Origin of the sequence: Saccharothrix mutabilis subsp. mutabilis (assembly GCF_039521145.1) — a bacterium.
Lineage (GTDB): Bacteria > Actinomycetota > Actinomycetes > Mycobacteriales > Pseudonocardiaceae > Actinosynnema > Actinosynnema mutabilis.
Map to the genome: position 1 here is coordinate 384,268 of NZ_BAAABU010000002.1, position 55,695 is coordinate 439,962.

General features: G+C 72.1%; 56 protein-coding genes, 1 tRNA gene and 1 pseudogene (2 of these 58 cut by a window edge). 37 read left to right on the plus strand and 21 right to left on the minus strand.

Annotated elements, in window-relative coordinates:
- On the plus strand, positions 1 to 22 hold the end of the coding sequence (locus tag ABD126_RS05625; protein ID WP_343932548.1) for a 4-hydroxy-3-methylbut-2-enyl diphosphate reductase. Its footprint begins 923 nt before the window's first position; the window shows 22 of its 945 coding nt (coding positions 924-945); its start codon lies off the left edge, out of view; it ends in the stop codon at positions 20 to 22.
- Positions 23 to 97: 75 nt separating this feature from the next.
- On the opposite strand, the gene ABD126_RS05630 is transcribed toward ABD126_RS05625, so the two are convergent.
- Both ABD126_RS05630 and ABD126_RS05635 read right to left on the minus strand, forming a co-directional pair.
- Positions 98 to 823, minus strand: coding sequence for a DUF6542 domain-containing protein (locus tag ABD126_RS05630; RefSeq protein WP_343932549.1), 726 nt, complete (start codon positions 821 to 823; stop codon positions 98 to 100).
- 39 nt (positions 824 to 862) lie between these two features.
- Complete coding sequence (locus ABD126_RS05635) at positions 863 to 1,798, minus strand: DNA recombination protein RmuC (RefSeq protein ID WP_343932550.1); 936 nt, start codon at positions 1,796 to 1,798, stop codon at positions 863 to 865.
- 99 nt (positions 1,799 to 1,897) lie between these two features.
- Here ABD126_RS05635 and ABD126_RS05640 point away from each other — a divergent pair, with 99 nt between their 5' ends.
- From ABD126_RS05640 to ABD126_RS05665, 6 genes are all read left to right on the plus strand, one after another.
- Positions 1,898 to 3,040, plus strand: a complete 1,143-nt coding sequence (locus ABD126_RS05640) for a metallophosphoesterase family protein (RefSeq protein ID WP_343932551.1) — start codon at positions 1,898 to 1,900, stop codon at positions 3,038 to 3,040.
- Entirely contained in the window at positions 3,037 to 6,276 is a 3,240-nt protein-coding gene (locus tag ABD126_RS05645; RefSeq protein WP_343932552.1) for an AAA family ATPase, read from the plus strand. Before ABD126_RS05640 ends, ABD126_RS05645 begins: the two co-directional genes overlap by 4 nt.
- Positions 6,273 to 6,677: a VOC family protein gene (locus ABD126_RS05650; RefSeq protein ID WP_343932553.1), complete on the plus strand. Its 405-nt coding sequence runs from the start codon at positions 6,273 to 6,275 to the stop codon at positions 6,675 to 6,677. The genes ABD126_RS05645 and ABD126_RS05650 overlap by 4 nt, the downstream gene beginning before the upstream one ends.
- Positions 6,678 to 6,829: 152 nt before the next feature.
- Positions 6,830 to 7,597: a S1 family peptidase gene (locus ABD126_RS05655; RefSeq protein ID WP_343932957.1), complete on the plus strand. Its 768-nt coding sequence runs from the start codon at positions 6,830 to 6,832 to the stop codon at positions 7,595 to 7,597.
- A 137-nt stretch (positions 7,598 to 7,734) separates the two neighbouring features.
- Positions 7,735 to 8,325, plus strand: a complete 591-nt coding sequence (locus ABD126_RS05660) for a L,D-transpeptidase (RefSeq protein ID WP_343932554.1) — start codon at positions 7,735 to 7,737, stop codon at positions 8,323 to 8,325.
- 55 nt (positions 8,326 to 8,380) lie between these two features.
- The gene (locus ABD126_RS05665) at positions 8,381 to 8,812 is read left to right on the plus strand and encodes a L,D-transpeptidase (RefSeq protein ID WP_343932555.1); all 432 of its coding nucleotides are present in this window, start codon (positions 8,381 to 8,383) and stop codon (positions 8,810 to 8,812) included.
- 16 nt (positions 8,813 to 8,828) lie between these two features.
- Here ABD126_RS05665 and ABD126_RS05670 read toward each other — a convergent pair whose 3' ends face one another.
- Positions 8,829 to 9,800, minus strand: coding sequence for an NAD(P)/FAD-dependent oxidoreductase (locus ABD126_RS05670; protein WP_343932556.1), 972 nt, complete (start codon positions 9,798 to 9,800; stop codon positions 8,829 to 8,831).
- A gap of 79 nt (positions 9,801 to 9,879) precedes the next feature.
- Here ABD126_RS05670 and ABD126_RS05675 point away from each other — a divergent pair, with 79 nt between their 5' ends.
- Positions 9,880 to 11,271, plus strand: coding sequence for a class II fumarate hydratase (locus tag ABD126_RS05675; protein ID WP_343932557.1), 1,392 nt, complete (start codon positions 9,880 to 9,882; stop codon positions 11,269 to 11,271).
- A 63-nt stretch (positions 11,272 to 11,334) separates the two neighbouring features.
- On the opposite strand, the gene ABD126_RS05680 is transcribed toward ABD126_RS05675, so the two are convergent.
- Positions 11,335 to 12,336: a DMT family transporter gene (locus tag ABD126_RS05680; RefSeq protein WP_343932558.1), complete on the minus strand. Its 1,002-nt coding sequence runs from the start codon at positions 12,334 to 12,336 to the stop codon at positions 11,335 to 11,337.
- 47 nt (positions 12,337 to 12,383) lie between these two features.
- Between ABD126_RS05680 and pdxR the strand changes: the two genes are divergently transcribed.
- From pdxR to ABD126_RS05705, 5 genes are all read left to right on the plus strand, one after another.
- On the plus strand, positions 12,384 to 13,757 hold the full coding sequence (pdxR, locus tag ABD126_RS05685) for a MocR-like pyridoxine biosynthesis transcription factor PdxR (protein ID WP_343932559.1): 1,374 nt from the start codon (positions 12,384 to 12,386) through the stop codon (positions 13,755 to 13,757).
- Between the two features lie 47 nt (positions 13,758 to 13,804).
- Positions 13,805 to 15,322: an ATP-dependent DNA ligase gene (locus tag ABD126_RS05690; RefSeq protein ID WP_343932560.1), complete on the plus strand. Its 1,518-nt coding sequence runs from the start codon at positions 13,805 to 13,807 to the stop codon at positions 15,320 to 15,322.
- A gap of 121 nt (positions 15,323 to 15,443) precedes the next feature.
- The gene (locus ABD126_RS05695; protein WP_343932561.1) at positions 15,444 to 16,883 is read left to right on the plus strand and encodes a GuaB1 family IMP dehydrogenase-related protein; all 1,440 of its coding nucleotides are present in this window, start codon (positions 15,444 to 15,446) and stop codon (positions 16,881 to 16,883) included.
- Between the two features lie 91 nt (positions 16,884 to 16,974).
- A complete protein-coding gene (locus ABD126_RS05700) occupies positions 16,975 to 17,934 on the plus strand; it encodes an ABC transporter ATP-binding protein (RefSeq protein WP_343932562.1) in 960 nt (319 codons plus the stop codon).
- Positions 17,931 to 18,704 carry an ABC transporter permease gene (locus ABD126_RS05705; protein ID WP_343932563.1) on the plus strand — a complete coding sequence of 258 codons (774 nt, stop codon included), beginning with the start codon at positions 17,931 to 17,933 and terminating at the stop codon, positions 18,702 to 18,704. The genes ABD126_RS05700 and ABD126_RS05705 overlap by 4 nt, the downstream gene beginning before the upstream one ends.
- A gap of 282 nt (positions 18,705 to 18,986) precedes the next feature.
- Here ABD126_RS05705 and phoH2 read toward each other — a convergent pair whose 3' ends face one another.
- Positions 18,987 to 20,276, minus strand: coding sequence for an RNA 5'-3' helicase PhoH2 (phoH2, locus tag ABD126_RS05710; protein WP_343932564.1), 1,290 nt, complete (start codon positions 20,274 to 20,276; stop codon positions 18,987 to 18,989).
- Positions 20,277 to 20,725: 449 nt separating this feature from the next.
- Positions 20,726 to 21,964 carry a DUF885 domain-containing protein gene (locus ABD126_RS05715; protein ID WP_343932565.1) on the minus strand — a complete coding sequence of 413 codons (1,239 nt, stop codon included), beginning with the start codon at positions 21,962 to 21,964 and terminating at the stop codon, positions 20,726 to 20,728.
- Between the two features lie 229 nt (positions 21,965 to 22,193).
- Between ABD126_RS05715 and ABD126_RS05720 the strand changes: the two genes are divergently transcribed.
- The 4 genes from ABD126_RS05720 to ABD126_RS05735 all read left to right on the plus strand — a co-directional run bounded on the left by ABD126_RS05720 (position 22,194) and on the right by ABD126_RS05735 (position 23,939).
- Entirely contained in the window at positions 22,194 to 22,439 is a 246-nt protein-coding gene (locus ABD126_RS05720; RefSeq protein WP_343932566.1) for a hypothetical protein, read from the plus strand.
- Positions 22,440 to 22,597: 158 nt separating this feature from the next.
- The gene (locus tag ABD126_RS05725) at positions 22,598 to 22,939 is read left to right on the plus strand and encodes a hypothetical protein (RefSeq protein WP_343932567.1); all 342 of its coding nucleotides are present in this window, start codon (positions 22,598 to 22,600) and stop codon (positions 22,937 to 22,939) included.
- A gap of 220 nt (positions 22,940 to 23,159) precedes the next feature.
- Positions 23,160 to 23,444 carry a hypothetical protein gene (locus ABD126_RS05730; protein ID WP_343932568.1) on the plus strand — a complete coding sequence of 95 codons (285 nt, stop codon included), beginning with the start codon at positions 23,160 to 23,162 and terminating at the stop codon, positions 23,442 to 23,444.
- Positions 23,445 to 23,627: 183 nt separating this feature from the next.
- Complete coding sequence (locus tag ABD126_RS05735; RefSeq protein WP_343932569.1) at positions 23,628 to 23,939, plus strand: hypothetical protein; 312 nt, start codon at positions 23,628 to 23,630, stop codon at positions 23,937 to 23,939.
- 79 nt (positions 23,940 to 24,018) lie between these two features.
- Here the strand turns inward: ABD126_RS05735 and ABD126_RS05740 are convergent, their stop codons facing one another.
- Positions 24,019 to 24,798, minus strand: a complete 780-nt coding sequence (locus ABD126_RS05740; protein WP_343932570.1) for an isoprenyl transferase — start codon at positions 24,796 to 24,798, stop codon at positions 24,019 to 24,021.
- A gap of 82 nt (positions 24,799 to 24,880) precedes the next feature.
- On the opposite strand from ABD126_RS05740, the gene trhA reads away from it, so the two are divergent.
- Positions 24,881 to 25,558, plus strand: coding sequence for a PAQR family membrane homeostasis protein TrhA (trhA, locus tag ABD126_RS05745; protein ID WP_343932571.1), 678 nt, complete (start codon positions 24,881 to 24,883; stop codon positions 25,556 to 25,558).
- 22 nt (positions 25,559 to 25,580) lie between these two features.
- Here trhA and ABD126_RS05750 read toward each other — a convergent pair whose 3' ends face one another.
- Positions 25,581 to 27,548, minus strand: coding sequence for a thioredoxin domain-containing protein (locus tag ABD126_RS05750; RefSeq protein ID WP_343932572.1), 1,968 nt, complete (start codon positions 27,546 to 27,548; stop codon positions 25,581 to 25,583).
- Positions 27,549 to 27,614: 66 nt separating this feature from the next.
- Between ABD126_RS05750 and ABD126_RS05755 the strand changes: the two are divergent.
- Positions 27,615 to 28,346: pseudogene (locus tag ABD126_RS05755) on the plus strand (metallophosphoesterase); the annotation flags it as partial.
- Between the two features lie 55 nt (positions 28,347 to 28,401).
- Here ABD126_RS05755 and ABD126_RS05760 read toward each other — a convergent pair.
- Positions 28,402 to 28,602, minus strand: coding sequence for a hypothetical protein (locus ABD126_RS05760; RefSeq protein ID WP_121231430.1), 201 nt, complete (start codon positions 28,600 to 28,602; stop codon positions 28,402 to 28,404).
- A 29-nt stretch (positions 28,603 to 28,631) separates the two neighbouring features.
- Positions 28,632 to 29,516, minus strand: a complete 885-nt coding sequence (gene mca / locus ABD126_RS05765) for a mycothiol conjugate amidase Mca (protein ID WP_343932573.1) — start codon at positions 29,514 to 29,516, stop codon at positions 28,632 to 28,634.
- A gap of 112 nt (positions 29,517 to 29,628) precedes the next feature.
- Between mca and ABD126_RS05770 the strand changes: the two genes are divergently transcribed.
- Positions 29,629 to 30,039 carry a DUF4307 domain-containing protein gene (locus ABD126_RS05770; protein ID WP_343932574.1) on the plus strand — a complete coding sequence of 137 codons (411 nt, stop codon included), beginning with the start codon at positions 29,629 to 29,631 and terminating at the stop codon, positions 30,037 to 30,039.
- 185 nt (positions 30,040 to 30,224) lie between these two features.
- Positions 30,225 to 30,719, plus strand: a complete 495-nt coding sequence (gene greA, locus ABD126_RS05775) for a transcription elongation factor GreA (RefSeq protein WP_309115651.1) — start codon at positions 30,225 to 30,227, stop codon at positions 30,717 to 30,719.
- A 90-nt stretch (positions 30,720 to 30,809) separates the two neighbouring features.
- Here the strand turns inward: greA and ABD126_RS05780 are convergent, their stop codons facing one another.
- Positions 30,810 to 31,304, minus strand: coding sequence for an Lrp/AsnC family transcriptional regulator (locus tag ABD126_RS05780; RefSeq protein WP_343932575.1), 495 nt, complete (start codon positions 31,302 to 31,304; stop codon positions 30,810 to 30,812).
- 75 nt (positions 31,305 to 31,379) lie between these two features.
- Between ABD126_RS05780 and hppD the strand changes: the two genes are divergently transcribed.
- The 3 genes from hppD to ABD126_RS05795 all read left to right on the plus strand — a co-directional run bounded on the left by hppD (position 31,380) and on the right by ABD126_RS05795 (position 33,631).
- On the plus strand, positions 31,380 to 32,561 hold the full coding sequence (hppD, locus tag ABD126_RS05785; protein ID WP_343932576.1) for a 4-hydroxyphenylpyruvate dioxygenase: 1,182 nt from the start codon (positions 31,380 to 31,382) through the stop codon (positions 32,559 to 32,561).
- 138 nt (positions 32,562 to 32,699) lie between these two features.
- Positions 32,700 to 32,930 carry a hypothetical protein gene (locus ABD126_RS05790; RefSeq protein ID WP_343932577.1) on the plus strand — a complete coding sequence of 77 codons (231 nt, stop codon included), beginning with the start codon at positions 32,700 to 32,702 and terminating at the stop codon, positions 32,928 to 32,930.
- Positions 32,931 to 33,355: 425 nt separating this feature from the next.
- A complete protein-coding gene (locus tag ABD126_RS05795; protein WP_343932578.1) occupies positions 33,356 to 33,631 on the plus strand; it encodes a DUF2277 domain-containing protein in 276 nt (91 codons plus the stop codon).
- A 4-nt stretch (positions 33,632 to 33,635) separates the two neighbouring features.
- Here the strand turns inward: ABD126_RS05795 and ABD126_RS05800 are convergent, their stop codons facing one another.
- The 3 genes from ABD126_RS05800 to ABD126_RS05810 all read right to left on the minus strand — a co-directional run bounded on the left by ABD126_RS05800 (position 33,636) and on the right by ABD126_RS05810 (position 37,459).
- Positions 33,636 to 34,787 carry a cystathionine gamma-synthase gene (locus tag ABD126_RS05800; protein ID WP_343932579.1) on the minus strand — a complete coding sequence of 384 codons (1,152 nt, stop codon included), beginning with the start codon at positions 34,785 to 34,787 and terminating at the stop codon, positions 33,636 to 33,638.
- 80 nt (positions 34,788 to 34,867) lie between these two features.
- Positions 34,868 to 35,983, minus strand: a complete 1,116-nt coding sequence (locus ABD126_RS05805; RefSeq protein WP_343932580.1) for an RDD family protein — start codon at positions 35,981 to 35,983, stop codon at positions 34,868 to 34,870.
- A gap of 105 nt (positions 35,984 to 36,088) precedes the next feature.
- Positions 36,089 to 37,459, minus strand: a complete 1,371-nt coding sequence (locus tag ABD126_RS05810) for a cystathionine beta-synthase (RefSeq protein ID WP_343932581.1) — start codon at positions 37,457 to 37,459, stop codon at positions 36,089 to 36,091.
- Positions 37,460 to 37,975: 516 nt separating this feature from the next.
- Here ABD126_RS05810 and ABD126_RS05815 point away from each other — a divergent pair.
- Both ABD126_RS05815 and ABD126_RS05820 read left to right on the plus strand, forming a co-directional pair.
- Positions 37,976 to 39,196, plus strand: coding sequence for an acetyl-CoA C-acetyltransferase (locus ABD126_RS05815; RefSeq protein ID WP_343932582.1), 1,221 nt, complete (start codon positions 37,976 to 37,978; stop codon positions 39,194 to 39,196).
- Between the two features lie 67 nt (positions 39,197 to 39,263).
- Entirely contained in the window at positions 39,264 to 39,482 is a 219-nt protein-coding gene (locus ABD126_RS05820) for a hypothetical protein (protein ID WP_343932583.1), read from the plus strand.
- Positions 39,483 to 40,220: 738 nt separating this feature from the next.
- Here the strand turns inward: ABD126_RS05820 and ABD126_RS05825 are convergent.
- Entirely contained in the window at positions 40,221 to 41,021 is an 801-nt protein-coding gene (locus tag ABD126_RS05825) for a Bax inhibitor-1/YccA family protein (protein ID WP_343932584.1), read from the minus strand.
- A gap of 238 nt (positions 41,022 to 41,259) precedes the next feature.
- Here ABD126_RS05825 and ABD126_RS05830 point away from each other — a divergent pair, with 238 nt between their 5' ends.
- Genes ABD126_RS05830 through ABD126_RS05840 form a run of 3 tightly spaced genes read left to right on the plus strand, consistent with a single transcriptional unit; the run spans position 41,260 to position 44,575 of the window.
- Complete coding sequence (locus ABD126_RS05830) at positions 41,260 to 42,669, plus strand: SpaA isopeptide-forming pilin-related protein (protein WP_343932585.1); 1,410 nt, start codon at positions 41,260 to 41,262, stop codon at positions 42,667 to 42,669.
- Positions 42,670 to 42,697: 28 nt separating this feature from the next.
- Positions 42,698 to 43,384 (plus strand): class F sortase, encoded by a 687-nt coding sequence (locus ABD126_RS05835; protein WP_343932586.1) that lies wholly within the window; start codon positions 42,698 to 42,700, stop codon positions 43,382 to 43,384.
- Positions 43,385 to 43,420: 36 nt separating this feature from the next.
- Positions 43,421 to 44,575, plus strand: a complete 1,155-nt coding sequence (locus tag ABD126_RS05840) for a polysaccharide deacetylase family protein (protein WP_343932587.1) — start codon at positions 43,421 to 43,423, stop codon at positions 44,573 to 44,575.
- 4 nt (positions 44,576 to 44,579) lie between these two features.
- On the opposite strand, the gene ABD126_RS05845 is transcribed toward ABD126_RS05840, so the two are convergent.
- On the minus strand, positions 44,580 to 45,593 hold the full coding sequence (locus ABD126_RS05845) for a PQQ-dependent sugar dehydrogenase (protein WP_343932589.1): 1,014 nt from the start codon (positions 45,591 to 45,593) through the stop codon (positions 44,580 to 44,582).
- A 211-nt stretch (positions 45,594 to 45,804) separates the two neighbouring features.
- Here ABD126_RS05845 and pqqA point away from each other — a divergent pair, with 211 nt between their 5' ends.
- The 8 genes from pqqA to ABD126_RS05885 all read left to right on the plus strand — a co-directional run bounded on the left by pqqA (position 45,805) and on the right by ABD126_RS05885 (position 52,548).
- A complete protein-coding gene (pqqA, locus tag ABD126_RS05850; RefSeq protein WP_343932591.1) occupies positions 45,805 to 45,897 on the plus strand; it encodes a pyrroloquinoline quinone precursor peptide PqqA in 93 nt (30 codons plus the stop codon).
- Between the two features lie 75 nt (positions 45,898 to 45,972).
- Positions 45,973 to 46,668 carry a pyrroloquinoline-quinone synthase PqqC gene (gene pqqC / locus ABD126_RS05855; protein ID WP_343932592.1) on the plus strand — a complete coding sequence of 232 codons (696 nt, stop codon included), beginning with the start codon at positions 45,973 to 45,975 and terminating at the stop codon, positions 46,666 to 46,668.
- Positions 46,665 to 46,934, plus strand: coding sequence for a pyrroloquinoline quinone biosynthesis peptide chaperone PqqD (pqqD, locus tag ABD126_RS05860; protein ID WP_343932593.1), 270 nt, complete (start codon positions 46,665 to 46,667; stop codon positions 46,932 to 46,934). Before pqqC ends, pqqD begins: the two co-directional genes overlap by 4 nt.
- Positions 46,927 to 47,982 (plus strand): pyrroloquinoline quinone biosynthesis protein PqqE, encoded by a 1,056-nt coding sequence (gene pqqE, locus ABD126_RS05865; RefSeq protein ID WP_343932594.1) that lies wholly within the window; start codon positions 46,927 to 46,929, stop codon positions 47,980 to 47,982. Before pqqD ends, pqqE begins: the two co-directional genes overlap by 8 nt.
- Positions 47,979 to 48,854, plus strand: coding sequence for a pyrroloquinoline quinone biosynthesis protein PqqB (pqqB, locus tag ABD126_RS05870; protein ID WP_343932595.1), 876 nt, complete (start codon positions 47,979 to 47,981; stop codon positions 48,852 to 48,854). Before pqqE ends, pqqB begins: the two co-directional genes overlap by 4 nt.
- Before the next feature lie 125 nt (positions 48,855 to 48,979).
- Positions 48,980 to 50,260: a sensor histidine kinase gene (locus ABD126_RS05875; RefSeq protein ID WP_343932596.1), complete on the plus strand. Its 1,281-nt coding sequence runs from the start codon at positions 48,980 to 48,982 to the stop codon at positions 50,258 to 50,260.
- A complete protein-coding gene (locus ABD126_RS05880; protein ID WP_343932597.1) occupies positions 50,212 to 50,859 on the plus strand; it encodes a LuxR C-terminal-related transcriptional regulator in 648 nt (215 codons plus the stop codon). Before ABD126_RS05875 ends, ABD126_RS05880 begins: the two co-directional genes overlap by 49 nt.
- A gap of 57 nt (positions 50,860 to 50,916) precedes the next feature.
- Positions 50,917 to 52,548 (plus strand): DUF885 domain-containing protein, encoded by a 1,632-nt coding sequence (locus ABD126_RS05885; protein ID WP_343932598.1) that lies wholly within the window; start codon positions 50,917 to 50,919, stop codon positions 52,546 to 52,548.
- Between the two features lie 252 nt (positions 52,549 to 52,800).
- Here the strand turns inward: ABD126_RS05885 and ABD126_RS05890 are convergent.
- The 5 genes from ABD126_RS05890 to ABD126_RS05910 form a co-directional block, all read right to left on the minus strand.
- A tRNA-Leu gene (locus ABD126_RS05890) sits at positions 52,801 to 52,873 on the minus strand.
- 87 nt (positions 52,874 to 52,960) lie between these two features.
- Positions 52,961 to 54,031, minus strand: coding sequence for a SagB family peptide dehydrogenase (locus ABD126_RS05895; RefSeq protein ID WP_343932599.1), 1,071 nt, complete (start codon positions 54,029 to 54,031; stop codon positions 52,961 to 52,963).
- Positions 54,012 to 55,073 carry an ATP-grasp domain-containing protein gene (locus tag ABD126_RS05900; protein WP_343932600.1) on the minus strand — a complete coding sequence of 354 codons (1,062 nt, stop codon included), beginning with the start codon at positions 55,071 to 55,073 and terminating at the stop codon, positions 54,012 to 54,014. The genes ABD126_RS05895 and ABD126_RS05900 overlap by 20 nt, the downstream gene beginning before the upstream one ends.
- Positions 55,074 to 55,133: 60 nt before the next feature.
- Complete coding sequence (locus tag ABD126_RS05905) at positions 55,134 to 55,256, minus strand: hypothetical protein (RefSeq protein WP_015098199.1); 123 nt, start codon at positions 55,254 to 55,256, stop codon at positions 55,134 to 55,136.
- Positions 55,257 to 55,441: 185 nt separating this feature from the next.
- Positions 55,442 to 55,695, minus strand: the 3' end of a protein-coding gene (locus ABD126_RS05910) for an NAD(P)/FAD-dependent oxidoreductase (RefSeq protein WP_343932601.1). The gene runs 1,072 nt beyond the window's last position; only the last 254 of its 1,326 coding nucleotides appear in the window; its start codon lies beyond the right edge, outside the window; the stop codon is at positions 55,442 to 55,444.

Sequence of the window (55,695 nt, forward strand, 5' to 3'; positions counted from 1 at the left end):
CCGCAAGGACATGGTCCGCTAGCCGGGCCTCAAGTCGGGCGGCTCCGCCCCGGCCGGCCACCCGCCGTGCCGGGGCGGTCGTCGTTGGCGGGAGCGGTCAGTCGTCGGCGCGCGGGCGGGGCTTGCGCTGTGCCGGGCGGTCGCCCTTGGCGGGGTCGCGGGGGCGGCGCGGGCGGTCGGCGGCGGGGCGGCCCTCGCCGGCCGGGCGGGGGCGCTTCGGGCGCGGCTCGTCCGAGGGCGCGGCGGCGGGCTTCTTGCGGCGCGGGCGGTCCTCGTCGGAGGCGGGGGCGGCGGGCTCGCGGCGCTTGGGGCGGTCCTCGGCGGGGTCGCGGCGCTTCAGCTCGCGCTTCTCCTCCTTGGTCAGGCGGTTCGGGTCCTTCTGCGTGGACACGCGCAGGATGCCGATCAGCACCGTGCACAGGGTCGTGACCGCCATCGCCGGGAACCCGTCGATCAGCGGCTTGCCCAGCCCCAGCCCGATCGCCGCCAACCCGCCCGACGGCACGCCCGACGTGAGCACCACGATCAGCGGCACCACGATCGCGAGCACCAGCGGCGGCTGCACGACCGGCCCGAACATCGACCGCCGCTCCACGAACACCACCGCGCCCACCGCGCCCACGAAGAACGTGATGGCGAACACCCAGCCCACGGTCTTCTCCGTGGACGTCACGTCGATGTAGGTCCCGACGATGGCCAGCACGAACGTGATGAGCACCGCCGCCCACCAGGGCAGACCCCGGAAGGAGCCGAAGAGGGCGCGGTCGTTCCAGCGGACGGCGTCCAGCTCCTCGTCCTCCGGCTCGCGCGTTGCAGCGGTCACGCCAACTCCTCGTTCGGCTCGCAGTGCCAACACACTCTATTACGCCTCCCGGGCCTCCAAGGGTGCACTGACGCCCTCTTCAGACCGCCGGACGACCGCCACCGGCTTGGGGCTCGACGACGCGGCCGTCAACGGTTCCACCGCCGCCCGGAACCCCTCCAACGCGTCCAACTCGCGCCGCCGCGCCGACAGGAACCGCTGCAAGTGGGTGCTGGACAGGTTCACCGCGTCGATCGCCGCGTCCGCCGCCCGGTGCGCGGACGACGCCTGCGCCCGCACCTGCTCCACGTCGTCGGCCAGCGCCCGGTCGGTCACCGCGAACAGCGCCGCCGAGGCGATGACCGCGAACCCGGTCGGCCCGCACAGGAACACCCGCCGGTCCAGCAGCCAGCGCAGCAGCTCGGGGTCGGTGTCCAGGGCCGCCACCACGGCGCCGTCGTTGGGCACGAACATGACCGTCCCGTAGATCGCGTCCGCCCACCGCTGGTAGCCCTTGCCGGCCAGCTCCGCCGCCCGCGCCCGGATGTTGCGCACGTGCACGCGCAGCGCGTCGGCCCGCTCGGACGGGTCGTCGGTCTCCACCGCCTCCGCCCACGTGGCCATGCTCATCTTCGCGTCCACCGGCACCTGCCGGCCGCCGCCGACCTCCAGCACCAGGTCCGGGCGCACCGCGCCGCCGCCGGCGACGTCCACCTGGAGCCGGAAGTGCACGCCCTCGCGCAGCCCCAGCGCCCGCGCCGTCTCCACCAGCACGCGTTCGCCCAGCTCACCGCGCCCGCTCACGGAGGAGAACGCCACCTCGTAGCGCTGGAGCGCCAGGTAGGTCGCGTCACCCCGCTCCCGTTCCTTCTGCACGGCGGCCAGCGCGGCGTCCGTGCGCCGGATGCCGTCCTGGTAGAGCCGCCACACGAACACGAGCGCACCGGCGAGCAGGAGCGCGACGACCACCGCCGCCGTCGTGAGGACCGCTGTCATGGCTCCGATCATCGCGCACGTCGACCCGATCACACGTTCGAGCGACACGCCGAGTCGGTTGTCGGGGCCGGCCGGCGCTCGCCCCTAGCGTGGCGGCCCATGAGGTTGCTCCACACGTCCGACTGGCACGTGGGTCGGACGTTCCACGGCCGCGACCTGCTCGCCGAGCAGGAAGCCGTGCTGGGCGGGCTGGCCGACCTCGTGTCCGACGAGCGGGTGGACGTCGTGCTGGTCTCCGGCGACCTGTTCGACCGGGCCGTGCCCAACGCCGAGGCGATCGCCGTGTGCACGCGCGTGCTGGAACGCCTCCGCGCGGCCGGCGCCCAGGTCGTCGTCACCCCCGGCAACCACGACTCCGCGGCGCGGCTGGGCCTGTTCGGCGGGTTCGCCGCGGCGGGTGGGCTGCACCTGCGCACGCGCGTCGCCGACCTGCACGAGCCGGTGCTGTTCGGTGACGCGGACGGCCCGGTCGCCGTGTACGGCATCCCGTTCCTGGAGCCGGAGACCGCGCGGCACGCGCTGGGCGTCGAGGGCAAGGGACACGAGGCGGTGCTGACCGAGGCGATGCGCCGGGTCCGCGCGGACCTCGCCGGACGTCCGGGCGCCCGGTCGGTGGTGCTCGCGCACGCGTTCGTGACCGGCGGCGAGCCGTGCGAGTCGGAGCGGACCATCGCGGTCGGCGGCGTGCAGGACGTGCCGGCCGGGGTGTTCGCCGGAGTGGACTACGTGGCCCTGGGGCACCTGCACGGGCAGCAGACCCTCGCCGACGGCCTGCGCTACTCGGGCAGCCCGATGGCGTACTCGTTCTCGGAGTCGCAGCAGGTCAAGTCGGTGTGGCTGGTCGAGGTGGACGGGTCGGGGCTCGCCGGCGCGGAGCGGCGGACGCTGCCCGTGCCGCGGCGGCTCTCGACGTTGACCGGTGCGATCGAGGACCTGTTGGTCGACCCGGGGCACACCGCCGCGGAGGACCACTTCGTGTCCGCGGTGCTGACCGACGCCGTGCGCCCGCTGGACTCGTTGCGCCGGTTGCGGGCCCGGTTCCCGCACGCGGTGCACGTGGAGTGGCGGCCCGAGGGCGGGCGGACCGGTGAGCTGCGGTTCGCCGAGCGGATCCGGGGGCGCAGCGACGAGGAGATCGGGTGCTGCTTCCTGGAGGACGTGCGCGGTGAGCCGCCCAACGAGCGGGAGCTGTCGTTGCTGCGGGAGGCGATCGCCGCGGCGGCGCGCGAGGAGGCGTCGTGAAGCTGCACCGGCTGGAGGTGACCGCGTTCGGCCCGTACGCGGGTCGGGAGGAGGTCGACTTCGACCTGCTCGGCGCGGACGGCCTGTTCCTCCTGCACGGTGACACCGGCGCGGGCAAGACGACGTTGCTGGACGCGGTCGCGTTCGCGCTGTTCGGCCGGGTGCCGGGGGCGCGCAACGAGGCGAAGCGGCTGCGCTGCGACTACGCCGACCGGGACGCGGTCACCGAGGTCGCGCTGGAGCTGACCGTGCGCGGGCGGCGGTTCCGGGTGGTGCGCAGCCCCGAGTACGACCGGCCGAAGAAGCGCGGCGACGGGTTCACCCGGCAGAACGCGAAGGCGTCGCTGACCTGGATCAGCGGCTGGGACGGCGAGGGCCACAGCCGCGTGGACGAGGTCGCGCGCGAGGTGGAGAGCCTGCTCGGGATGACCGCCGAGCAGTTCTTCCAGGTGGTGCTGCTGCCGCAGGGCGAGTTCGCGAAGTTCCTGCGCGCCGACACCGCCGAGCGCGAGAAGCTGCTGGAGCGGCTGTTCGGGACCGAGCGGTTCGTGGACGTGGAGCGCTGGTTCCGGGACCGGCGGGTGGAGCGCGGGCGTGAGCTGGAGCGGCTGCGGCTGGCCAGTCGGGACCTGGTGCAGCGGGTGGCGGAGGTCGCGCGGGAGGACGTGCCGGAGGACGGCGGCGACCCCGAGTGGCTCAGCTCGCTGGTGAAGCGGCTGGCGGAGGCGGAGCGCGAGGCTTCGGCGCGGGCCGCGGAGACGGCCGCCGCGCGGTCGGCGGCCGAGGCGGCGTGGCGGCGGGCGGACGAGCTGGCGGCACGGGTGTCGCGGGTGCGCGGCGCGCGGGACGCGTTGGCGCGGTGCGCGGAGATCGAGCCGCACCGGGTGGCGTGGGTGCGCGAGCGGGACGCGGCGCGACGGGCGTCGGTCGTGGTGCCGGCGCGGGACGCGGTGGCGCGGCTGGAACGGGCCCTGGCGTCGGCGGAGGCGCAGGAGGTGGCCGCTGCTCGCGCGCTCCTGGACCTGGGCTACGCCGGCCCTGGCGGGCTCGGCGCGGGCGGGGCTGGCTCTGGCAGGCTCGGCGCGGGCGGGCTCGGCGCAGGCGGGGCGGGCGCGGGCGGGCTCGCCGCTGGTGGCGTTGGCGCGGGCGGGGCTGGCTCTGGCGGGCTCGGCGCGGGCGGGCTGGGCGCGGGCGGGGCTGGCTCTGGCGGGCTGAGCGCGGGCCGGCTTGGCGCAGGCGGGGCGGGCGCGAGCGGGCTCGGCACTGGTGGCGTTGGCGCGGGCGGCGCTGGCGCGGGCGGCGCTGGTGGCGTGGGCGCTGGGGGCGTTGGCGCTGGTGGGGTGCGGCCTCCGGCCCCCGGTTCCATTGTCTCATCGGGTACCGACAAAGTCGGTGCGGCGGAGTTGCGGGCGGAGGGTGAGCGGTTCCGGGAGGAGGCCGGGGGGCTCACGCGGTTGGCCGAGGAGGCGCAGCGGCAGCGGGAGGATCGGCGGCGGCTCGTCGAGTTGGAGAAGCGGGCGGAGACCGCCGGTCGGCGGTTGGCGAAGCTCGTCGCCGCGTTGGCCGAGGTGCCCGACCGGCTCGCCGTCGCGCGGGTCGAGGTCGAGGAGGCCGCGCTGGCCGCCGCCCGGCTCGACGCGGTGACCGCGAAAGCGTTGGCGGCGCAGGAGATCCCCGTCGCCGAACGGGCCCTGCTCACGGCCGACGACGCCCGCCGGGTCGCCGTGGACGCCCACCAGAAGGCGCGGGACGTCCTGCTCCAGGTCCGCAAGCAGCGCCTGGACGGCATGGCCGTCGAACTCGCCGCCGCCCTGCGCGCCGGCCGCGCGTGCCCGGTGTGCGGCTCGAAGGAGCACCCGACGCCCGCCGCGCCGATGCTCAACGCCGTCACCGGGGCCGACGAGGACCGGGCCGCCGACACCGAGCAGGTCGCCGCCGACCGCCGGGCCGCGGCCGAGAAGGCGTCCCAGGAAGCGGAGAACCGGCTGGCGGCGCTGCGCGAGGTCGTCGGCGACCAGGACCCGGACGCGCTCGTCGCCGAGCACCGGACCGTCAAATCCCTTGCCGCGCGACGTGACCAGCGCGTCGCCGCGCTGTCGGAGCTGGAGCGCGAGATCGAGTCCGCCACCGCCGACCGGACCGCCCTGGAACGCGAGGTCGCCGAGCTGACCACCCGGCACGTCGAGCTGTCCGAGACCGTCCGGGAACGCGCCGACCGCCTGGACGCGGCGCGCGGCGACTTCCCCGACGTCACCGCCCGGCGCGCCCACCTGCTCGACCTGGCCGACGCCCTGGCCACCCTCGCCGAGCGTCGCACCGCCGTCGCCGAGTGCGCGGAACGCCTGGCCGAGCAGCGCGTGGAGGTGTCGCGGCTGGCCGCCGAGGCCGGGTTCGCCGACGTCGCCGACGCCGTGGCCGCGGTGCGCCCGGACGACGCGGTCGAGGCCCTGGAGACCAGGATCCGCAAGGTCGAGGACGCCCGGGTGACCGCCGAGGCGGTGCTGGTCGAGCTGGCAGACGTGGACCCGGACACCGAGGTGGACCTGGCCGGCGCGGAGTCCGCGTTCCGCGCGGCGACCGCCGAGGCCGAACGGGCCGCCTCCGCCCTGGCCGCCGCCCGGCGCGACGCCCGGCGCGCCGAGGCGCTGGCCGAGCGGCTGGCCGCCGCCCGGGTCGAGCTGGAGCCGGTCGAGGCGGAGTACGAGGAGCTGTCCGCGCTGACCGACGTGATCAACGGCCAGGGGCAGAACGCCAAGAAGATGACCCTGCGCACGTACGTCCTGGCGGCGCGGCTGGAAGAGGTGGCGGTGGCCGCCAGCGCCCGCCTGGAACGCATGAGCCAGGGCCGCTACCGGTTCGTGCACTCGGTCGAGGCCGGCCCGCGCGGCACCCGGGGCGGCCTGGGCCTGGACGTGCTGGACGACTACTCCGGCCGCCAGCGCCCGACCAAGACCCTGTCCGGCGGCGAGTCGTTCCTGGCGTCCCTGGCGCTGGCGCTGGGCCTGTCGGACGTGGTGGCGGCCGGGGCGGTGCTGGACACCCTGTTCATCGACGAGGGCTTCGGCACGCTGGACGCGGACACCCTCGAACTGGTGATGACGATCCTGGACGAGCTGCGCGCGGGCGGTCGCGTGGTAGGCCTGGTGTCGCACGTGGAGGAGCTGCGGCAACGCATCCCGACCCGGCTGCGGGTGCGGAAGGCGCGCGGCGGTTCGTCGCTGGAGGTGGTGGCGTGAGCGGGTTCCGATCGGCGTTCCCGATGCTGGTGTGCGACGACCTGCCCCGGTCGCTGGAGTTCTACCGGGACGCCCTGGGCTTCACCCCGGACTACCGGTTCCCCGAGGAGGGCGACCCGGTGTTCGTGGCGGTGTCCCTGCCGGACGGCTCCCGGCTCGGGTTGGGGCAGGTGGCCTCGGACGGGCTGGGGGTCCACGGCCGGCTCCAGCGGCCCACCTCGGGCCACCGGTTCGAGCTGTGCGTCTACCACGACGACGTGGACGCGGTGGTGGCGGAACTGGCGGGGCTCGGCCACCCGGTGCTGCTGGAGCCGTCGGACACGCCCTGGGGTGAGCGGGTCGCCTTCATCGCCGACCCGGACGGCAACCCGGTCATGATCACCCAGGAAGCCGCCCGCTGACGGTCAGGTGTCCGGATATCGGACATTGACGTTCCGCTGTCAACGGTCAACGGGGTGTTACCGGCCGAACGGATGTAGTGATCATCCGGCCACCCTCCCTAGTTTCCGAGTCGTGCCCCCGGCATCCCTGCGCCGGGCACGGAGAGGAAATGATGAAGGTTCGTACCCTGTTCACCGCCTTCGCGGTTGCGATCGGGGCGGCGTTCGCGGCGGCGGGTGGGGCGGCGGCGGCCCCGTCCGACGAAGGCGAGCTGACCCCGTACATCGTCGGCGGTGGGAACGCCACGCAGGTCTACTCGTTCATGGTGTCCCTGCAGAGCACCACGGGCAGCCACTTCTGCGGTGGCTCGCTCATCAAGGCGAACTGGGTCGTGACGGCGAAGCACTGCGTCCAGGGCCGGTCCGCCTCGTCCATCCGGGCCCGCATCGGCACGACGAACCGCACCAGTGGCGGCTCGGTCGCGTCGGGCGCCCAGATCGTCACCCACCCGAGCTACGACATCGCGCTCGTGCGCCTGGCCACCAGCGTGAGCCAGACGCCGATCACCGTGGCGTCCACCTCGGGCGCGGTCGGCACCGCCACCCGGATCATCGGCTGGGGCCAGACCTGCGCCCCGCGTGGTTGCGGCGGCGCGCCGGTCACGCTGCAGGAGCTGAACACCTCGATCGTGTCCGACAGCAGCTGCTACGGCATCTACGGCAGCTACGAGATCTGCACGAACAACCCCAACGGCAACTCGGGCGCCTGCTACGGCGACTCGGGCGGCCCGCAGATCAAGTCGGTGAACGGCACGTGGCAGCTCATCGGCGCCACCAGCCGCGCGGGCAACAACAGCTCCACCTGCGCGACCGGTCCGTCGATCTACATGGACGTCCCGGCGTTCCGCACCTGGATCAGCCAGTACGCGGGTGCCGTGTAGTCCGTCAGGCACGCACCGGAAGGGCCGTCCCGCCACGCGCGGGGCGGCCCTTCCCGTTTCGTTACAACCGCGTGGCAACCCACGGGCACCGGGTGGCGTCTCCAGGGCAAGTACCGCAACGAACCTGGGGGTGCGCGATGCGCAAGGCAGCACTGGTGGGAATCGCTTTCCTGGCGACGGTGACGACGGCGTGCGGGACCGGTCAACCGACCGCGGCCCCGTCCACATCGGACCAGTCGTCGGTCGTGGCGTCGCCGTCGTCCTCGACGTTGTCCTCGCCGGCGGCTGCCCCGTCGTCCCCGGTCGCGTCGTCGACCGTCTCGGAGACGCCGACCCCGCAGCCCGCGCCGCCGCCCCCGCCGGTCACCGTCGAGGGCACGCCGTGCGACATCACCGAGGGCGCGTGCATCCGGCTGTCCACGAACGAGTCGTGGCTGATCAGCGGCGGCAAGGTGGAGTACGGGCCGGTCCCGATCACCTCCGGTCGCCCCGGCTACGAGACCCCGGTCGGGTACTTCCCGGTGCTCCACAAGGTGAAGGACGAGGTCAGCCGCCCCTACAACAACGCGCCGATGCCGTACTCGACCTACTTCACCGACTACGGCATCGCGTTCCACCAGGGCAGCCTGACCGAGGAGTCGCACGGCTGCATCCACCTGTCCATGGAGGCCGCCATCAAGTACTTCAACAGCCTCCACTCGGGTGAACAGGTGCAGGTCGTCGCCTGACGGGTTGAACCGGCCCTCACGCGGGGTAGCCGAGTGGGTGAGGGAGTGATTCGCCATGAGGAAGCTCGGCACCTTGGCTGCCGCGCTGGCACTGACGTTCACGACAGGCCTCGCGGCACCCGCCAACGCTTCGACCGGCACGCCCTGCGACATCCAGGACGGTGCGTGCCTGAAGCTGTCCACCAACCAGGCGTGGCTGATCTACCGGGGCAACCTGAGCTACGGACCCGTTCCGGTGACCCACGGCCGCCCGGGGTACGAGACACCGGTCGGCACGTTCTCCGTGCTGCGCAAGGTGAAGAACGACTGGAGCGTCCCTTACAACGCGCCGATGCCGAACTCGGTGTACTTCACCCAATCGGGGATCGCGTTCCACGAGGGCAGCCTGACGGAGCTGTCCCACGGCTGCGTGCACCTCTCACCCGAGGCCGCGCTGACGTTCTTCGACAACCTGTTCGTGGGTGAGCAGGTCCAGGTCGTGCCCTGATCAAGTCGTGCCCTGATCAACCCGCGTTGCTGGAGTGCCCCGGGAACAGGTGGGCGTCGGGGTTGAGGACGACGGCGATGTTGTTGACCGCCGTGGCCGCCTCCCCGAAGCCGGTGGCGATCAGCTTCACCTTCCCGGGGTACTGCGCGACGTCGCCCGCCGCGTAGACCCGGTCCCGGGCGGTGCGCATCGTGGTGTCCACGACGATCGCCCGGTGGTCCAGCTCGACGCCCCACGACTCGATGGGGCCGAGGTCGGCGGTGAAGCCGAGCGCGGCCACGACGGTCTGCGCGGGCAGCACCTTGCGGTCGCCGCCCTTGAGACCCAGTTCGACCTCTGCCACGTGGTCGTCGCCGCGCAGTTCGAGCACCTCCGCGTCGGTGATGATCTCGACGCCGAGGTCGCGGACCTGCCGCACGGTCGGCGGGTGGGCGCGGAAGGTCGACCGGCGGTGCACCAGCGTGACGCTGTTCGCGATGGGGTGCAGGGCCAGCGCCCAGTCGAACGCCGAGTCGCCGCCGCCGACCACCACGACGTCCTGTCCGGTGTGGACGTTCAGCGTCGGCACGAAGTGCACGACGCCCTTGTCCAGCCACCCGTCGCCGGCCGGCAGGGGACGCGGCTTGAACTCGCCGATGCCGGCCGTGATCAGCACCGCGCCGGCCCGGACGACGCCGCCGTCGGCCAGCCCGACCACCAGCCGGTCGTCCACAGTGGACAGGGTGCGGGCCTGCCGGCCGAGCAGGTAGGTCGGCTTCCACTGGTCGGCCTGCGCGACCAGGGCGGTGACCAGCTCGCGCCCGCGCACGGCGGGGAACCCGGCCACGTCGAAGATCATCTTCTCGGGGTACATCGCGGTGATCTGGCCGCCCGCCTCCGGCAGGGAGTCGACCAGCGCGACGGACAGGTCTCGGAAACCCGCGTAGTAGGCGGCGAAGAGCCCCGTGGGGCCGGCTCCGACGATGAGCAGGTCGACCTCAAGCTCCATGACTCGACCATAGGTGTTCAGGCCCACTCTGCCTACCTTTCTCGGGCCAAGCAAGGAAAGGCAGTCCAAACTCGGTGTCATGGCTGAACAGGAGTACCGCGTCGAGCACGACACCATGGGCGAGGTCCGGGTGCCCGCGGATGCGCTGTGGCGGGCGCAGACGCAGCGCGCCGTGGAGAACTTCCCGATCTCCGGCCGGGGCCTGGAACGGGCGCAGATCCGGGCGCTGGGCCTGCTCAAGGCCGCCGCCGCGCGGGTGAACGAGCGGCTGGGCGTGCTGCCCGCCGACGTGGCGCGGGCGATCGCGTCGGCCGCCGACGAGGTCGCCGGAGGCGCGCACGACGCCCACTTCCCGGTCGACGTCTTCCAGACCGGGTCCGGGACGTCGTCGAACATGAACGCCAACGAGGTCATCGCGACCCTGGCGACCCGCGCGCTGGGCCGGGACGTGCACCCGAACGACCACGTCAACGCGTCGCAGTCGTCCAACGACACGTTCCCGACGACCCTGCGCGTGGCCGCGACGGAGGCGGTGGCGAAGGACGTCATCCCGGCCCTGGAGCACCTCGCGGAGACTCTGGAGGCCAAGGCCGCGGAGTGGTCGGGCCTGGTGAAGTCCGGCCGGACGCACCTGATGGACGCCGTGCCGGTGACCCTGGGCCAGGAGGCCGGCGCGTGGGCGGCGCAGGTCCGCTACGGCGTCGAACGGCTCACCGCGAGCCTGCCCCGGTTGGCGGAGCTGCCCATCGGCGGCACGGCCGTCGGCAGCGGCCTGAACGCGCCCGAGGGATTCGGCGCGGCGGTGTCGGCGGAACTGGCGGCGGTGACGGGCCTGCCCCTGACCGAGGCGCGCGACCACTTCGAGGCGCAGGCGACCCAGGACGGCGTCGTGGAGGCGTCGGGCCAGCTGCGCGCGACCGCCGTGGGCCTGTTCAAGATCGCCAACGACCTGCGCTGGCTGGGTTCGGGACCCCGAACCGGGCTGGGCGAGCTGGCGCTGCCGGACCTCCAGCCGGGTTCGTCGATCATGCCCGGCAAGGTGAACCCGGTGGTCCCGGAGGCGACGATGATGGTCGTCGCCCAGGTCATCGGCAACGACGCGGCGGTGGCGTTCGCGGGCGCGCAGGGCAACTTCCAGCTCAACGTGATGCTCCCGGTCATCGCCCGCAACGTCCTGGAGTCGGCCCGCCTGCTCGCCGCCGCGGCCCGCCTGCTGGCGGACAAGGTCCTGGTGGGGACGGAACCGCAGGCGGACCGGATGCGCGAGTACGCGGAGTCGTCCCCGTCCATCGTGACCCCGCTCAACCGCTACCTGGGGTACGAGGAGGCGGCGTCGATCGCCAAGCAGTCGTTGAAGGAGCGCAAGACCATCCGCGAGGTGGTGCTGGAGCGCGGCCACGTGCCGGCGAAGCTGACCGAGGCCCAGCTGGACGAGGCCCTGGACGTCCTCCGCATGGCCAACGGCGGCTGACCCACGCGCATCGGGAGGGCGCCCCCCGGGCCCGCCCTCCCGATCCCCGCTCTCAGCGCTCCCTCAGCGCCGCATGGCCTCGATGTCGGTGCTCGCCGGCAGACTTGAAGTCGGGGGCTGCTCAGCCAGGCCCGCCCCCGCCAAGGGCTGCTCAACCGCCCCGGCCCCGGCCAAGGGCTGCTCAACCGGCTGCGGGCCGGCCGCGGCTTCCGCCCCGCCGCGCCGCAGCCCGATCACGCACCCGGCCGCCACCGCCAGCGCCCCCACCAGCCCCACCGCGGTCAGCGCCTGCGCGCCCAGCACCACCGACGCCACCAGCCCCGCCACCGGCATCAACCCGATCAGCACCCCGGCCCGGTCCGCGCTCAGCTGCGCCACCGCGAAGTACCACAGCCCGAACGCCACGGCCGTCACCACCACCGCCAGCACCACCAGCGCCACGCCCTCGCGCGCCGTCGGCACCTGCCACCCGCCGACGAACGTCCCCAGCACCGCGCCCGCGCCCGCCGCCAGGAAGCAGCACCAGGTGGCCACCGCCACCCCGCCCATCCGCCGCACCACACCCACCGCGAACAGCGTGAACGCCGCCTCCCCCAGCATCGTCAGCACCGCCAGCACCAACCCGGGCCCGCGCCACGACCCACCGCCGGACAGCACCACCACACCGCCCACCACGAACACCGCGCCCACGACCGCCCCGAGCGCCGGCCGCCGCCCCGACAGCAACGGCGCCACCAGCGCCAACACCAGCGGACTCGCGCCCAGCACCGCCGCCACGAACCCCGGCTCGGCGTACCGCTGCGCGTAGAGCACGCACGCGTTGAACCCGAGCATCCCCAGCCCGACCAGCGCGCCCAGCGCCGGCCAGTCCCGCCCGCGCGGCACCGGCAGCCGACCACCCCGCGCCAACGTCCACGCCAGCAGCACGACCCCGCCCAGCGCGTACCGCATCGCCTGCCCGGACAGCAGCGGGTACCCCTGGAGCATCCCGGTCACCGGCACCGACGCCCCCACGATCACCGAACTCAACACCCCGGACGCGACGCCGGCCCTCACACGGTTCATGTCGGCAACCTTCACCGACGAGTGGTCCACGTTTAAGCTCCACTTCGATGGCCACCAACTGGACCACTTTCCGCGAGTTGCTCCTCCCCGGCGGGCTCACCGGCCGCCGGGCCGTTGAGTCCGAGCTGCGCCGCGCCGTGCGCGACGGCCGGCTCAAGCCGGGCACCCGCCTGCCGTCCAGCCGCGACCTGGCCGACCAGCTCGGCGTCGCCCGCGGCACGGTCACCTCGGCGTACACCCAGCTCGTCGGCGAGGGCTACCTGGAGGCCAAGCGCGGCTCGGGCACGACCGTCACCGCCGCCTGCGACTGGCCCAACAGCTTCCCCGCCACCCCCGAGCACCCGCCGCCGTGGCGCTACGACCTGCGTCCCGGCGTGCCGGCGCTCAGCGCGTTCCCGCGCGACGAGTGGCTCCAGGCCAACCGGACCGCGTTGAACGCCCTCACCGCCGACGACCTCGGCTACCCCGACCCGGCCGGCTTCGCGCCGCTGCGCGAGGAGCTCGCCGACTACCTCGGCCGCGTCCGCGCCGTCGCCGCGCACCCGTCGGACGTCGTGGTCGTGAACGGTGCGGCGCAGGGCATCTCGCTGCTGGGCCGCGTGCTGCGCGCCGCCGGGCACACCAGCGTCGCCATCGAGGAGCCCAGCCACTTCGGCGCGGCCGACATGCTCCGCTCGCACGGCCTGAGCCTGCACCCGATCCCGGTGGACGACAAGGGCATCCGCGTCTCCGAGCTGTCCAGAGTGGACACCCGCGCGGTCCTGGTGACCGCCGCGCACCAGTTCCCGCTCGGCGTCGTCCTGCACCCCGACCGCCGCCGCGCCCTGCTCGACTGGGCCCGCGAGCGCGACGCCGTCGTCATCGAGGACGACTACGACGCCGAACACCGCTACGACCGCCCGGCGACCGGCGCGATGCAGGCGCTGGACCCGGCGCACGTCGCCTACCAGGGCAGCACCAGCAAGGTGCTCGCGCCGGCGCTGCGGCTGGGCTGGCTGGTCCTGCCGCCCGCGCTGCGCGCGGCCGTCGTCGAGCGCAAGCGCCTGGACGACCTGGGCTGCGGCACCCTCCACCAGGCCGCGTTCGCGCAGCTCCTGCGCACCGGCGGCTACGACCGCCACCTCCGCCGCACCCGCCAGCTCTACCGGGCCCGCCGCGACGCGCTGCTGGACGAGCTGGCCCGCGTCCGGCCCGACTGGACCCCCATCGGCGTCGCGGCCGGCCTGCACGTCGTCCTCCGCCTGCCCGACGGCGCCGACGACACGGCGCTGTCCCGCCGCCTGGCCGACGCGGGCATCAACGCGCCGCCGTTGTCGGCTTACGCGCGGGTGCCGACGTTCCCGGGCCTGGTCCTGGGGTACGCGGCCCTCACGCCGGACCGGCTGCGCCGGGCCGTGCAGGAGATGTGCGCGATCCCCTAGCCGGCTCCAACCGGCTTTTGTCGTACCCCCGGTGCACCATGGTCAACGTGCTGTTCGCTGAGGTAGTCGAGACGTCCGCCGCCGTGGCGGCCACGCGGTCGCGCCTGGCCAAGGTCGCCGCCCTGGCCGAGCTGCTGCGGCGGACGACCACGCCCGCGGTCGTGTCGTTCCTGGTCGGCGTGCCCAGCCAGGGGCGCATCGGGGCCGGCTACCGCACGGTGCTCGACGTGTCCCCGCCGCCCGCGGCGGAGCCCGGGCTGACCGTGGCGGAGGTGGACGCGGCGCTGGGGGCGTACGCGGCGATCTCGGGCAAGGGGTCGGCGCAGCGGCGGCTGGAGGCGTTGACCTCGCTGTTCGGGCGCGCGACGGCCGAGGAGCAGGACTTCCTGCGCCGGCTGCTGACCGGTGAGCTGCGGCAGGGCGCGTTGGAGGGCGTGATGCTCGACGCGATCGCGCGGGCGGCCGGCGCGCCGGGCGAGGACGTGCGGCGGGCGTTCATGCTGTCGGGGAGCATGCCGGACACCGCTGTCGCGGCGCTGGCGGGCACGTTGGGCGACTTCCGGTTGGAGCTGGGGCGTCCGGTGCGGCCGATGCTGGCGTCGCCCGCGGAGTCGCTGCCCTCGGCGTTGGCCGAGCTGGGGGCGTGCGTGGTGGAGCACAAGCTGGACGGGGCACGCATCCAGGTCCACCGGTCGGGTGACGAGGTGCGGGTCTTCACCCGGACGTTGCGGGAGATCACCCGGACGGTGCCGGAGCTGGTGGCGCTGGTGCGGGGGCTGCCGTGCACCTCGGTGGTGCTGGACGGCGAGACGCTGGCGTTGAACGACGACGGCAAGCCGCGGCCGTTCCAGGAGACGATGAGCCGGTTCGGGGCGCAGGACGAGCGGGAGTTGCTGCTGAGCCCGTTCTTCTTCGACTGCCTGCACCTGGACGGGGCGGACCTGCTGGACGCGCCGCTGTCCGAGCGGCTGGCGGCGCTGCGCCGGGTGGCGGGGGCGCACGTGATCCCGGGGGTCGAGTCGCCGTCGGCGGAGCAGGCGGAGGCGGTGCTGGCCAACGCGCTGTCCGCCGGGCACGAGGGCGTGGTGGTGAAAGGGCTGGAGTCGGTGTACGCGGCGGGCAGGCGGGGCCGGTCGTGGCAGAAGGTGAAGCCGGTGCACACGCTCGACCTGGTCGTCCTCGGGGTCGAGTGGGGCAGCGGGCGGCGGCGCGGCCTGCTGTCGAACCTGCACCTGGGCGCGCGCGACCCGGACGGCGGGCCGCCGATCATGGTGGGCAAGACGTTCAAGGGGCTGACCGACGAACTGCTGGCGTGGCAGACGCGCGAGCTGATGGCGCTGGCGACGGACAAGACCGACTGGGTGGTCACCGTGCGGCCGGAACTGGTGATCGAGATCGAGCTGGACGGCGTCCAGGTCAGCCCGCGGTACCCGGGCGGCGTCGCGCTGCGCTTCGCGCGGGTCCTGCGCTACCGGCCGGACAAGGACGCGGCGGAGGCGGACACGATCGACGCGGTCCGAGCCCTGCTGCCGAAGCCCGCGACACCACCCGACCTGCCCACCTGAGCCGGTGGAGCGCGGTGCGGCGCTTGGAGGATCGCACAACCGAAGTGTCGTCCCGCCCCCTGTGATTGGGAGGTCCCGACCAAGGGCACAACCGCCTCCGGACGGGTAGTGTCAAGGTCTCGTGCGATTCATCGAAGGGCATGCGCCCAGCTACGACCTGACGTACGACGACGTCTTCCTGGTCCCCAGCCGCTCGGCCGTCGAGTCGCGGTTCGGCGTGGACCTTTCGACCTCCGACGGCACCGGGGCCACGATCCCGATCGTCGTCGCCAACATGACCGCCGTGGCCGGCCGCCGGATGGCCGAGACGGTGGCCCGGCGGGGCGGGCTGGTGGTGCTGCCGCAGGACGTCGCCCCCGACGCCGTCGCCGAGATCGTGTCCTGGGTGAAGGAGCGGCACCCCGTGTGGGACACGCCGCTCACGCTCGCGCCCGGCGACTCGGTGGCCGACGCCCTCAACCTGATCCACAAGCGCGCCCACAACGCGGTCGTCGTGGTGGACGAGGACGGCCGGCCGCTGGGCGTCGTGGACGAGGCCGCGTGCACCGGCGTGGACCGCTTCACCCGCCTGCACGACGTCGCCGACCGCCGCGTGGTGTCCCTCGCCCTGGACACGCCGCCGCGGGACGTGTTCGACCGGCTCGGGGACGACCCGCACCGGGTCGCGCTCGGCGTGGACGGCGACGGACGCCTCCGCGGCATCATGACCGGGCTCGGGGCGTTGCGCGCCGAGGTCTACACGCCGGCCGTGGACGCCGAGGGCCGGTTGCGGGTCGCCGCCGCGATCGGGGTCAACGGTGATGTGCGGGCCAAGGCGGAAGCCCTGCTCAAGGCCGGTGTGGACACGCTGGTCGTGGACACCGCGCACGGGCACCAGGAGAAGATGATCTCCGCGCTCAAGGCCGTCCGCGACACCTCGCCGACCGTGCCCGTGGTCGCCGGCAACGTCGTGACCGCCGAGGGCGTGCGCGACCTCGTGGAGGCCGGCGCGGACGTGGTCAAGGTCGGTGTCGGGCCGGGCGCGATGTGCACCACGCGGATGATGACCGGCGTCGGCCGGCCGCAGTTCTCCGCCGTCGCCGAGTGCGCGGCGCAGGCGCGGGCGCTGGGCAAGCACGTCTGGGCGGACGGCGGTGTGCGGCACCCGCGCGACGTCGCCCTCGCCCTGGCCGCCGGCGCGAGCGCGGCGATGGTCGGGTCGTGGTTCGCGGGCACCTACGAGTCCCCCGGCGACCTGCACCGCGACGAGCAGGGCCGGCTCTACAAGGAGTCGTTCGGCATGGCGTCCAAGCGGGCCGTCAGCGCGCGGACCCGCACCGACAACGCGTTCGAGCGGGCCAAGAAGGGCCTGTTCGAGGAGGGCATCTCGACGTCGCGGATGCGGCTGGACCCGACCCGACCCGGCGTCGAGGACCTGCTGGACTCGATCACGGCGGGCGTGCGGTCGGCGTGCACCTACGCGGGCGCGTCGACGGTGGAGGAGTTCCACGAGCGCGCGACGCTGGGCATCCAGTCCGCCGCCGGGTTCGCGGAGGGCCGCCCGCTGCCCGCCGGCTGGTGAGACCGGCGGCGGTTCGCCGCCCGCGCCGGCTGGCGAGACCGGCGGCGGTTCACCGCCCGCGCCGGCCGGTGACCGGCTTACGCTGACCCTCGTGGACGTTGCCGTCGCGGTGTCGGACCTGGTGAAGGTCTACAAGGCCGGTCGTGCCCCCGCCGTGGACGGGCTGAGCTTCACGGTCCGCCGCGGCGAGGTCTTCGGCCTGCTCGGGCCCAACGGCGCGGGCAAGACCACGACGGTGGGCGTCCTGACCACCAGGGTGCGGCCGACGTCCGGCGTCGCCCTGGTGGAGGGCGTGGACGTCGTCCGCGACCCGCAGCGGGCGCGGCAGCTGCTGGCCGTGGTCCCGCAGCGCAACAACCTGGACCGGGCGCTGAACGTCCGCCAGAACCTGCTGTTCCACGCCGCCTACCACGGCATGGGACGCGCCGAGCGACGCCTGCTGGCCGACGAGGTCCTGGAGCGGATGGGACTCCAGGACCACGCCAAGGCGCTGGTGGACACGCTGTCCGGCGGTCAGGCGCAGCGGCTGATGATCGCCCGCGCCCTGATGCACCGGCCGCGCGTGCTGTTCCTCGACGAGCCGTCGACCGGCCTCGACCCGCAGGCGAGGCTGTTCGTGCACGACCGCGTGGCCGCCCTGCACGCGGACGGCGTGACGGTCGTGCTGACCACGCACGACATGGACGAGGCGCACAAGCTGTGCGACCGCGTCGGCATCGTGGACCACGGCAAGCTGCTCACCCTCGACACCCCCGACGCGCTCACCGCGACCCTGCCCGGCAGCACGACCCTGAGCGTCACGGTGAGCCTGAACGGGACCGGTCCCGAGCCGGTCACCCGGGCCCTGCTCGCCCTGCCCGGCGTGCGGCGCGTCGAGCACGTGGCCGACGCCGGCCTGTTCCGGCTGTTCACCGACGTCACCCCGGCCGCCGCGCTGCCCGACGTGCTGCGGACGCTGGAACGCCTCGACCGCGCCGTCACGGACCTCGCGATCGGCACGCCGAGCCTGGAGGACGTGTTCATCCACCTGACCGGACGGGACCTGCGATGACGACGACCGCCACCCGGACGTTCGCGGCCCTGCTGTGGCGGGACGTCTTCGTGACCGGCCGGGAGCTGCCGAGCTTCCTGGCGCAGGTGATCATCCAGCCGTTCTTCATCCTGTTCATCTTCGCCAAGGTGCTGGGCGACATCGGTTTCGTGCAGGGCGACTTCGCCGCGGTGCTGCTGCCCGGGATCGTCGCGATGAACGGCTTCCTGGGCGCGTTGCAGAACACGACCCTGCCCCTGGTCCTGGACTTCTCGTGGACCCGCGAGATCGAGGACCGGCTGCTCGCGCCGATCCCGATCCCGCTGGTGGCGGTGGAGAAGATGGTGTTCGGGGCGTTGCGCGGGTTGCTGGCGGCGGTGCTGATGGTGCCGATCGGGTTCCTGATGCTGGACGTGACGTGGCCGGTGTCCGGGTTGCCGGTGGCGCTGCTGGTGGTCGTGCTGGGGTCGCTGGCGGGGGCGGCGGTCGGGATGGTGATCGGCACGTCGGTGTCGCCGCGGCACATCACGGTGATGTTCGCGGTCATCCTGACGCCGTTGCTGTTCACCGGTTCGGCGCAGTTCCCGTGGCGGGAGCTGGACGGGCTGCGGTGGTTCCAGGTGGTGTGCGCGCTGAACCCGTTGACGTACGTCAGCGAGGGGACGCGGGCGGTCCTCGCGCCGGACGTCCCCCACATCCCGCTGTGGACCTGCCTGGTGGTGCTGGTGGTGTCGATCGCGACCTTCGGCGCACTGGGCATCAAGGGCTTCCTCCGCCGCGCCCTGGACTGACAGCGCCCCGACTGACCGCGCCTTTGGACTGACCGCGCCTTTGGATTGACCGCGCCCGCGGGCTGCGCCCCCCGGTTCCATCCTCCCACCGGGGTACGACAACCCGCCCCACCCGCCGCACCTGGCCGCACCACCGGCCCGCCGCGCCGCCCGACCCACCGCCGCCCACCCCACCGCCGCCCACCCCACCGCCGCCCGACCCAGGCCGCGCGTCACCCAAAAGCAGCCCGGAGCAGCGAAGAGGGCTCCCCGCCGCAGCGAGGAGCCCTCTTCAGCGCACCGTCAGGAGTTGTAGTCCTCCAGCATCTCGGTCACCAGGGCCGCGATCGGCGAGCGCTCCGACCGCGTCAACGTCACGTGCGCGAACAGCGGGTGGCCCTTCAGCTTCTCGATCACCGCCGCCACCCCGTCGTGCCGCCCCACGCGCAGGTTGTCGCGCTGCGCCACGTCGTGCGTCAGCACCACCCGCGAGTTGGCGCCCAGCCGGGACAGCACCGTCAGCAGCACGTTCCGCTCCAGCGACTGCGCCTCGTCCACGATCACGAACGAGTCGTGCAGCGACCGGCCGCGGATGTGGGTCAGGGGCAGGACCTCCAGCATGCCGCGGTCCATGACCTCCTCCACCACGTCCTGGCTGACCAGGGCGCCGAGCGTGTCGAACACCGCCTGCGCCCACGGCTGCATCTTCTCGGTCTCGGAACCCGGCAGGTACCCGAGCTCCTGCCCGCCCACCGCGTAGAGCGGGCGGAACACGACGACCTTGCGGTGCTGGCGGCGTTCCATGACCGCCTCCAGACCCGCGCACAGCGCGAGCGCCGACTTGCCGGTGCCGGCTCGTCCGCCCAGCGAGACGATGCCGACCTCGGTGTCCAGCAACAGGTCCAGGGCCACGCGCTGCTCGGCGGACCGGCCGTGCAGCCCGAACGCCTCCCGGTCGCCGCGCACCAGCCGGACCCGCTTGTCCGGTGTCACCCTCCCCAGGGCGCTGGACGTGCCGGCGAGCATGCGCAGCCCGCCGTGGCACGGCAGTTCCGCGACGTGGGCGATGTCGTGCTCGGTCGGGTCGATCGTGCCGTCCCGGTAGAGCGCGTCGACGACCGACTGGTCCACGTCCACATCGGACATTCCGGTGTAACCGGACAGGGTGACGTCGTGGGCGCGGTACTCCTCGGCCGCCAGGCCCACCGCGCCGGCCTTCACCCGCAGCGGCATGTCCTTGGTGACGAGGGTGACCTGCTCGCCCTCGGCCGCGAGGTTGAGCGCGCAGGCCAGGATGCGGGCGTCGTTGGAGTCCGTGCGGAAACCCGCGGGCAGCACCTCCGGGTCGGAGTGGTTCAGCTCGACGCGCAGCGTGCCGCCGACGTCGCCGATCGGGACCGGGTGGTCCAGCCGGCCGTGGCGCAGCCGCAGGTCGTCGAGCAGGCGCAGCGCTTCCCGGGCGAACCAGCCCAGCTCCGGGTGGTGCCGCTTGCCCTCCAACTCGCTGATGACCACCAGCGGCAGCACGACCTGGTGCTCCGCGAAGCGGGCCATGGACAGCGGGTCGGACAGCAGGACGGACGTGTCCACCACGTAGGTATGGGAGGTCGGCGCACCCCGGCGCCGGGACGTGCTGCGCGATGAGCCTGAGGAACGGCTCGCGGGTCGTCGTGCGTTCACGGCAACTCCTTCACGAACGCGGCACCCGCGTCCGCTCCTCGCTGGGCCAGGCACCACCCCGATCGGGCGACACGCCGTTCAGGCGCACCGCCCACGAGGGCCGGGTGCCGGCCCCCTCGCGCTCGCTACAGCCACGATCGGAGCCTCCCTGCGCGGCCCGCAGTGGTCGCGGCCCGCCATTTCGGAAGTTACCTGCGGAAGTACCCATCTTGCAGGCAGCCACACAGGTGATTCGCCAATTCGTCACGTGGCCGCAAAACCGCGGAAAGATCACGCCGATTGCGGCAACCGGCCGTCACCCACCGGCAACGCGCTGTCGTCCACGCAGCTCAGCGGGGGTACACCACTCCCCGCAGCGACGGTCACGAAGCGTCGCGCGGCAGCCACGAGACCCCTTCGCTCAGGTCGCGCCGGAGCGTCGCGGGCACCATCGGCTCGTCCAGAAGTCTCAGGTACCTCTCAGCCAGCGTCTCACCAGCCGGACGCAGGTCCAGCCACGCCCGCACCAGCCGGGCGCCCTCGACGTAGGTGGTCGTGTAGGCCCGCCACAGCGGGTCGGCGAGGAAGCGGACCATGTGCCGCGCCCGCCGTTCCGGCACCAGCAGCCAGCGGCGCAGGTAGGCCACCACCTCGTCCTGGGACGCGCGCCGGTCGTGCAGCATCAGCGCCGCGTCCTGCCGCACGGTGAGCAGCCCGGCCGCCGCCGCCTCGACCCGTTCGGCCTGGTCACCGTCCATGCGCAGGCCCAGGTCGCGCAGGATGTCGGCGGTCCAGCGGCCCCAGCCGGGCCCGACCACGGCGTGCAGGCCCAGCTCGGCCATGCCCTCCGCCATCAGGCACTGGGGCGTGTTGATCAGGAAGATGCCCTGCTCCAGGTGGCCGCGCTTGCCGACCAGGCCGACCTCCTTGCGGCAGTGCTCGGTGTGGTGGCCGGGGTAGGACTCGTGCGCGACCAGGTGCGGCAGGTTGGACATGCGGTGGCCGAGGTCGGCGTTGATCGCGACCCGGGACCGGAAATCACCCAGGTAGTAGTTGAACCCGCTCCACGGCTTGTCGCCGACGACCTCGTACTCCACGACCTCCCGCGGCGGCAGCGCGAACCGCTCGCGGACCAGGTCGCGCAGGGCGCTGGACAGGGCGTGCACCGCGCCCCTGAGCCGGCGCGGCGGGACCTCGTCGGCGGCGCGGTGGTCGGCCAGCCGCTCGGCCAGCGACCCGCCGCCGGGCAGGGCCTCGTCCAGCAGGGCGTGGGCGCGGCGGTAGGCGTCCTCGTCACCGGGGCGGACCTCGACCTGGAAGTAGGCGCGGACCTCCGCCACGAACGGCACCCGCACGCCGGCGAGCTTGCGGGCGGTGCACTCGACGGCGGTCAGGTGGGCGTCGAGGAAGCGTTTGCGCTCCGGCGCGAGGTCGGTGCCGGGCAGTTCGCGGCGCAGCAGGGCGGCGTGCCCGGCGAGCGTGGCGGGGTGCGGGCGCGGCTCGTCGGCCACGGCCCGGCGCAGGGCCGGATCGCCCGTGTAGGAGTCGACCAGGCCTGGGTGGAGCCGGTCGAGGCGCAGCCCGAGCAGGAGGTACTCCCGCACCAGCTCTCCGGCGTCCATAGGTGCGGGAGCCTACGTCAACCAGGAACAACGATCGCGCGCCGGCTCAAAACCGGTATTCCGCGAAATTCAGCCGATGGAGCGAAACAGCGTCCGAAATTCGCTCAAAAGTATGGCGTTGGTAGAGACCGGCAGACACCTATGGGTATGGTCCACACCCGGAAGCCGCACCACACATCTCCCGCGTGCTTCCGAACTCTTCGGACGTTACACCTCAAGGAGAATTCGCGTGTTCAAGAAGGCAGCGGCGGCGACCGCGATCACTGCGGCTCTGATGGCCATCGGTTCCCCCGCGTTCGCCAACGACGACATCGACGTGACCGAGCAGGTCGGCCTCGTGAACCTCGAGGAAACCGACATCGTCGAGCAGCTCAACGTCTGCGACATCTACGTCATCGGCGTCGAGGTGAACGTGGTCCCGATCGAGAGCCCGACCTGCGAGAACGAGGACGTCGACGTCGAGATCGACGGCTGACCTCGGCACTGCGGGCACCTCTGACAAAGCCCGCGAAGTCGGAAGGGGCGGTGGCGGCGAGCCCGCGCCCCGCCCCTTCGACTGCCACCCCCTGTGCTCCACCCACCGGCCACGACGTTCTTGTCGTCGGAACGGCAAAACACCAAGGGAGTAGTTGCATGCTGAAGAAGGTTGGCGCTCTCGCCGCCATCACCGCCGGAATGCTGCTCACGGCTTCCCCCGCTTTCGCGGGCGAGCCGGGTTCCGACGACATCGACCGCGTTACGGGATACGCCCGCGATGTGGACGACATCGACCACACCCACCAGGTCGGCCTCGTGAACATCGACGACTCCGAGATCCTGGACCAGATCAACGTCTGCGACATCTACATCATCGGCGCCGAGGTGAACCTCCTCCCGATCGCCAGCCCGACCTGCTCGAACAGCGAGGTCGACGTCGAGGTCGACGAGGACCACGACCACCACCACCACGGCGACCACCACTGGGACCACCACTGATCATCGCCGGTTTTACCACGGCCGCCCGATCCGGATGGATCGCGAAGGCCGAAATTGACCGGAACAGGCGATAGATCACGAAGCCGCGTCACACGATGGTGTCGTCGGCACTCCGCCGGACAGCCGGTCGCGTAACTTTTCACCTTGAGGACCCCAGCGTCCGGAGATCCCCGAAGACTCCGGAAGGTTCGGGGGAAATCCCGACACGAAGGAGATTCAAGTGCTGAAGAAGGCAGGCGCTGTCGTCGGCGTCGCGGCGGGCCTCTTGATGCTCGGCTCCCCCGCGTTCGCCGCCGGCGAAGGCTTCCAGTGGAACAACGGCCCGCTGCTGAGCGCTCTGAACGGCAACAACGTCAACGCGGTCGTGGGTGTGTGCGGTAACAACGTGGGTGTTCTCGGCGCCGCGGTGCCGATCAACTCGCCGTACTTCATCGACAACTGCGCCGCCGGCGGCATCGTCGACGGCGACGACGTGAACTTCTACGGCGAGAACGACGGCGACTGACAGTCGTCACACCAAACCCGCCAGGGGCGCTGACCGGTACCCATTCCGGTGGCGCCCCTGGCGTTTCTCGACAACTCGTGAGCGCGCCACGCACCCTTCACACGATGGTGTTAGCGAGCGCGCCACAGCACGCAATCTTCGATAGTTTTCGCCCGTTCGGACCATTACCTAAGGAGACCTGACGTGCTGAAGAAGGCAAGCGCCATCGCCGGCATCGCGGCCGGCTTCATGCTGCTCGGTTCGCCCGCGTTCGCCGCCACCGGAGTTCCCGGCGGCTGGGAGGAGGGCGGCAACAGCGGTCCCCAGATCAACAACGGCGGGTTGCTGTCCGCCGTCAACGGCAACAACGTGAACGCCGTGGTCGGCGTGTGCGGCAACAACGTGGGCGTCCTCGGCGCCGCGGTGCCGATCAACTCGCCGTACTTCATCGACAACTGCGCCGCCGGTGGTGTCGTCGACGGTGACGACGTCAACTTCTACGGCGAGAACGGCTGATCCAGCCGACTTCGAGGGGGCGTCCCGCGGGACGCCCCCTTTCGCGTTCAGCCGCCGAAGCGGCGGTGTCGCAGGGCGTTCAGCCGCCGAAGCGGCGGTGCCGCAGGGCGTAGTCGCGCAGGGCGCGCAGGAAGTCCGTGCGGCGGAACTCCGGCCAGTACGCCTCGCAGAACCAGAACTCCGAGTGCGCCGACTGCCACAGCATGAACCCGGACAGCCGCTGCTCACCCGACGTGCGGATCAGCAGGTCCGGGTCGGGCTGGCCCGAGGTGTAGAGGTGCTCGGCGATGTGGTCGACGTCGAGCACCTCCGCCAGCTCCTCGATCGTCCCGCCCGACTCGGCGTGCTTCTGCAGCAGCTTGCGCACCGCGTCCGCGATCTCCTGCCGCCCGCCGTAGCCGACGGCGACGTTGACCTCCAGGCCGGTGCGGTCGCGGGTGCGCAGGGACGCGGCGGACAGGCGTGCGGCGGTCTCCGTGGGCAGCAGGTCCAGCGCGCCGACGTGCCGGACGCGCCACTGGTTGCCGGGCTCGGCGATCTCGTCGACGATGTCGCCGATGATGTCCAGCAACGGCCCGAGTTCCTCGATCGGCCGGTTGAGGTTGTCCGTGGACAGCATCCACAGGGTCACCACCTCGACCTCGGCCTCGCGGCACCAGTTGAGCAGTTCGAGGATCTTGCGCGCGCCGACGCGGTGGCCGTGGACGACGTCGGTGAAGCCGGCCTCCTTCGCCCAGCGCCGGTTCCCGTCGAGGACGACGCCGACGTGCCGGGGCCGTTGTTTCCCGTCCAGCCAGCGGTTGAGCCGGTACTCGTAGCCTTTGAGGAGGACGTTCTTGACCCGTTCGCGAAGACCCACGCTGGAAGAGCGTACGCCGGGTGGGGGCGGTCACGTCGTCGCCCGCCGGCCTGCCCCCCTACGGTCCCGTAACCTCGGGCGGGTGACGACGTCGACGATCCCCGAGCCGCCGGCACCGGCACTGCGCCCCCGCCTGCGCGGCTGGCTGCACTTCTGGTCCTTCGTGGTGTCCGTCGCGACGGGCGCCACCCTGATCGCCCTGGCCGCCGCCACCGTCTCCGCGAAGGCGGCGCTGGCGACCTCCGTCTACGGCGCGACCGTCGTCGGCCTGTTCGGCGTGAGCGCCCTGTACCACCGGGTGAACTGGACGAGCGTGAAGGCGCGCACGTGGATGAAGCGCCTCGACCACTCGATGATCTTCGTGTTCATCGCGGGCACGTACACGCCGTTCGCCCTGCTGGCGATGGAACCGGCGACCGGCAACGTCGTCCTGGCCGTCGTGTGGCTGGGCGCGCTGGGCGGCGTGACCCTGAAGCTGGCCTGGCCGCACGCGCCGCGCTGGCTGGGCGTGCCGATCTACATCGCCCTGGGCTGGGTGGCGGTGTTCGTCCTGCCGGACCTGCTGCACCACGTGGGCGTGGCCGCGCTGGTCCTGCTCCTGGCCGGCGGCCTCCTCTACACGGTCGGCGCGGTCTTCTACGCGTCGCGCTGGCCCAACCCGTGGCCGAACGTCTTCGGCTACCACGAGTTCTTCCACGCGGCGACGGTGCTGGCGGCGCTCTGCCACTACATCGCGATCTGGTTCGCCATCTACTCGTGACGGCCGGCGCGTCGCTGAAGCCCTACCGGTGAAGAGCGGCGGCGAGGTCGTCAGCGGTGGTGACGGGGCGGTCGCAGACGTAGCCGCGGCACACGTACGCCGCCGGGCCGCCGTCGACCAGCGGCCGGTCGGCCAGCAGCGGCGCGGAGTCCGGGTCGCCCGCGACCACCACGCCACCGCCGTGCACGCCGCGCCACGCCGTCGCCACCAGCGCCGGGTCGCCGCCGACGACCGCCACCTGCACCGGCCCGTCCTCCAACGCCTCCGCCACGGACAGCCAGTGCCCCGCGAACCTCGGCTCCCGCGCCGCCAGCAACCCGGCCCGCGCCACCGCCGCCTCGGCCGCCGCCCGGTACTCCGCCGCCCGGGGCGCGCCCAGCACCGACGCCGTGACCAGCGCCGACGCCAACGATGACGCCCCGGACGGGCTCGCGTTGTCCGACGGGTCCGACGGCCGCTGCACCAACGCCTCGGCGTCGTCCGCGGTGTCGTAGTAGACGCCCGGCTCCGACCCGGCGAAGCGCGCCAACGCCGTGTCCAGCAACGAGCACGCGGCGGTCAGCCACCGCGCCTCCCCGGTCGCCTGGTGCAGCGCCAGCAGGCCGTCGGCGAAGCAGCCGTGGTCCTCCAGCACGCCCGCCGCCGTGCCCGCCACACCACCCCGGGACGTCCGCAGCAACCGCCCGTCGACCACGTGCAGGTCCAGCAGCAACGACGCCGCCCGCGCCGCCGCCTCGACCCAGCGGGGCTCGCCGAACACCGAGCCGGCCTCGGCCAGCGCGGTGATCGCGAGGCCGTTCCACGCCGTCACGACCTTGTCGTCCAGGCCCGGCTGCGGACGCCGCTCCCGCGCCTCCAGCAGCGCGGCGGCGATCTCCGGCACCGGGTCGCCGAGCATCCGCAGCGTGGACGCGCCGTGCTCGAACGTCCCCTCCTGGGTCACGCCGTACAGCACGGCGGCCCGCGCGCCCTCGACCGGCCCGAGCACCTCGGCGAGCTGCGCGGGCGTCCAGACGTAGGTGAGGCCCTCGACGCCCTCGGTGTCGGCGTCCAGCGACGCGGCGAACCCGCCCTCCGGCGTGGCCAGGGTGCGCAGCAGGAACTCGGCGGTCTCGCGCACCACCCGCGCGTACCGCGGCGACGGGTCGCGCCGGCTCAGGTGGGTGTAGACGCGCAGCAGCAGAGCGTTGTCGTACAGCATCTTCTCGAAGTGCGGCACGACCCACTCGGCGTCCACGCTGTAGCGCGCGAACCCGCCGGCCAGCTGGTCGTACAACCCGCCCGCGGCCATCGCGTCGCACGTCGCCCGCGCCATGGACAACGCCTCCACCGACCCGGTCCGCTCGTGGTGGCGCAGCAGGAACTCCAGCACCATCGACGGCGGGAACTTGGGCGCGCCGCCGAACCCGCCGTTCGCCCGGTCGAAGTGCCCGAGCAGCGACACCACCGCGCCGGACAGCACCTCGGAGTCCACAGTGGACTGCGGTAGCGGTTTGAACGCCAACTGGGACACGATGCTCGCCGCCGACTCGCGCACCTCCGCGCCCTGCTCGCGCCACGCGTGGTCGATCGCCTCCAGCACCTGCCGGAACGACGGCATGCCGCGCCCCGGCACGGGCGGGTAGTAGGTGCCGGCGTAGAACGGCTCCCCGCCCGGGGTCAGGAAGACGGTCATCGGCCACCCGCCGTGCCCGCTCAGCGCCTGCGTCACCGCCATGTAGACCGCGTCCACGTCCGGGCGCTCCTCGCGGTCCACCTTGACGTTGACGAAGTGCGCGTTCATGTACTCGGCGGTGACCTCGTCCTCGAACGACTCGTGGGCCATCACGTGGCACCAGTGGCAGGCCGCGTACCCGACCGACAGCAGCACCGGCACGTCCCGCTCGCGCGCCTCCGCGAACGCCTCCGGCGACCACTCGTGCCAGTCCACCGGGTTCTCGGCGTGCTGGAGCAGGTACGGGCTGGTCGAGGACGCGAGCCGGTTCGTCATGCGTCCACAGTAATTCCCACGCGGCGCGCGGACCGGTTCGATCACACTGGGCCGGTGGAGACCACCGAGCGCCTGCCCAACGACCTGCGGCACCTGACCGGCCCGTTCGACGTGGTGGGGGACGTCCACGGCTGCCGGGTCGAGCTGGCGCACCTCCTGCGGGAGCTGGGCTACGAGGTGGCCGAGGACGGCGCCGCCCACCCCGACGGCCGGACGGCGGTGTTCGTCGGCGACCTGGTGGACCGCGGGCCGGACACGCCCGGCGTGCTGCGGCTGGTGATGGGCATGGTGCGCGCCGGCACGGCCCTGTGCGTGCGCGGCAACCACGACGACAAGCTGGCGCGGGCGTTGAAGGGCCGGGACGTGACGGTCGTGCACGGCCTGGAGAAGTCGCTGGCGCAGCTCGCGCGGGAGAGCGCGGAGTTCCGCGCGGAGGTGCTGGAGTTCCTCGACGCGCTGGTGCCGCACTACGTGCTGGACGGCGGTGACCTGGTCGTGGCGCACGCTGGCCTGCCCGAGCGTTACCACGGGGTCGAGTCGGCCAAGTCCCGCGCGCTGGCCGTGTGGGGGCAGAGCACCGGGGCGCTCGACGCGCGCGGGTTCCCGGTCCGGCACCCGTGGTTCGAGGAGTACAGCGGCACCGCGACCGTCCTGTATGGACACACGCCGGTCGAGGAACCGGCGTGGGTCAACGGAACCCTGTGCCTGGACACGGGCTGCGCGTTCGGCGGGGCGCTGACCGCGGTGCGCTGGCCGGAGCGCGACCTCGTCTCCGTGCCGGCCCGCCGGGTGTGGTACCCGCGTTGAGCCGCGGCTCGTGTGGCCCCTTCGGGCCGCTCCGGTCCGCCGGGTCCTAGTCGTCCTTCTTCGGGGTGTCCTCGGGCGGGTCGAAGGACGCCGGGAGCTTGCGCAGGTGCTTGTTCATCGAACGGACCAGGAAGAACACCGCGATGAAGAACAGCACCAGGATCAGCAGGCCCAGCGGGGAGGACTTGCCGAAGTCCTCCTGCTGACCGCCGGGGTCCTTGGTGGTCGAGGGCTGCACCAGCACCATCGCCGTCGTCTGGTCCCAGGGGACCGGGTTCACGCCGTCACCTTTTCCCTCACGCCCGCGAACAGGTCGTCCTCGGGCAACGTGCTGTCGACCAGCGAGCGCGCCAGTTCGTACTCCTCCGTGGGCCACACGGCGCGCTGCATCTCCAGCGGCACGGCGAACCAGCGGCTGTCGGGGTCGATCTGGGTCGCGTGGGCCTTGAGGGCCTCGTCGCGGACCGGGAAGTACTCGGCGCACTCGACGCGGGTGGTGACCCGTTCGATCACGTCGGGCTTGTCGGCGTCCCAGCCGGCCAGCCACTCCGCGTACGGGGACTCCTGGCCCTGCTCGACGAGCGCCTCGTGGAAGGCGAGCAGCTTGGCGCGGGAGAAGCCGTGCGAGTAGTACAGCTTCAGCGGCTGCCACGGCTCGCCGGCCTCGGGGTGCAGGTCCGGGTCGCCGGCCGCGTCCCAGGCCGCGACGGACACCTCGTGGCAGCGGATGTGGTCGGGGTGCGGGTAGCCGCCGTTCTCGTCGTAGGTGACGATCACGTGCGGGCGGAACTCGCGGATGGCCGCCACGAGCGGCGGGACCGACTCCTCCAGCGGCGTCAGGGCGAAGCAGCCCTCCGGCAGCGGCGGCAGCGGGTCGCCCTCGGGCAGGCCCGAGTCGACGAAGCCCAGCCAGCGGTGCTGGACGCCGAGGATCTCGGCGGCGCGCGCCATCTCCGCGCGGCGGACCTCGCCCATGTTCTCCAGGACGTCCGGCCGGTCGGCGAGCTTGGGGTTCAGGATGCTGCCCGCCTCGCCGCCGGTGCAGGTCACCACCATGACCTCGTGCCCCTCGGCGACGTAGCGCGCCATCGTCGCGGCACCCTTGCTCGACTCGTCGTCGGGGTGCGCGTGCACCGCCATCAGGCGCAGCTTCTCAACCATGACGGTGGTGGTCCTCCCTCGGGCCCTGCTGAACGGGGCCGCCCCGGCCCCTGCGACACTCAACGCGGTGGTCGCGGACCATTGTTCCCCACGGGCAGGAAAGGTTCGGCAGGTGGCACTCCCGGAAGGCCGGTACGGCAGACCCCGCCGCACCCTGCCGACGTGGGCCCGCTGGTCACTGCCCGTGGTCGCCGTGCTGGTCGGGGCCGTGGTGGCCTGGGTCGGGTACCGCAACCTCGGGACCAAGCCGGTGGAGGCGAAGCAGACCGCGTTCCGGGTGCTGGACGCCGGGTCGGTGGAGATCACGTTCGAGGTGGTTCGGGAGACGCCGGACCAGGCCGTCGTGTGCATCGTCCGGGCGCGTTCCGAGGACGGCGACGAAGCCGGGCGGCGCGAGGTGCTCGTCCCGCCGGGCGACACCCGGGTTTATCCCACGACGGTGCTCCGGACGTCGAAAGAAGCGACGACCGGCGAGGTGTTCGGCTGCTCCTACCAGGTTCCGCCCTACCTGTCCACGAGGTAGCGGCCAAGCGGGTGATCTGCGGGTTTAGCGGCCCGATCCGGAACAAAACACCGTCGCTGAACGTTGTAGGCGTGTTACTCTGGCCTTTCAGCACGGCCCCGACGCGGGCCGTGTTTTTCCGTTCCGGGCGCGTGCGTCCGGGAACTGCCAGCCCACGCCGTGGGCCGGAGCAAGACGAGGAGTTGGTGACCGTGAGCGACACTGAGGTGACCTGGCTGACCCAGGAGGCCTACGACCGGCTCAAGGCTGAGCTGGACGAGATGATCGAGAATCGCCCGGTCATCGCCGCGGAGATCAACGCGCGCCGAGAGGAGGGCGACCTCCGCGAGAACGGCGGCTACCACGCCGCCCGCGAGGAGCAGGGCAAGCAGGAGGCCCGCATCCGGCAGTTGCAGGAGCTGCTGCGCGTCGCGAAGGTCGGCGAGGCGCCCACCGTCTCCGGTGTGGCCGCCCCCGGCATGGTCCTCACCGTGCGTTACGAAGGCGACGACGAGACCGAGGACTTCCTGCTGGCCACGCGCGAGGAAGGCGCCCACGGCTCCCTGGAGGTCTACTCCCCGTCCTCGCCGCTGGGCAAGGCGCTCAACGGCGCCAAGGAAGGTGAGACGCGGGAGTACGAGCTGCCCAACGGCAGCACCATGAAGGTGACGCTGATCAAGGCGGTGCCGTACGCGGCCTGATCCCACGAACATCGCGGGGGGCGGCCACCGAGGCGAGGTGGCCGCCCCTCTTGCTGTGCTCGTCGTCGGGGGGCGGGACCACCCGGTCGCCTACAGCACCCGCTCCAGCAACGGCCGGACCCGGGGCGGCACCGGCGTGGACAGCGCGATCGACGTCGACAGCCGCTGCACCCCCGGCACGTCCACCACCTCGTCGATCACCCGTTGCAGATCGGCGTTCGACCGCGCCACCATCCGCACGAAAAGATCACCCTGTCCGGTGGTCGCGTGCACCTCGCACACCTCGTTGATCGCCGCCAGCCCGTCCGACACCTGCTGCCGCCGGCCCTGTTCGATCTCCAGGACCGCGAACGCCGTCAGCCCGTACCCCATCGCCGCCAGGTCCAGCGCCGGCGGGAACCCCGTCAGCACCCCGCGCGCGACCAACCTGTCCAGCCGCGCCTGCACCGTCCCCCGCGCCACGCCCAGCCGCCGGGAGCACTCCAGCACCCCCAGCCTCGGCTCGTCGGTGAGCAGCAGCAACAGCCGTGCGTCCAACGCGTCCACGGCCTGGTCAGAGTGTTCAGCTTGTCCGTCGGAAACCATAATTCACAGTACAACTTGCCCAGCAAACAACGACACTGTTGCTCACCCTGCCCAGCGCCGCACATGCTGTGAGGCATGACGCAGCAGCTTGACGACGTGAGCTACGACCAGCTCCGCCAACTCGTGGGTCTGGTCGACTACGACGGGACGCGCGATCCGTTCCCCGTGCGCTCCATGGACGCCGTGGTCTTCGTGGTCGGCAACGCGACCCAGACCGCGTGGTTCTACCAGGTCGCCTTCGGGATGCAGCTCGTCGCGTACGCCGGGCCCGAGACGGGGCAGCGGGACCACAAGTCCTTCGTGCTCAAGTCCGGTTCGGCGCGGTTCGTGATCAAGGGCGGGGTCCAGCCGGACAGCCCGCTGCTCGACCACCACCGCAAGCACGGTGACGGTGTCGTGGACCTCGCGCTGGAGGTCGCCGACGTCGACAAGTGCATCGAACACGCCCGCAGCCAGGGCGCCACGGTCCTCGAAGAGCCCCACGACGTCGAGGACGAGCACGGCGTGGTGCGCATCGCCGCCATCGCGACCTACGGCGAGACCCGCCACACGCTGGTCGACCGGTCCCGCTACAGCGGTCCGTACCTGCCGGGCTACGTGGCCAAGGAGAGCACCGTCGTCCGACCCGAGGGCGCGCCGAAGCGGCTGTTCCAGGCGGTGGACCACTGCGTGGGCAACGTCGAACTCGGCAGGATGGACTACTGGGTCGAGTGGTACAACCGCGTCATGGGCTTCGTGAACATGGCGGAGTTCATCGGCGACGACATCGCCACCGACTACTCGGCGCTCATGAGCAAGGTGGTGTCCAACGGCAACCACCGGGTGAAGTTCCCGCTGAACGAGCCGGCGATCGCCAAGCGCAAGTCGCAGATCGACGAGTACCTGGAGTTCTACTCGGGCGCGGGCGTGCAGCACATCGCGCTCGCCACCAACGACATCGTCGCCACGCTGACCGCCATGCGCGCGGCCGGCGTCGAGTTCCTGGAGACCCCGGACTCGTACTACGACGACCCGGAGCTCCGGGCCCGCATCGGCGAGGTGCGCGTGCCGATCGAGGTGCTCAAGGAGCACCGCATCCTGGTCGACCGCGACGAGGACGGCTACCTGCTGCAGATCTTCACCAAGCCGATCGGCGACCGGCCGACCGTCTTCTACGAGCTGATCGAGCGCCACGGCTCGCTGGGCTTCGGCAAGGGCAACTTCAAGGCCCTGTTCGAGGCCATCGAGCGCGAGCAGGAGCGTCGGGGCAACCTCTGACGAATCGCGTGCGAAGGGCCGGTCCGCCACCAGCGGGCCGGCCCTTTCCTGTGGGAACCCTGAGAGGGGCACTCGGGACGCCGCCGGACCGGTACCCTCGGTGCGGGGGTTTGCACGGATTTCACCTGGGGAGGTGGCATGGCACTCGCGGGACGCGTCACCGCGGTGCTGCCGCTCGTCGGCGCGGTGGCCACGGCCGTGGCGCTGACCGGTGCGGCGTTCTTCACCGTGGCGCATGCGGGCTGCGCCGAGACGGGCCGGTTCGTCGAGCACGACGGCGTCGTCCGGTACGAGGGCGGTTGCATCAACGGGCACGACCTGCCGGCGGTGCCGACGGTCGAGAACGCCCGGTACGACGTCAAGCCCTGAATGCTGTGTTGAATGGCGCGCCTCCGGCGCGCGGCTCGGCCGCCCGGAAGTCGGCTCGTCACGCCGCCTTTCCCGCCGATCGAAAAGCGCGATCGTCGGGAAACGCGACGCGACAAGCCGACGGCGCCCTCACGTGGGTCAAGCCCTGATCTGGTGTTGAATGGCGCGCCTCCGGCGCGCGGCTCGGCCGCCCGGAAGTCGGCTCGTCACGCCGCCTTTCCCGCCGATCGAAAAGCGCGATCGTCGGGAAAGGCGACGCGACAAGCCGACGGCGGCCTCACGTGGGTCAAGCCCTGATCTGGTTCACCAGCGTCCGCGGCCACGGTTCGCGGATCGCAGGAGGTCCCAGCGGAACGGGCGGTCGGGCTCGGGCACGTGACCGGACGACCATGCGGGGCCGGCAGGGTTTCCGCGATAGTGGACGCATGTGTCGGAACATCCGGGTGCTGCACAACTTCGAGCCGCCCGCCACCGAGGACGAGATCCACGCCGCCGCCGTCCAGTACGTGCGCAAGGTCAGCGGATCGACCCGCCCGTCCGCGGCGAACCAGGAGGCCTTCGACGCCGCGGTCGAGGCGGTGGCCGAGGCGACCAGGGTCCTGCTCGAATCCCTGGTCACCAAGGCCCCGCCGCGCGACCGCGAAGTGGAAGCCGCCAAGGCGAAGCAACGCGCCGCCGCCCGTTACGGGACGGCTTCGTAAGGGGTCAGTCGAGGGCGGCGACCAGGTCGGAGACCAGGTCCTCGCCGGACTCGATGCCCACCGAGACCCGGACCAGGTCGGCCGGGACCTCCAGCATCGAGCCGGCGGTGCTGGCGTGGGTCATCTTGCCCGGGTGCTCGATCAGCGACTCGACGCCGCCCAGCGACTCGGCCAGCGTGAACAGCTTGGTGCGCGAGCAGACCTCCAGCGCCGCCGCCTCGCCGCCCGCCACGGTGAACGAGATCATGCCGCCGAAGCGCTTCATCTGCTTCGCCGCGACCTCGTGGCCGGGGTGCTCGGGCAGGCCCGGGTAGAGCACCGACGTCACGCGCGGGTGGCGCAGGAGGGCCTGCACGACCAGTTCGGCGTTGTCGGAGTGCTTCTCCATGCGCACTTCGAGGGTCTTGATGCCGCGCAGCGTCAGCCACGCGTCGAACGGGCCGGGCACCGCGCCCGCGCCGTTCTGGAGGAAGCCGAACGCCGCGTCCAGCTCGTCGTCCGAGGTCACCAGGATGCCGCCGACGACGTCGGAGTGGCCGCCCACGTACTTGGTGGTCGAGTGCAGCACCACGTCCGCACCCAGCGCGAGCGGGCTCTGCAGGTAGGGCGAGGCGAAGGTGTTGTCCACCACCAGCCGCGCGCCCGCCGAGTGCGCGACCTGCGCGAGCAGGGCGATGTCGGCGATGTTGAGCAGCGGGTTGGTGGGCGTCTCGACCCAGACGACCTTGGTGTTCGGGCGCACCGCCGCGCGCACCGCGTCCACGTCGGACAGCGGCACGGGGGTGTGCTCGACGCCCCACTGGCTGAGCACCTTGTCGATCAGGCGGAACGTGCCGCCGTAGGCGTCGTTCGGGATGACGACGTGGTCGCCCGGCCGGCACATCGCGCGCAGCGCCGTGTCGGTGGCGGCCATGCCGGACGCGAAGGCGCGGCCGTGACGACCGCCTTCCAGCGCCGCCATGCACTCTTCGAGCGCCGCGCGGGTGGGGTTGCCGGTCCGCGAGTACTCGAAGCCGCCGCGCAGGCCGCCGACGCCGTCCTGGGCGTAGGTCGAGGTGGCGTGGATCGGGACGATGACCGAGCCGGTCGTCGGGTCCGGTTCCTGGCCCGCGTGGATTGCCCTGGTCGCGAAACCGTAGGGGGCGAAGTCCGTCATGCCACAAGGGTACGACCGGGTGAAAAAACACCGCCCGCTGGCCTAATGGGCCAACGGGCGGTGTCGGGACGGGTCTCAGCTCACCACTGCTGCGGCGGCTGCTGGCCGTAGGGGTTCTGCTGCGGCTGACCGTACGGGTTGGGCTGCTGCTGGCCGTACGGGTTCTGCGGCTGGCCGTAGGACTGCTGGCCCGGGTACCCGCCGCCGGGCATGCCGGTGTCGGGCGCGTTCACGACGATGGTGCCGAGGATCTTGTCGGCCCACGTCTGCTTCTTGACCTCCCACAGCGGCGCGAACCAGCCCGCGTAGCAGGGCAGCGAGTCGACGAAGTGGCACAGGTGGCGGACGAACGCGTTGCCGAAGCCGATCGGCTGCATCGTCTCTTCCTTGAGCAGCTTGATCTTCGCGACCTTCTTGCCCAGCGACTGGCCGGTGGTGCCCGCCAGGTACCAGGAGTTGTAGATCATGAAGCCGAGCAGCGCCAGGTAGCCCACGCCGGCGAGCAGGAAGGCCAGCGTCGGGTCGCCCGTGGCGGAGCCGATGCCGACCAGGATGCCGACCACGAGGCCGGGGGCGCCGTAGTCGATCAGCGCGCCGACCGCGCGGGAGCCCCACTCGGCGTAGCCGGTGGGCGGCGCGCCGTACGCGGCGGCCTGGCCGTAGCCGGGCTGCGCGCCCCACGCCTGCTGCTGGGGCTGGCCGTACGGGTTCTGCTGCGGCTGGCCGTACGGGTTGGCCTGCGGCTGGCCGTAGGGGTTGGACTGCGGCGGCTGCTGGCCGTACGGGTTCGCCTGGGGCTGGCCGTACGGGTTGGACTGCGGCTGCTGGCCGTAGGCCGGCGGCTGCTGGGGCTGGCCGTACTGGGCCGGCTGCTGGGGCTGCCCGTAGGGGTTGGGCTGCTGGGCCGGGAAACCGCCGGACGCCGGCGGCTGCTGCGCCGGGAAACCGCCCGACGCCGACGGCGGCTGCTGGGTCGCGCTCGGCGGCACGACCTGCGTGGCGTCCGGGTTCACCGCCTGCTGCGGGCCGGACGAGGGCACCACCTGGGTGGCCTCCGGGGGCGGGAACGCAGGGGACGAGCCGCCGCTCGGCACGACCTGGGTCGCGTCGGCGTTCGGGGGCTGGGCACCCTGCCCCTGCTCCTGCTGGTTTTGACCGCCGAATTGCTGGTTCCCTGGCGGCTGAGGAGCGTTCATCGGAGTTTCCAACCCCCTTGGCGTGGGCCGTAGGCGGATAAGTCGGTGGCCAACGCTAGCGGATGCGCTCGCGTCGGCCACCGGCAACCGGTGAACGTGTCGTTGCTATCGCCCGGCGAGGAAGCCCAGGATGTCCTGCCGGGTGACCACGCCGGCGGGCTTGCCGTCGTCGAGCACCAGCGCGCCGTCGGCCGTCGACAGCGCCTGCATCGCGGCGCTGATCGACTCGCCGGAGCCGATGGTGGGCAGCTTCACCGACATGTGCGCGTCGAGGCGGTCGGTGAGCTGGGCCTTCCCGGTGAACAGGGCGTCGAGCAGGTCGCGCTCGTTGACCGCGCCCGCCACCTCGGCCGCCATCACCGGCGGCTCGGCGTTGACCACGGGCATCTGGGAGACGCCGTACTCGCGCATGATCGCCACGGCCTCGGCGACCGTCTCGTTCGGGTGGCCGTGCACCAGGTCGGGCATGGTGCCGTCCTTGCGCCGCAGCACGTCGCCGACGGTCGCGCCGGACGTGTCGGGCGACAGGAAGCCGTACTGCGCCATCCACTTGTCGTTGAACACGCTGGACAGGTAGCCGCGACCGCCGTCGGGCAGGAGCACGACGACCACGTCGTCCTCGGTCAGGCCCTCCGCGACGCGCAGCGCCGCCGCGACCGCCATGCCGCACGAGCCGCCGACCAGCAGGCCCTCTTCCCGGGCCAGGCGGCGGGTGAGGTCGAAGGAGTCCTTGTCGGACACGGCCACGATCTCGTCGCAGACGTCGCGGTCGTAGGCGTCGGGCCAGAAGTCCTCGCCGACGCCCTCGACCAGGTACGGCCGGCCGGTGCCGCCGGAGTACACCGAGCCCTCCGGGTCCGCGCCGATGACCTTCACGCGGCCCTCGGAGATCTCCTTGAGGTACTTGCCGGTGCCCGAGATGGTGCCGCCGGTGCCGACGCCGGCGACGAAGTGGGTGATCTTGCCTTCCGTCTGCCGCCAGAGCTCGGGGCCGGTGCCGTGGTAGTGGCTGGCCGGGTTCTCCGGGTTGGCGTACTGGTTGGGCTTCCACGCGCCGGGGATCTCGCGGACCAGGCGGTCGGACACGTTGTAGTAGGAGTCCGGGTGCTCCGGCGCGACCGCGGTCGGGCACACCACGACCTCGGCGCCGTAGGCCTTGAGCACGTTGCGCTTGTCCACGCTGACCTTGTCCGGGCAGACGAAGACGCACTTGTAGCCCTTCTGCTGGGCCACCAGGGCAAGGCCGACGCCGGTGTTGCCCGACGTGGGCTCGACGATCGTCCCGCCCGGCTTGAGCGCGCCGGAGCGTTCGGCGGCCTCCACCATGCGCAGGGCGATCCGGTCCTTCACGCTGCCGCCGGGGTTCAGGTACTCGACCTTGGCCAGGACGAGCGGCTTGAGCCCCTCGGCGACCTTGTTCAGCTTCACGAGCGGCGTGTTGCCGACCAGGTCCACGACGCTCTCGACGTACTCCACCGCTGGTCCCTTCCCACAACACGAGATGACTTGCGCAGCGTAACCGCTGCCGGGTGACGCGCGAGCCGCGGCGTTTGGCGGGTGGTCCGCGCGGCTTTGTGGGCGATCGTCCCCGCGGGGTGGGGTCCGTGCGGTGGTGGCGGTTCCCGGCGGTGGGGCCGGCCGCGGTGGGTGGCGTGACAGGACTGGCGTAGGGCCTGTTCACGCGGCAGTCGCGGCGGGCGCGGGTGGTCACCGGCGGGCCGGACGCGCCGCAGCAGCGCGCCGAAGGCGTGCACGGGACGGGTGACGCGAAGCCGGTGCGGTTCGCCGTAGTGGGCGACCTGCCGGCGCGCGAGTCCGTGGCGAGGCGGGGCGACTCTTCTCCCCCGGGACCGGTCCCACCGGGCACGAGGCGACTGCATCGATCCCGCCGGGCTCCGCTGGTCGGCGTCCTGCGTCACGAGTGGTAGCCCGGCTGAACAGGCGTTAACTAGGCTTCAAGGCATCTCTGCGGCGAAACAAAGGAGTTCCGTAATGCCTGAGGCCGTGATCGTCTCCGCAGCCCGGTCGCCCATCGGGCGTGCGGGCAAGGGTTCGCTCAAGGACGTCCGGGCGGACGACCTGACCGTGCAGGTCCTCAAGGCGGCGCTGGCCAAGGTGCCGCAGCTGGACCCGACCGAGATCGACGACCTGATGCTGGGCTGCGGCCTGCCCGGCGGCGAGCAGGGCTACAACATGGGCCGGGTCGTGTCCGTGCTCGCGGGCTTCGACCACCTGCCCGGCACCACCGTGACCCGCTACTGCGCGTCCAGCGTGCAGACCACGCGCATGGCGCTGCACGCCATCAAGGCGGGCGAGGGTGACGTGTTCATCAGCGCCGGCGTGGAGACCGTGTCGTCGTTCGCGCGCGGCTCGTCGGACAGCTGGCCGGGCACCCACAACCCGGTGTTCGCCGACGCCGAGGCCCGGACGAAGTCGGTGGCGGAGAACGGCGCGCCGGAGTGGGTGGACCCGCGCACCCGCGGCGAGCTACCCGACATCTACATCTCGATGGGCCAGACGGCGGAGAACCTGGCCCTGGCCAAGGGCGTGTCCCGCGAGGAGATGGACCACTTCGGCGTCCGGTCGCAGAACCTGGCGGAGAAGGCCATCGCCAACGGCTTCTGGGCGCGCGAGATCACCCCGATCACCCTGCCGGACGGCACGGTCGTCTCCACCGACGACGGCCCCCGTCCGGGTGTCACCTACGAGGGTGTCGCGGGCCTCAAGCCGGTCTTCCGCCCCGACGGCCGCGTGACGGCGGGCAACTGCTGCCCGTTGAACGACGGCGCGGCGGCGCTGGTGATCATGAGCGACACCAAGGCCCGTGAGCTGGGCATCACGCCGCTGGCGCGGGTCGTCTCCACGGGCGTCTCGGGCCTGTCCCCCGAGATCATGGGCCTGGGCCCGGTCGAGGCGTCCAAGCGCGCCCTGGCGCTGGCCGGGCTGTCGATCGGGGACATCGACCTGGTGGAGATCAACGAGGCGTTCGCCGCGCAGGTCATCCCGTCCTACCAGGAGCTGGGCATCGACCTGGACAAGCTGAACGTCAACGGCGGCGCGATCGCGGTCGGGCACCCGTTCGGCATGACCGGCGCGCGGATCACGACGACCCTGATCAACTCGCTCCAGTTCCACGACAAGCAGTTCGGCCTGGAGACCATGTGCGTCGGCGGCGGCCAGGGCATGGCGATGGTCATCGAGCGCCTGAGCTGACCCGCTTGGGCTGACACGCGTCACACTTCCGGCCCCGACCCGTCCCTGTTGGTAGGAGGTCGGGGCCATGACGTACGTGTGGTGGCACAGCGGGTACGACTCGCTGTGCCACGCCTTTTCACCGGTGCAGGCATCGGAGGCCTACTTCGAAGCCGCCTGCACGCACTCGGTGCCGCCGGACAAGCTGGTCCGGGACACGCAGGGCGCGCTGTGCATGTCGTGCCTGATCAAGGTCGGCTCGGAGATGCCGACCGAAGACTGCCGAGCCTCCACCTGGCGCGACTGACCGCCTAACGACCAGGAAGGGCGCGAAGCGCCCTCATCTCGGCCTGCCGCACGGCACAACCCAACTCGGGCTTCTTGCTTGTGTCATCTCCGTATGGCCTGCCCGCAGGGCTACCACAGATTTCCGGGGTTGCGGCCGAAATTTTGTGAGGAACGAGCAAAATTTCAGCGGCAACCCCGAAAATCTGTGGTTGGCTCCGCCAGGCCATACGGAGATGGCACAAGCAAGAAGCCCCCGCCTTTCTTTTGCTTTTGTGTCATCTTTGGCGGCCTGCCCGCCGGCGAGGCTCTTTTCGCTTTTTAAGCTTTCACGAGCTTCACGCAACGCGCTCCGCGCTCTCAAGCCGAACGCGCTGCCGCGCTCTCAAGCGGACGCGCTGCCGCGCTCTCAAGACGAAGGGCGGCCTGGAGGCCGCCAGTGGGGGTGACGGGCGTCGTGTCCCCCACCGCATGGCCTGGCGGAGCCGACCACACTTTCCCGGGGTCGGTCGAAAAACTTTTGCTCGTTCCTCGCAAAACTTTTTGGCCCGACCCCGGGAAAGTGTGGTAGCCCTTCGGGCAGGCCATACGGTGGGGGACACGAAGCCCTCGGTTTGTGCATGAATGCACCGCCGCGCGGAGCGCGGCGAAGAGTCGCGCTCCGCGCGGGAAAGCACGCAACCGGGTGAGTGTTTTCCTTTTCCGTGAAAGGCGAAGGGCGCCCGGCTGGAGCCGGGCGCCCTTCGTCGTTCTACTGGTGTCAGTCGCGCTGCAGGTAGGACAGCAGGCGGAGGATCTCCAGGTAGAGCCACACCAGGGTGGTCATCAGGCCGAACGCCGCCCACCAGGCCCACTTCGCCGGCACGCCCGAGCGGATCATCTCGTTCGCCGCCTCGAAGTCGAGGAGGAAGTTGAACGCCGCGATGCCGATCACCACGAGGCTGAAGATGATCGCCAGGGTGCCGCCGTCGCGCAGGCCCGAGTTCACGCCGAACAGGCCCAGGAGCAGGTTGCCGAGCATGAGCACGACCACGCCGACCGTCGCGCCGATGATCCACTTGGTCAGGCGCGGCGTGACGCGGATCGCACCGGTCTTGTAGACCACGAGCATGGCGCCGAACACGCCGAACGTGCCGAGGATCGCCTGCCACGCGATGCCGGGGAAGAACGCCTCGAACACGCCGGTGATGGCGCCGAGGAACACACCCTCCGCCACCGCGTAGGTCATGACCAGCGGCGCGCTCGGGGTGCGCTTGAAGATGATGACCAGGGACACCACGAGGCCCACGAGCAGGCCCGGGATGACCAGGGCGTAGGCGCCGACGATCTTGGTCAGCACCATCCAGGCCGCGACCAGGCCGACGACCAGCGTCGTGGCCAGCGTGATCGCGGTCTTGGTGACCACGTCGTCGATCGTGATGGGGCGCTCGCCGGTGGTCGGCGGCGCCTGGTAGCCGTACGGCTCGGTGCCGTACTGCTGTTGCTGGCCGAAGCCTGCGTAGCTCCCGTAACCGCCGCCGGTCGGCAGGTTGCGGAACGCGGGGTTGCTGGTGGTACGCACCTCGTCCTCCTGTGGCGTTTCGACGCCGTCACGGGGTTCAACGACCACACGAGTCGATCGGTTCCCGTCGGTAAAAGCGACTTTACCCGGGCTGTCGATCTCGAATCCACAGCCCACGCTGCGGAGCGTAGTCGCCGTCCCACCCCGCTGGCGGCTTGTCCGTCAAACCAACGAGACGTAAGGCTCACCCCCGGCACAAGCACGCCGGACGACGCACCCGAAGGGGTCAGGTTCAGACATGGGGTGGAGACGACTCGCCGGCGCGGCGCTCGCGGCCGGGGTGGCCTTGCTCGCGGTGCCCGGAACGTCGAACGCGCAGGTCCAAGAGGGTATCGGCCACCACACACCAGCTCAGGGGTACGCGGGCAAGCCGGGCGCCACCGACTGGCTCGGCTCCTACATCTGGCAGGGCAGGCAGGTGTGGTGCGTCTCCTACTCCTACCTCGCGCCGGACAGCAGCGTGGAGTACCAGGAGGGTGACGAGCTGAAGACCAAGGCGGGCGTCCCGCTCGCCCCGGAGGTCGCGGCCAACATCTCCTACCTGCTCCTGCGCTACTCGACCACCAACTCGCCGGACGAGTCGGCGGCGCTGGCGCACCTCCTGCACTCGTGGACCTCGTTCGAGCACGGCGGCCTGTCGCTCAGCCCGACCAGCGACTACCGCACCATCGCCTACAACGAGGCCTTCCACTACGACAACCTGCCGCCGAGCGCCCGTGAAACGGTCGACCGGATGCGCAAGGACGCCGAGACCAACCGCGGCCCGTGGACGGCCAAGGTCACCGCGCCCGCCGAGGCGCAGGTGATCGGCACGCCCGACGCGTGGAAGGTGGACGTGTCCAAGCCCGACGGCGCGATGGTCGGCGGCGTCCCGGTGACGGTCGAGGTGGTCGACGCCACGCTGGAGAACGGGCTGGCGACCGCCGAGTTCAAGACGGCGCTCGACGGCGGTCCGCTGACCGTGAACGTCGTGCCGACCGGTCCGAACCCGTCCGTGACGGTCAAGCTGGACAGCCCGGCGGACAAGCCGAAGGTCCACATCCCGGCCGGCCGGGAGAACATGCAGCGCATCGTCACCACCGGCGGCGAGAAGAAGCTGACCGCGCAGGCCTCGACCACGGCCAAGACCGCGCCCGGCGCGGTGAAGGTCGCGAAGACCGACGCCGAGACCGGCAAGGCGATCGCGGGCACCGCGCTGCGGATCACCGCCGCCGACGGCACCTCGCCGGCGCTCAAGCAGGACGACACGGGCGTGACCGGCCCGGACGGCAAGCCGCTGGTGCTCCAGACCGGCGAGGACGGCACGGCGACCGTGCCCGACCTGCGCACGCCGCAGGACATCTGCGTCGTCGAGGTCGCCGCCGCCAAGGGCTACGAGGAGTTCTTCGACCCGAACGCGCCGCCCAAGGCGTGCGGCAAGGTCGAGGCGGGGCAAACGCTTGCGCTCGCGTTGACGAACAAGCCGAACAAGCCGGTCGTGCCGATCACCATCCACGCCGGCTCCGAGGGCGCGGGCGTGACCGCCAAGGCCGCGTTCACCACCGAGCTGGACACCGGCGCGCTGGTCGCGTTCGGCGGTGGCGTGCTGATCGCCGGCGGGCTGCTCGGCTGGGTCGTGCGGCGACGCCTGGTGGCCGCCCGGTCGTGAAGGGCTGGGTTGTGAGGGGCTGGGTCGCGTGAGGGCGTTCCTGACCGGCGCGGTGGTGGCGTGTCTGCTCGCCGGCCTCGCGCTGGTGTTCACCCCCGCGCCGGAGGTCGTGGCGGGCGCCGCCGTCCCCGGTGACCCGGTCGTGCCGCACCCGCTGGGCGACAGCCTCGCCGGCGGGCGCGGCGTGGACCTCGCGGGGCTGCCGGGCGGGGCCAACCCGCCCGCGTCGCCGACCACGCCGCCCCCGGCCGAGCCGCCGCCCGCTCCCCCGACGCAGGCCCCCGGCACGGTCCGGCTGCCCGAGGGCGGGTTGGCGACGCTCGTGCGCGAGGAGGTCACGGCGAGCGGCGAGTTGCCGGTCCCCGAGGGCGTCGGCGAGGCGACCTGGTGGGGCGTGGACCTCGGGGCCGCCGAGGGCGCGACCGTGCTGGCCGGGCACGTGAACTGGAAGGGCCTCACCGGGCCGTTCGACGAGCTGTGGCGGGCCGCGCCGGGCCGCGAGGTCACGGTCGTGGACACGGCGGGCAACGTCTTCAAGTACGCCGTCAGCGAGGTGCACACCGTGCGGAAGGACGAACTGCCGACGCGGGCCGTCGAGCTGTTCGGGCCGCGCGGCGGGCACCGGTTGGGGCTGGTGACCTGCGGCGGGCGGTGGGTCGGCGGCGAGCAGGGGTACGAGGCGAACCAGGTCGTCGTGGCGAAGCCGGTCACGTAGGAGCAACCACCGGATACCCAGAGTCGTCTTGAGGGTGTGAAACGCAGGGGTTTCGTCACGACCGCGGTGGCGCTCGCGCTGACCTTGACCGTGCTGGCCGTGCTGGGCGCGCGCGAGGAGGAGCCGGGCAGCGACCCGGGCGTCCTGGCCTCGCCGCTGCCGATCGCCCCGCGCCAGCAGGCGACGTCGACCGGCCCGACGCCGACCGTGCCCGCGCCCGCCGCGCCGCCGAAGTGGATGCGGAAGGTGCAGCCCGGCGAGAAGCCCCCGCAGTTCGTGCTGTTCTCCTTCGACGGCGCCGCGTCCAAGGCCCACTGGGACCGCGTGATGCCGCTGGCGCGACGGGTCAACGCGCACGTCACCGGCTTGCTGTCGGGCGTGTACCTGATCCCGGACGCGGAGGGCGCCTCCTACACCGGTCCCGGCCACCGCGCGGGGTACTCGTCCATCGGCTTCGGCGGCACGCGCGAGGACGTGGCCGCGCGGATCAGGTACCTCAACGACGCCATCGACGCCGGGCACGAGATCGGCACCCACTACAACGGCCACTACTGCCAGGGCGACGAGCCGAGCGTCGGGAAGTGGACCACCGACGAGTGGAACCGGGAGCTGGACCAGTTCTTCGCCGTGGTCGAGAAGGCCCGCGCGCAGGGCTTCAAGCTGGACCCGGCGGCGGTGAAGGGCGGCCGGACGCCGTGCCTGGAGGGTGACTGGGGGCAGGCGTTCCCGGCGATGCGGGGCCACGGGCTGGTCTACGACACGAGCCACGTGAGCCTGGGCGTGGTGTGGCCGTCGGTGCAGAACGGGATGTGGGAGTTCCCGATGCCGGAGGTGCGCGTGCCGGCGCTGGGCCGGCAGGTCGTGATGATGGACTTCAACCTCTGGTACGCGCTGAACGGGGCGAAGGACGACCCGGGCCCGCCCGGCGAGTTCACGCAGGTGGTGCTGGACACGTACCGGTCGGTGTACCAGGCGGCGTTCAACGGGAACCGGGCCCCGGTGGTCGTGGGCAACCACTTCAACGACTGGGCGGGCGGGGCGTTCAGCGCCGCGGTGGAGAAGTTCATGGAGGAGGTGTGCGTGCGGGAGGAGACGGTGTGCGCCACCTACACCGAGGTCATCCAGTGGATGCAACTCCAGGACCCCGTCGTGCTGGAGCAGCTCCGCCGGATGCCTCCCGCACGCAACTAGGCGATCACCCGTCGGTGCTGAGGATTCGGTCGTCCGTGGTGGCAGGGGTCCCACGGCCGTCCCGGTTGGAGGTGCCCAGCCAGAGGGTGCCGTCCGGGGCGGGGGCGACCGCCCGGATGCGGCCGTAGCCGGTGAACAGCGCGACCGGCGTGCCCAGGGTGGTGCCGAAGACCGGGATCTTCCACACCCGCCGGCCGGTCACCGCGCCCAGGTAGAGGGCGTCCTTGTAGGAGCCGATGCCGGTGGGGCCGGCCTGGGAGGTCGACCAGGTCTTCACCGGGTCCACGAACCGGCTGTCCCCGCAGGCGCCCTCGCACGTGGGCCACCCGTAGTTCTTGCCGGCCTGGATCCAGTTCAGCTCGTCGGTGCGGTTCTGGCCGAACTCGGTCGCGTACGCCCGGCCGCCCGCCCACGTGATGCCCTGCGGGTTGCGGTGGCCGAGCGTGTAGACGCGGCTGCCGAACGGGTTGTCCGGCGCGGGGGCGCCGGTCGTGGTGAACCGCAGGACCTTGCCGCCCAACGAGTTCGGGTTCTGGGCGTTGCCGGTGACGCCCGCGTCGCCGGTGGTGGCCCACAGGTGGCCGTCGGGGCCGAACTCCAGGCCGCCGCCGTTGTGGACGCGCGCCTTGGGGATGCCGGTGACGATCGGTTCCACCGCCCCGCCCAGGCGCACGCGGGCGATCCGGTTGTCCGACGCGGTGGTGTAGTAGACGTAGACGGTGTTGTCGGTGGCGAACGTCGGCGACACGGCCAGGCCCATCAGGCCGCCCTCGCCGCCGGGGACGGCATCGGCGACCGTGTGCACGGTGGTCACCGTCGTCCCGGTGATCTTCTTGATCCTCTTGGTGTCGCGTTCGGTGAAGATGCCGCTGCCGTCGGGCAGGAACTCGATGTCCCACGGGACGGCCTGGCCGGTCGCGACGGTCCGCACGGCGGCGGCCGTCGGCTCGGCGTGCGCGGGGCCGACCGCGGCGACGAGAGCGGCGATGGACAGCACCGCACCTAGACGAGCACGCATGTGCGCTCCTCCGTAGTCCGCACTGGCTCGGCGGCGGAACTCGGCGGTCCCCCGATGCAACCACACCCGGTCGAGACCGGCAACATTCATCGGAGGACTGATCCACTTGCCGGTTGGGCAACGCTCCTTACGATCTAGCGCGAGGCGCTCCGGACGCTCTACCGTGGGACTCCGCCGCCGCGTCCTCACGACGAGTGCGAGGAGACGCGCCATGCAGACCGAACCGAAGCGCACGTGGGTCAAGCCCGACTTCGTCGACATCGACACCCCGATGGAAGTCACCGCGTACGCGGCGCGGAGCTGAGAACCCGGCACCGTGGCTCCGGGCGCCGCCACCGGAGTCACGCCGCCGTGTTCGCGAAACCCCTTGGGAGCGCGCATGACCGAGCCGTGGTCGGCCGAGGAGTTCACCGCGCGGCTGCGCGGGCTGTCGACCCGCTACTGGGACACCCACCCCTTCCACCTGCGCCTGCACGCGGGCGACCTCACCAAGGACGAACTGCGGTCGTGGGCGGCGAACCGGTGGTACTACCAGCGCTGCATCCCGCGCAAGGACGCCGCGATCCTGGCCAACTGCCCGGACCCGGACGTGCGGCGGCAGTGGCGCGAGCGGATCGTCTGGCACGACGGCACCAAGCCCGGCGAGGGCGGCGCGGAGGACTGGCTGCGCATGGCCGAGGCGTTGGGGCTGTCCCGCGACGAGGTGCTCGACGAGCGGCACGTGCTGCCGGGCGTGCGGTTCGCGGTGGACGCCTACGTCACCTTCGCCCGCACGAAACCGTGGGTGGAGGCGGTGGCGTCGGGGCTGACCGAGATGTTCTCCCGCGGCCTGATGGCCCGGCGGTTGGCGGACATGCGGGCGCGGTACCCCTGGATCGCCGAAGAGGGTTTCGCCTACTTCACCGCGCGGCTCAAGGTGATCTCGGGAGAAGGACGGTCCACTTTGGACCTGGTCGTGCGCAACTGCGCGACCCGGGAGCGGCAGGAGGCGGCGGTGGCCGCCTTGGCGTTCAAGTGCGACGTGCTGCGGGCGATCCTCGACACCGTCGACTACTACTCGGGGACGAGACCATGAGCGACCTCTTCACCACGCCGAGGCTGGGCAAGGGCGTGAAGACGGCTTACGACCGGACCCGGGACAGCCACGTCGTGCTGTTCCCGGAGGGCGTGCTGGTGCTCAACGAGACCGCCGCCGCCGTCGTGGGCATGTGCGACGGCCGCACCACCATCGCGCAGATGGCGGAGAAGCTGGCCGAGGACTTCGACGGCGTGCGCGTGGACGACGTGGCCGAGCTGGTCACGCGGCTGGCCGCGCGCGGGGTGGTGGTGACCGATGGCTGAACCGCCGTTCGGGCTGCTCGCCGAGCTGACCCACCGCTGCCCGCTGCGCTGCGGCTACTGCTCCAACCCGCTGGAGCTGGTGCGGCGCGAGGCGGAGCTGTCCACCGCCGAGTGGCGGGACGTCTTCGACCAGGCGCGGGAGCTGGGCGTGCTCCAGTTCCACCTGTCCGGCGGAGAACCGTTGGCGCGCGGGGACCTGCCCGAGCTGGCCGCGCACGCGAGCGGGCTGGGGGCGTACGTCAACCTGGTGACCAGCGGGTTGGGCCTGACCGCGGCACGGCTGGCGGATCTGGCCGTGGACCACGTGCAGCTCTCCGTCCAGGACGCCGACCCGGCCAACGCCGACCGCATCGCGGGCGTGAAGGGCTTCGCGCGCAAGCTCGAAGCCGCGCGGGCGGTGAAGGACGCCGGGCTGCCGCTGACGGTGAACGTGGTGCTGCACCGGCAGAACCTCGACCACGTGGCCGGCATCGTCGCGCTGGCCGAGCAGATGGGCGCGGACCGGCTGGAGCTGGCCAACACGCAGTACTACGGCTGGGCGTTGCGCAACCAGGCGGCGCTGCTGCCGACGGAAAGCCAATTGAGACAAGCGGATGCGGTCGTGCGCGAGGCGAAGAGCCGATCCCGCATGGAAATCGTGTACGTGATCGCGGACTACCACGAGGCGCACCCCAAGCCGTGCATGCACGGGTGGGGCGCGCGGCAGTTGACCGTGGCGCCGAACGGGGACGTCCTGCCGTGCCCGGCGGCGACGGTGATCGAGGGGTTGGGCATCGAGAACGTGCGAGCGGCGTCGTTGCGGGACATCTGGTGGGATTCGGTGTCGTTCAACGCCTTCCGCGGGTTCGACTGGATGGGTGAGCCGTGCCGCGGCTGCCCGCGCCGGGAGGTGGACTTCGGCGGGTGCCGGTGCCAGGCTTTCCAGTTGACCGGGAACGCCGCGAACACCGACCCGGTGTGCTCGCTCTCGCCGCACCGCGGGGTGGTGGAGGAGGTTCTGCGGCGGCCCGCGGTGGACGCCCTGGTGGCCCGGGAGGTGGCCCGGTGAAGGTGGTCCTGCTCGGCACGGCCGCGGGTGGCGGTGTGCCGCAGTGGAACTGCGCGTGCGGCCCGTGCGCGGGGGTGCGGCGCGGTGAGCTGTCGCCGCGCACCCAGGACGGCCTGGCGGTCAGCGGCGACGGGGTGTCGTGGTGGCTGCTCAACGCGTCGCCGGACCTGCGGGTCCAACTCGCGGCGACACCGTGCCTGCACCCCGGCCCCGGCCCGCGCGACACCCCGCTGCGCGGCGTCCTGCTCACCGACGCCGAACTCGACCACACCCTGGGCCTGCTGACGCTGCGCGGCGCGGCGGGCCTGCGCGTCCACGCGCCCGCGACCGTGCTGCACGCGTTGGGCGAGACGCGGGCGGTGCTGGACCGGTACGCCGAGTGGCGGTGGCGGCAGGTCGAGCCGGAGCAGACCTTCGTGCTGGACGGCGGGCTGGAGGTGACGGCGTTCCCGGTGAGCGGCAAGCGGCCGAGGTACGCGGCGGAGTCCACTGTGGAGGGTCACTGGGTGGTGGCCTACCGGCTGCACGACCCGGGGACCGGCGGCATCGTCCTGTACGCGCCGTGCCTGGCCGGTTGGCCGCTGGGGTTCGACGACCTGGTGGCGGAGGCGGACGTGGCGCTGCTGGACGGCACTTTCTACGCGCCGTCGGAGATGGGCGCGGCCACGGGCCGGTCGGGCGGCCAGTCGGCGATGGGCCACCTGCCCATCACGCACACCCTGCCGGAGCTGCGCAGGCACCCGCACGTGCGGCGGGTCTACACGCACCTGAACAACACCAACCCGGTGCTCGACCCGGAGTCGGCGGAACACGCGAAGCTGCGCGAGGCGGGCGTGGAGGTGCTGCCGGACGGGGCGGTGATCGAGGTCTGAGCCCCCGGCCGCGGCGGGGCGGTCGGCTCAGCGGCGGGAGGAGCGTGCCCGGTGGGTTGGGGTGCTGGTCGATCGGGGGGTTAAACCCACCGCTTTCGGCTCGCGCGCCAGCGAGAATCGACGGCATGACGGACCACGACCTCGTGCGCGGAGCGGCCTCGCGGCTTCGGACCGCCGGGCTCGCCCTGGCGCGGGTGCCGCTGTGCCTGATCGGCCTCCCGCTGATCCCGCTCCAGCTCTACACCTACCCGCTGATCCTGGTGACGGTGGGCGTGCCGATGCTGCTGCTCTTCACGGCCCTGGCGCGCAAGTACACCACCGTGCACCGCTGGTGGGCCGGGAAGGTGCTGGGCGAGCCGATCGCGCTGCCCTACCGCAAGCCCGCCAACCGGGGGCCGATGACGCGGGTCCGCACGATCGCCACCGACCCCGCGACGTGGCGCGACATGGGTTTCCTGCCGCTCAACGCGATCATGGGCGTGCTCTGCGGCGTCCTGCCGGCGGCGCTGTGGCTGGGCGGCGTCCTGGGGCTGCTCACGCCGTTCATCTGGCTCGCGGGCGGCACCGACCTCCAGCCCAACGGGCTGAGCCCGAACGACCCCGGCGGCTGGTTCCTCGCGCCGCTGCTGGGCGCGCTCTACCTGCTCCTGGCGTGGTGGGGCACCGAACGGGTCGTGCGGGTGCACGCCCTGTTCGTGCGGTGGATGCTCGCGCCCAGCGCCACCGAGGCGCTGACCCACCGGGTGCGGGAGCTGGCCGACTCGCGCGCCGACACGGTGGACGCGCAGGCCGCCGAGCTGCGCCGGATCGAGCGCGACCTGCACGACGGGGCGCAGGCGCGGCTGGTGGCGCTGGGCATGAGCCTGGGCATGGCCGAGGAGCTGCTCCAGCGCGACCCGCAGGCGGCGCGGGACCTGCTGGCCGAGGCGCGCCAGTCGTCCTCGCAGGCGCTGGCGGAGCTGCGGGACCTGGTGCGCGGCATCCACCCGCCGGTGCTCGCCGACCGCGGCCTGGAGGGCGCGTTGAAGGCGCTGGCCCTGGCGCACCCGTTGCCGGTGGAGGTGGACGTCGTGCTGCCCGGCCGGCCCGAGGCGCCGGTGGAGTCGGCGGCGTACTTCGCGGTCGCCGAGACGCTGACCAACGTGGCCAAGCACAGCGGCGCGACCAGCGCGTGGGTGCGGGTCCGGCACGAGGGCGGCCGGCTCGCGTTGATGATCGGCGACAACGGGCACGGCGGCGCCGAAGCGACCGACGGCGGCGGACTGCGCGGAATCGAGCGCAGGCTGGGCGCGTTTGACGGCACACTCGGCATCGCGAGCCCGATGGGCGGGCCCACGATCGTCACCATGGAGCTGCCGTGCGCGTTGTCCTCGGAGAAGACCTCGTCCTCCTCAGGGACGGCCTGATCCGGCTGCTCCAGGCCTACGACTTCGACGTCGTGGAGGCGGTCGACTCCGGTCCCGCCCTGCTCAAGGCCCTCGTCGACCACCGCCCGGACGTGGCGGTGGTCGACGTGCGCCTGCCGCCGACGTTCACCGACGAGGGGCTGCGCGCGGCGATCGAGGCGCGCAAGCGGGTGCCAGGGCTGCCGGTGCTCGTGCTGTCCCAGTACGTCGAGCAGCTCTACGCGCGCGAACTGCTGTCCGACCGGGCGGGCGGCGTCGGCTACCTGCTCAAGGACCGGGTGTCGGACGTCCGGCAGTTCGTGGACGCGATCCGGCGCGTGGCGGCCGGTGGCACCGCGATGGACCCGGAGGTCATCTCCCAGCTGCTCACCCGCGGCGACCGCGACCGCCCGCTGGCCACGCTCACCCCGCGCGAACGGGAAGTGCTGGGGCTGATGGCGGAAGGCCGGTCCAACGCGGCGATCGCCGCGCGGCTGTTCGTCACGGAGAAAGCCGTCGGCAAACACATCGCCAACATCTTCGGCAAGCTGGGGCTGCCGTTGTCCGAGGACGACAACCGGCGGGTGCTGGCCGTGCTCGCCTATTTGGACCGGCTCTAGTCGTTATTTAGGCTAAGTACCAAGTTGCATTCCCAACCGACGCCCGGGGGGCTCACCGTGGACACGACAGCCACTCTCGCCGAAGAACTGCTCGACCTGATGTCCCGCCTGTCTCCCTTGGGCGCGACCGTGTTCGGACTGCCCGGTTACGACCACCTGCTCACCGACCACACGCCCGGGGCCGAAGGGTCCGCGCGGGCCAAGGCCGCGGACATCGCCGCCCGCGCGCGGGCCCTGCCCGGCGACGACGACCCGGTGACCCGGGCGGTCGTCGTGCAGCAGGCCGAGGCGACGGTCGACCTGCTCGACGCGCGGTCGGTCGAGTACACGATCAGCCCGTCGTTCTTCTCGGCGGCGGGCGAGCTGCTGAACGTCATGCCGATGACCGTGGTGAAGACGCCCGAGCAGGAGCAGGACTACCTGCGGCGGCTGGCGGCGATCCCGGCGTTCCTGCGGGTGGTCGGCGAGCGGCACGTCGCGGGCGCGGCGGCCGGGCGCATCCCGGTCGCGCACCTGCGGGACGCGGCGGTGGACTACCTGGACCGCTACCTGACCGCGCCGGAGGACGCGTTCGCGCGGGTGAGCGGCAGCGCCGAGTTCGACGCCGCGCGCGACGAGCTGATCGAGGCCGAGGTGCGGCCCGCGTTCGCGGCGTACCGGGACGTGGTCGCGGGGCTGGAGGGCCGCCCGCTGGACAAGGTGGGCCTGTGCTGGCTGCCCGACGGCGAGGCGGTGTACGCGGGGTTGGCGCGGGTGCAGACCAGCACGCAGCGCACGCCGAAGGAGCTGCACCAGACCGGCTTGGAGCTGATGGCGGCGCTGGCGCGGGAGTACGCCGAGGTCGGGTCGCGGGTGTTCGGGACGCGGGACGTGGCCGAGGTGTTCGAGCGGATGCGCACCGACCCGGCGCTGCGGTGGGGCTCGGAGGAGGAGCTGATCGAGGCGGCGCGCGCGGCCGTGGTCCGGGCGGAGGAGGCGGCGCCGGCGTGGTTCGGCCGCATCCCGTCGAAGCGGTGCCTGGTCGAGCCGGTGCCCGAGGTGGACGCGCCGGGCGCGCCGACGGCCTTCTACGCGCCGCCGTCGATGGACGGCGTCCGGCCGGGGACGTACTACGCCAACACGCACCGGGTGCAGGAGCGGTTCCGGTACCAGGCGGAGGCCATCGCGTTCCACGAGGCCGTGCCGGGCCACCACTTCCAGATCGTGCTGGCGCAGGAGCTGACCGACCTGCCGATGCTGCGCCGGGTCGCGACGGTGACCGGGTACCTGGAGGGCTGGGGCCTGTACTGCGAGCGGCTGGCCGACGAGATGGGCTTGTACTCGGACGACGTGGCGCGGCTGGGGATGCTGGCGATGGACTCGATGCGCGCCGGTCGGCTGGTCGTGGACACGGGCCTGCACGCGCACGGGTGGAGCCGGGAGCAGGCGGTGGCGTACCTGACCGAGAACACGCCGCTGGCGGCCGTGGAGATCGAGTCGGAGGTGGACCGGTACATCGCGGCGCCGGGGCAGGCGCTGTCGTACATGGTGGGGCGGCTGGAGATCCAGCGCATCCGGGCGGCGGCGGAGGAGGCCCTGGGCGACCGCTTCGACATCCGCGCGTTCCACGACCTGGTGCTGGGCGGCGGGCCGCTGCCGTTGGCCGTGTTGGACGAGGTCGTGCGGGGTTGGGTGACCGGGCAGCTCTGAGGTTGGTGGTCCGCTCGGCCGGCCTTGGTTGGCGGCCGGCCGAGCGGATCGGGCCAGGATGGCGGGCTCGGCGCGGCTGGGCGGCGCGGCTGGGCGGCACGGCCGGCCAGGCTCGGTTCGACTGTCTGCGGCGGGCGCGGCGGCGGGCGGCTTGGCGCTGCGGGCGGCGGCTGGTTGGCGCAGGCGTAGTTGCGTCGGCTTGGCCTAGTTGATCACCCGATGATCGGGTGACAACGAAGGTTGGAGCAGTCGTGCCCCCGACGGGATTCGAACCCGTACTGTGACTCTTTTAAGGAGCCTGCCTCTACCTTTGGGCTACGGGGGCAGCGGCGAGCCTAAGCGGTTACGCAGCGTTCGTGGGGCCGGTTCGTCACAAGTCCCCCGCACGGCTCAATGCCAACCGCTATTGCGCTCATTCGGGTAATGGACCCACCGCGCTCATCCCGAGTACTACTTCGTGATACGCGTCACACCGCAGCGCCTGTTCGACCAGTTCATCCCGCAATGCTGCGGTGAAGCCGATACCAAATCCCATTGCCGTAGCCACCAAATACGCGGTTTGCGACAGGTGACCCACATCCATTTGAACCACTCGGTACGCGCGCGAAGTGTCATACCGCCACCGCGTCCGTTCCAGCACCGCGGTGTACGCGAGAACCAACGGCGCTTCACCCACCCAAGCCTGGTCGCCCGCCGCCTCCGCCATCTCCGCGGGCGACCAGCAAACGCCCAACGGCTCCAGCGCGTGCGCCAGGCCGTCGTAGTGGTGCCACCCCGGCGGCAGGCCGTCCACACCGCGCACGTGCGCGTAGATCTCGACCGGGTGCCGCCCACCCCCGGACGGACTGGTCTTGAACACCGTCCCCGTCCGCCCGATCCGCGACCGCGCCGGCGACGGCGCGCCCAGCACGGCCAGCAGCTCCCCCACGCGCTCCAGCGGCACTCGGCCCGGCCCGAACTCGCGCGACGTGCGCCGGGACAGCAGGACGTCCATCAGGCCCCGCGACCCCCACGACGGGTCCTCCGGCAGCCTCGGCAGCGGCACCACCGGTCCGCCGACGCTGCGGAACGGCGCGGGCGCCGGGTCCCGGGTCAGCTTCTCGTCCAGCAGCGCGTCGTGCTCGTCCGAGGCCTGGTAGGGGGCGTCCACCAGGGTCCGGCTCGCGAAGTGGAAGTGCCGCGCCGACGCGCCCCACGCGCGCCAGCCGGACAACATGCGGCGCTCGGCCTCGTGCTGCGGCGACCCCTCCACGACCAGCACGCCCGCCTCGACCAGCTCGTCCAGCACCTTGCGCAGCGCGCTCTGGTCGGCCTCGCCGAGCGGCGCCAGCAGCTCGTCCACGTCGGTGAACTCGGTGAACTTGCGGCACAGCAGCTCGGCGGTCTCGCTGATCGCGAACTGCCGGTGGTGGAGGTAGTCGTCCCACACCACGGTGCCGTCCTGGTAGAACAGCGCCGCGTGCTCAGCGACCTTTACCCGCACCCATCAACTCCTTGAAACGCGCCGCCACCCACTCGTGCACGGCCTCGGACACCCGCTCGTCCTGCGCGCGGTGCTCGAACCACCGCCAGTCGCAGTTGACGTTGACCTCCAGGAACACGTGGTCGCCACCGGAGACCAGGAGGTCGAAGGCGGCGACCTGCAAGCGCCAGTGCCGCGCTAAGGCGAGCAGCCGGTCGGACAGGCGCGCCGGCACGTCGACCGGGGTCACGCGGACCGCCTCGGGATCGACCCACAGCTGCGCGGGGTCCAGCTTGTCGACCTGGAAGGCGAGGGTCCGCTCGCCGACGACGAACACGCGCAGCTCGGTGTCGGACGGCACGTACTCCTGCACGATGACCGGCGCGGACTCCGGGACGTCGCCGGAGCGGCTGGTCTCCAGCGGGCGCGGGAACAGGCCGTGCTGCATCCCCGGGCGGGGTTCGAGCAGGTGGCGGCCGGTGGTCTTGACGATGCACCGCCCGCCGCCGGGCCGGGTGCGGCCGGGTCGGGTGGTCACGGCGGTGCGCGGGACGCGCAGGCCGAAGGACGCCGCGTCGGACAGCTGGGTCAGCCGGTCGAGGTGGGCGGTGGCGCGGGCCGGGTTGACGTGGGCCCAGTCGCCGCGGGTGGACAGCCAGTTCGCGACCGCGCCCCACTGGTCCACGGCGTAGGCGCCGGCCAGCGTGCCGGGTTCGACCTGGAGGGCGGAGAGCTCGAAGTGCCGGCGCCACACCAGCAGGGGCCGCAGCAGCCAGCGGTCCAGTTCCAGCAGGGGCGCGTCGGTGTAGACGGTGAGGGGGAGGTCCACGCAGCGGTCGGCGTCGACGCGGGCCATCCGGATGCCGCGTTCGGCGAGCGCGATGGAGAGGGCGTTCATCTCCATGTCGGCGGCGCGGGCGAGGACCAGCACGCAGGGCACGGGGCTGCCGTCGCCCTCGTCGACCATGCCGAGGCGGTGCACCTGCTCCTGGAAGTCCAGGTTCTTGGCGGGTGACCGGAAGATGTAGTCCTGGCCCTGGAGCAGCAGTGGGGTGGGCTTCACGGGCCGGACGGCCTCGGGTGGGGAAACCAGGTCGCTCCCCCACCCGGAAGCGGACATGACTCAGTCGTCTTTCTTGCTGCGAAAAACCTTTCCGGCGGTGGCGTACTCGGCGGCGTACTCCGCCAGCGCACGGTCCTCGATCTCACCGCGGCGAAGCTGTGCGGCCAGCTCCTCAAGCGACATCGCGGTCACCTCTCTCCCCACTGGCGCGTCACACTTTTGGTGGCGCACCAGTCGTAGTCTCGGGTTCACGTTACGCAATGTCAAGGTGACGCGCTGCCCATTACTCCCATTGGGGGCTTAAGTTACGAAGCTGAGCCAGACGGGTGCTTGCCCACCGCCACCAAACGGCGCAGTGGGCACCACACTCAGCTCTTCGTGGCCCGGTCGAACTCCGCCTTCGGCTCGTGGATCTGACCCAGCGCCACGACCTCGCGACCCGAGAACAACGCCTGCGTCCAGTCCACGAACACGCGGAACTTGCGGTTCACCGTAGGCATGAACATGACGTGGTAGGTGCGGTGCATGAACCAGGCGACAACGCCCTTGAAACGCAGCCCGAACACGTCCGCGACGCCCTTGTAGAGGCCCAGGCCCGCGACGCTGCCGAGGTACTTGTGGA

Excerpts from the sequence above, each read along its gene's own strand:
- ABD126_RS05635 (WP_343932550.1), bottom strand. The coding sequence starts at position 1,798 with ATGACAGCGGTCCTCACGACGGCGGCGGTGGTCGTCGCGCTCCTGCTC.
- ABD126_RS05640 (WP_343932551.1), top strand. The coding sequence starts at position 1,898 with ATGAGGTTGCTCCACACGTCCGACTGGCACGTGGGTCGGACGTTCCAC.
- ABD126_RS05655 (WP_343932957.1), top strand. The coding sequence starts at position 6,830 with ATGAAGGTTCGTACCCTGTTCACCGCCTTCGCGGTTGCGATCGGGGCG.
- ABD126_RS05660 (WP_343932554.1), top strand. The coding sequence starts at position 7,735 with ATGCGCAAGGCAGCACTGGTGGGAATCGCTTTCCTGGCGACGGTGACG.
- ABD126_RS05665 (WP_343932555.1), top strand. The coding sequence starts at position 8,381 with ATGAGGAAGCTCGGCACCTTGGCTGCCGCGCTGGCACTGACGTTCACG.
- ABD126_RS05670 (WP_343932556.1), bottom strand. The coding sequence starts at position 9,800 with ATGGAGCTTGAGGTCGACCTGCTCATCGTCGGAGCCGGCCCCACGGGG.
- ABD126_RS05675 (WP_343932557.1), top strand. The coding sequence starts at position 9,880 with ATGGCTGAACAGGAGTACCGCGTCGAGCACGACACCATGGGCGAGGTC.
- ABD126_RS05680 (WP_343932558.1), bottom strand. The coding sequence starts at position 12,336 with ATGAACCGTGTGAGGGCCGGCGTCGCGTCCGGGGTGTTGAGTTCGGTG.
- pdxR (WP_343932559.1), top strand. The coding sequence starts at position 12,384 with ATGGCCACCAACTGGACCACTTTCCGCGAGTTGCTCCTCCCCGGCGGG.
- ABD126_RS05705 (WP_343932563.1), top strand. The coding sequence starts at position 17,931 with ATGACGACGACCGCCACCCGGACGTTCGCGGCCCTGCTGTGGCGGGAC.
- ABD126_RS05715 (WP_343932565.1), bottom strand. The coding sequence starts at position 21,964 with ATGGACGCCGGAGAGCTGGTGCGGGAGTACCTCCTGCTCGGGCTGCGC.
- ABD126_RS05725 (WP_343932567.1), top strand. The coding sequence starts at position 22,598 with ATGCTGAAGAAGGTTGGCGCTCTCGCCGCCATCACCGCCGGAATGCTG.
- ABD126_RS05750 (WP_343932572.1), bottom strand. The coding sequence starts at position 27,548 with ATGACGAACCGGCTCGCGTCCTCGACCAGCCCGTACCTGCTCCAGCAC.
- ABD126_RS05760 (WP_121231430.1), bottom strand. The coding sequence starts at position 28,602 with ATGGTGCTGGTGCAGCCCTCGACCACCAAGGACCCCGGCGGTCAGCAG.
- mca (WP_343932573.1), bottom strand. The coding sequence starts at position 29,516 with ATGGTTGAGAAGCTGCGCCTGATGGCGGTGCACGCGCACCCCGACGAC.
- ABD126_RS05780 (WP_343932575.1), bottom strand. The coding sequence starts at position 31,304 with ATGGTTTCCGACGGACAAGCTGAACACTCTGACCAGGCCGTGGACGCG.
- hppD (WP_343932576.1), top strand. The coding sequence starts at position 31,380 with ATGACGCAGCAGCTTGACGACGTGAGCTACGACCAGCTCCGCCAACTC.
- ABD126_RS05790 (WP_343932577.1), top strand. The coding sequence starts at position 32,700 with ATGGCACTCGCGGGACGCGTCACCGCGGTGCTGCCGCTCGTCGGCGCG.
- ABD126_RS05795 (WP_343932578.1), top strand. The coding sequence starts at position 33,356 with ATGTGTCGGAACATCCGGGTGCTGCACAACTTCGAGCCGCCCGCCACC.
- ABD126_RS05800 (WP_343932579.1), bottom strand. The coding sequence starts at position 34,787 with ATGACGGACTTCGCCCCCTACGGTTTCGCGACCAGGGCAATCCACGCG.
- ABD126_RS05805 (WP_343932580.1), bottom strand. The coding sequence starts at position 35,983 with ATGAACGCTCCTCAGCCGCCAGGGAACCAGCAATTCGGCGGTCAAAAC.
- ABD126_RS05815 (WP_343932582.1), top strand. The coding sequence starts at position 37,976 with ATGCCTGAGGCCGTGATCGTCTCCGCAGCCCGGTCGCCCATCGGGCGT.
- ABD126_RS05820 (WP_343932583.1), top strand. The coding sequence starts at position 39,264 with ATGACGTACGTGTGGTGGCACAGCGGGTACGACTCGCTGTGCCACGCC.
- ABD126_RS05830 (WP_343932585.1), top strand. The coding sequence starts at position 41,260 with ATGGGGTGGAGACGACTCGCCGGCGCGGCGCTCGCGGCCGGGGTGGCC.
- ABD126_RS05845 (WP_343932589.1), bottom strand. The coding sequence starts at position 45,593 with ATGCGTGCTCGTCTAGGTGCGGTGCTGTCCATCGCCGCTCTCGTCGCC.
- pqqA (WP_343932591.1), top strand. The coding sequence starts at position 45,805 with ATGCAGACCGAACCGAAGCGCACGTGGGTCAAGCCCGACTTCGTCGAC.
- pqqC (WP_343932592.1), top strand. The coding sequence starts at position 45,973 with ATGACCGAGCCGTGGTCGGCCGAGGAGTTCACCGCGCGGCTGCGCGGG.
- pqqD (WP_343932593.1), top strand. The coding sequence starts at position 46,665 with ATGAGCGACCTCTTCACCACGCCGAGGCTGGGCAAGGGCGTGAAGACG.
- pqqE (WP_343932594.1), top strand. The coding sequence starts at position 46,927 with ATGGCTGAACCGCCGTTCGGGCTGCTCGCCGAGCTGACCCACCGCTGC.
- ABD126_RS05875 (WP_343932596.1), top strand. The coding sequence starts at position 48,980 with ATGACGGACCACGACCTCGTGCGCGGAGCGGCCTCGCGGCTTCGGACC.
- ABD126_RS05905 (WP_015098199.1), bottom strand. The coding sequence starts at position 55,256 with ATGTCGCTTGAGGAGCTGGCCGCACAGCTTCGCCGCGGTGAGATCGAG.